This window comes from Methylobacterium currus, assembly GCF_003058325.1.
GTDB lineage: Bacteria > Pseudomonadota > Alphaproteobacteria > Rhizobiales > Beijerinckiaceae > Methylobacterium > Methylobacterium currus.
Map to the genome: position 1 here is coordinate 115,344 of NZ_CP028845.1, position 55,957 is coordinate 171,300.

At 66.1% G+C, this 55,957-nt stretch carries 54 protein-coding genes and 3 pseudogenes (2 of these 57 only partly in view); 22 read left to right on the forward strand and 35 right to left on the reverse strand.

The window, feature by feature from the left end; all coding sequences use genetic code 11:
* A protein-coding gene (locus tag DA075_RS35085) for a Tn3 family transposase (protein ID WP_053622085.1) crosses the window boundary here: on the reverse strand, positions 1–638 show its 5' end (the start). It extends 2,320 nt beyond the left edge of the window; only the first 638 of its 2,958 coding nucleotides appear in the window; its start codon is at positions 636–638; its stop codon lies beyond the left edge, outside the window.
* Positions 639–724: 86 nt separating this feature from the next.
* Positions 725–1,782 (reverse strand): IS630 family transposase gene (locus tag DA075_RS35090; protein ID WP_173807913.1). Its coding sequence is split into 2 segments (ribosomal slippage): positions 725–1,290 and positions 1,290–1,782, totalling 1,059 coding nucleotides; the frame shifts between segments, so codons are not numbered across the junction.
* A 167-nt stretch (positions 1,783–1,949) separates the two neighbouring features.
* Between DA075_RS35090 and DA075_RS35095 the strand changes: the two genes are divergently transcribed.
* A complete protein-coding gene (locus tag DA075_RS35095; RefSeq protein ID WP_043075164.1) occupies positions 1,950–2,519 on the forward strand; it encodes a recombinase family protein in 570 nt (189 codons plus the stop codon).
* Positions 2,520–2,593: 74 nt separating this feature from the next.
* Here the strand turns inward: DA075_RS35095 and DA075_RS35100 are convergent, their stop codons facing one another.
* The 9 genes from DA075_RS35100 to DA075_RS35140 all read right to left on the reverse strand — a co-directional run bounded on the left by DA075_RS35100 (position 2,594) and on the right by DA075_RS35140 (position 9,144).
* Entirely contained in the window at positions 2,594–2,836 is a 243-nt protein-coding gene (locus tag DA075_RS35100) for a hypothetical protein (RefSeq protein ID WP_099957655.1), read from the reverse strand.
* Between the two features lie 840 nt (positions 2,837–3,676).
* Positions 3,677–4,084 (reverse strand): phosphoribosyl-AMP cyclohydrolase, encoded by a 408-nt coding sequence (gene hisI, locus DA075_RS35105; protein WP_099957656.1) that lies wholly within the window; start codon positions 4,082–4,084, stop codon positions 3,677–3,679.
* A 64-nt stretch (positions 4,085–4,148) separates the two neighbouring features.
* The gene (merB, locus tag DA075_RS35110) at positions 4,149–4,913 is read right to left on the reverse strand and encodes an organomercurial lyase (RefSeq protein ID WP_043075381.1); all 765 of its coding nucleotides are present in this window, start codon (positions 4,911–4,913) and stop codon (positions 4,149–4,151) included.
* Positions 4,914–4,951: 38 nt separating this feature from the next.
* Positions 4,952–6,391, reverse strand: a complete 1,440-nt coding sequence (gene merA, locus DA075_RS35115; RefSeq protein ID WP_099957658.1) for a mercury(II) reductase — start codon at positions 6,389–6,391, stop codon at positions 4,952–4,954.
* Positions 6,388–6,651 (reverse strand): mercury resistance system transport protein MerF, encoded by a 264-nt coding sequence (merF, locus tag DA075_RS35120; RefSeq protein WP_099957659.1) that lies wholly within the window; start codon positions 6,649–6,651, stop codon positions 6,388–6,390. The genes merA and merF overlap by 4 nt, the downstream gene beginning before the upstream one ends.
* 19 nt (positions 6,652–6,670) lie before the next feature.
* On the reverse strand, positions 6,671–7,009 hold the full coding sequence (locus DA075_RS35125; RefSeq protein ID WP_043075327.1) for a cation transporter: 339 nt from the start codon (positions 7,007–7,009) through the stop codon (positions 6,671–6,673).
* A 31-nt stretch (positions 7,010–7,040) separates the two neighbouring features.
* The gene (locus DA075_RS35130) at positions 7,041–7,436 is read right to left on the reverse strand and encodes a mercuric transporter MerT family protein (RefSeq protein ID WP_099957660.1); all 396 of its coding nucleotides are present in this window, start codon (positions 7,434–7,436) and stop codon (positions 7,041–7,043) included.
* 101 nt (positions 7,437–7,537) lie between these two features.
* Positions 7,538–7,954, reverse strand: coding sequence for a phosphoribosyl-AMP cyclohydrolase (hisI, locus tag DA075_RS35135; RefSeq protein ID WP_043075325.1), 417 nt, complete (start codon positions 7,952–7,954; stop codon positions 7,538–7,540).
* A 110-nt stretch (positions 7,955–8,064) separates the two neighbouring features.
* Positions 8,065–9,144, reverse strand: a complete 1,080-nt coding sequence (locus DA075_RS35140; protein ID WP_123834607.1) for a Vgb family protein — start codon at positions 9,142–9,144, stop codon at positions 8,065–8,067.
* Positions 9,145–9,208: 64 nt separating this feature from the next.
* Here DA075_RS35140 and DA075_RS35145 point away from each other — a divergent pair, with 64 nt between their 5' ends.
* On the forward strand, positions 9,209–9,637 hold the full coding sequence (locus DA075_RS35145) for a MerR family transcriptional regulator (protein ID WP_043075324.1): 429 nt from the start codon (positions 9,209–9,211) through the stop codon (positions 9,635–9,637).
* Positions 9,638–9,640: 3 nt separating this feature from the next.
* Here the strand turns inward: DA075_RS35145 and DA075_RS35150 are convergent, their stop codons facing one another.
* The 8 genes from DA075_RS35150 to DA075_RS35185 all read right to left on the reverse strand — a co-directional run bounded on the left by DA075_RS35150 (position 9,641) and on the right by DA075_RS35185 (position 17,830).
* Positions 9,641–10,984, reverse strand: a complete 1,344-nt coding sequence (locus DA075_RS35150) for a dihydrolipoyl dehydrogenase family protein (protein ID WP_043075323.1) — start codon at positions 10,982–10,984, stop codon at positions 9,641–9,643.
* A gap of 302 nt (positions 10,985–11,286) precedes the next feature.
* A protein-coding gene (locus tag DA075_RS35155; RefSeq protein ID WP_099957662.1) for an IS5 family transposase occupies positions 11,287–12,092 on the reverse strand; the annotation gives its coding sequence in 2 pieces (ribosomal slippage) (positions 11,287–11,762 and positions 11,762–12,092; 807 coding nt in all).
* Between the two features lie 65 nt (positions 12,093–12,157).
* Complete coding sequence (locus DA075_RS35160; RefSeq protein WP_043075322.1) at positions 12,158–13,369, reverse strand: MFS transporter; 1,212 nt, start codon at positions 13,367–13,369, stop codon at positions 12,158–12,160.
* Complete coding sequence (locus DA075_RS35165; protein ID WP_043075330.1) at positions 13,366–13,608, reverse strand: heavy-metal-associated domain-containing protein; 243 nt, start codon at positions 13,606–13,608, stop codon at positions 13,366–13,368. The genes DA075_RS35160 and DA075_RS35165 overlap by 4 nt, the downstream gene beginning before the upstream one ends.
* A gap of 15 nt (positions 13,609–13,623) precedes the next feature.
* Positions 13,624–14,304, reverse strand: coding sequence for a cytochrome c biogenesis CcdA family protein (locus DA075_RS35170; protein WP_052517025.1), 681 nt, complete (start codon positions 14,302–14,304; stop codon positions 13,624–13,626).
* Positions 14,301–14,648, reverse strand: coding sequence for a heavy-metal-associated domain-containing protein (locus tag DA075_RS35175; protein WP_099957663.1), 348 nt, complete (start codon positions 14,646–14,648; stop codon positions 14,301–14,303). The genes DA075_RS35170 and DA075_RS35175 overlap by 4 nt, the downstream gene beginning before the upstream one ends.
* 14 nt (positions 14,649–14,662) lie before the next feature.
* Positions 14,663–17,113 carry a heavy metal translocating P-type ATPase gene (locus DA075_RS35180; RefSeq protein WP_099957664.1) on the reverse strand — a complete coding sequence of 817 codons (2,451 nt, stop codon included), beginning with the start codon at positions 17,111–17,113 and terminating at the stop codon, positions 14,663–14,665.
* Positions 17,114–17,146: 33 nt separating this feature from the next.
* Complete coding sequence (locus DA075_RS35185) at positions 17,147–17,830, reverse strand: MerR family DNA-binding protein (RefSeq protein WP_236012845.1); 684 nt, start codon at positions 17,828–17,830, stop codon at positions 17,147–17,149.
* Positions 17,831–18,123: 293 nt separating this feature from the next.
* On the opposite strand from DA075_RS35185, the gene DA075_RS35190 reads away from it, so the two are divergent.
* The 3 genes from DA075_RS35190 to DA075_RS35200 all read left to right on the forward strand — a co-directional run bounded on the left by DA075_RS35190 (position 18,124) and on the right by DA075_RS35200 (position 20,128).
* Positions 18,124–18,411: a 2OG-Fe(II) oxygenase family protein gene (locus DA075_RS35190; protein WP_052517036.1), complete on the forward strand. Its 288-nt coding sequence runs from the start codon at positions 18,124–18,126 to the stop codon at positions 18,409–18,411.
* Positions 18,412–19,116: 705 nt separating this feature from the next.
* Positions 19,117–19,698: a recombinase family protein gene (locus DA075_RS35195; protein WP_053611413.1), complete on the forward strand. Its 582-nt coding sequence runs from the start codon at positions 19,117–19,119 to the stop codon at positions 19,696–19,698.
* Positions 19,699–19,702: 4 nt separating this feature from the next.
* Complete coding sequence (locus tag DA075_RS35200) at positions 19,703–20,128, forward strand: hypothetical protein (protein ID WP_053611414.1); 426 nt, start codon at positions 19,703–19,705, stop codon at positions 20,126–20,128.
* Between the two features lie 134 nt (positions 20,129–20,262).
* Here DA075_RS35200 and DA075_RS35205 read toward each other — a convergent pair whose 3' ends face one another.
* From DA075_RS35205 to DA075_RS35215, 3 genes are all read right to left on the reverse strand, one after another.
* Positions 20,263–22,506 carry an AAA family ATPase gene (locus DA075_RS35205; protein ID WP_078947397.1) on the reverse strand — a complete coding sequence of 748 codons (2,244 nt, stop codon included), beginning with the start codon at positions 22,504–22,506 and terminating at the stop codon, positions 20,263–20,265.
* Positions 22,507–22,601: 95 nt separating this feature from the next.
* Positions 22,602–22,919: a helix-turn-helix domain-containing transcriptional regulator gene (locus DA075_RS35210; RefSeq protein WP_053611415.1), complete on the reverse strand. Its 318-nt coding sequence runs from the start codon at positions 22,917–22,919 to the stop codon at positions 22,602–22,604.
* A complete protein-coding gene (locus DA075_RS35215; RefSeq protein ID WP_053611416.1) occupies positions 22,919–23,245 on the reverse strand; it encodes a type II toxin-antitoxin system RelE/ParE family toxin in 327 nt (108 codons plus the stop codon). Before DA075_RS35215 ends, DA075_RS35210 begins: the two co-directional genes overlap by 1 nt.
* 294 nt (positions 23,246–23,539) lie before the next feature.
* Between DA075_RS35215 and DA075_RS35220 the strand changes: the two genes are divergently transcribed.
* The 6 genes from DA075_RS35220 to DA075_RS35245 all read left to right on the forward strand — a co-directional run bounded on the left by DA075_RS35220 (position 23,540) and on the right by DA075_RS35245 (position 29,551).
* Entirely contained in the window at positions 23,540–24,496 is a 957-nt protein-coding gene (locus DA075_RS35220) for a toll/interleukin-1 receptor domain-containing protein (RefSeq protein WP_053611417.1), read from the forward strand.
* Between the two features lie 313 nt (positions 24,497–24,809).
* On the forward strand, positions 24,810–25,463 hold the full coding sequence (locus tag DA075_RS35225) for a ParA family protein (protein ID WP_053611418.1): 654 nt from the start codon (positions 24,810–24,812) through the stop codon (positions 25,461–25,463).
* Positions 25,438–25,722, forward strand: a complete 285-nt coding sequence (locus DA075_RS35230; protein ID WP_053611419.1) for a ribbon-helix-helix domain-containing protein — start codon at positions 25,438–25,440, stop codon at positions 25,720–25,722. The genes DA075_RS35225 and DA075_RS35230 overlap by 26 nt, the downstream gene beginning before the upstream one ends.
* Before the next feature lie 155 nt (positions 25,723–25,877).
* Positions 25,878–26,891, forward strand: a complete 1,014-nt coding sequence (locus tag DA075_RS35235; protein WP_007558570.1) for a hypothetical protein — start codon at positions 25,878–25,880, stop codon at positions 26,889–26,891.
* Positions 26,892–28,238: 1,347 nt separating this feature from the next.
* Complete coding sequence (locus tag DA075_RS35240; protein WP_099957665.1) at positions 28,239–28,991, forward strand: IS6 family transposase; 753 nt, start codon at positions 28,239–28,241, stop codon at positions 28,989–28,991.
* A gap of 284 nt (positions 28,992–29,275) precedes the next feature.
* Complete coding sequence (locus tag DA075_RS35245) at positions 29,276–29,551, forward strand: hypothetical protein (protein ID WP_099957666.1); 276 nt, start codon at positions 29,276–29,278, stop codon at positions 29,549–29,551.
* A gap of 167 nt (positions 29,552–29,718) precedes the next feature.
* Here DA075_RS35245 and DA075_RS35250 read toward each other — a convergent pair whose 3' ends face one another.
* Together DA075_RS35250 and DA075_RS35255 are read right to left on the reverse strand one after the other, a co-directional pair.
* On the reverse strand, positions 29,719–30,114 hold the full coding sequence (locus DA075_RS35250; RefSeq protein ID WP_338068043.1) for an MgtC/SapB family protein: 396 nt from the start codon (positions 30,112–30,114) through the stop codon (positions 29,719–29,721).
* Between the two features lie 251 nt (positions 30,115–30,365).
* Positions 30,366–30,698 (reverse strand): ArsR/SmtB family transcription factor, encoded by a 333-nt coding sequence (locus DA075_RS35255; RefSeq protein WP_099957667.1) that lies wholly within the window; start codon positions 30,696–30,698, stop codon positions 30,366–30,368.
* Between the two features lie 182 nt (positions 30,699–30,880).
* Here DA075_RS35255 and DA075_RS35260 point away from each other — a divergent pair, with 182 nt between their 5' ends.
* Both DA075_RS35260 and DA075_RS35265 read left to right on the forward strand, forming a co-directional pair.
* A complete protein-coding gene (locus tag DA075_RS35260; protein WP_099957668.1) occupies positions 30,881–31,876 on the forward strand; it encodes a lipid kinase in 996 nt (331 codons plus the stop codon).
* Between the two features lie 12 nt (positions 31,877–31,888).
* On the forward strand, positions 31,889–33,157 hold the full coding sequence (locus DA075_RS35265) for a sodium:proton exchanger (RefSeq protein WP_099957669.1): 1,269 nt from the start codon (positions 31,889–31,891) through the stop codon (positions 33,155–33,157).
* 66 nt (positions 33,158–33,223) lie between these two features.
* Here the strand turns inward: DA075_RS35265 and DA075_RS36935 are convergent, their stop codons facing one another.
* The 8 genes from DA075_RS36935 to DA075_RS35305 all read right to left on the reverse strand — a co-directional run bounded on the left by DA075_RS36935 (position 33,224) and on the right by DA075_RS35305 (position 43,704).
* Positions 33,224–33,505: an RT0821/Lpp0805 family surface protein gene (locus DA075_RS36935; protein WP_164712608.1), complete on the reverse strand. Its 282-nt coding sequence runs from the start codon at positions 33,503–33,505 to the stop codon at positions 33,224–33,226.
* Positions 33,506–33,962: 457 nt separating this feature from the next.
* On the reverse strand, positions 33,963–34,346 hold the full coding sequence (locus tag DA075_RS36280; protein WP_123834609.1) for a hypothetical protein: 384 nt from the start codon (positions 34,344–34,346) through the stop codon (positions 33,963–33,965).
* Between the two features lie 154 nt (positions 34,347–34,500).
* A complete protein-coding gene (locus DA075_RS35280) occupies positions 34,501–34,836 on the reverse strand; it encodes a hypothetical protein (RefSeq protein ID WP_236012844.1) in 336 nt (111 codons plus the stop codon).
* A gap of 90 nt (positions 34,837–34,926) precedes the next feature.
* A complete protein-coding gene (locus DA075_RS35285) occupies positions 34,927–35,355 on the reverse strand; it encodes a threonyl-trna synthetase (RefSeq protein ID WP_236012843.1) in 429 nt (142 codons plus the stop codon).
* A 189-nt stretch (positions 35,356–35,544) separates the two neighbouring features.
* Positions 35,545–38,802 (reverse strand): efflux RND transporter permease subunit, encoded by a 3,258-nt coding sequence (locus DA075_RS35290; RefSeq protein WP_099957673.1) that lies wholly within the window; start codon positions 38,800–38,802, stop codon positions 35,545–35,547.
* A 14-nt stretch (positions 38,803–38,816) separates the two neighbouring features.
* The gene (locus tag DA075_RS35295) at positions 38,817–40,166 is read right to left on the reverse strand and encodes an efflux RND transporter periplasmic adaptor subunit (protein WP_099957674.1); all 1,350 of its coding nucleotides are present in this window, start codon (positions 40,164–40,166) and stop codon (positions 38,817–38,819) included.
* A 692-nt stretch (positions 40,167–40,858) separates the two neighbouring features.
* Positions 40,859–41,503, reverse strand: a complete 645-nt coding sequence (gene lspA, locus DA075_RS35300) for a signal peptidase II (protein WP_236012842.1) — start codon at positions 41,501–41,503, stop codon at positions 40,859–40,861.
* Positions 41,503–43,704, reverse strand: a complete 2,202-nt coding sequence (locus tag DA075_RS35305) for a heavy metal translocating P-type ATPase (protein ID WP_099957676.1) — start codon at positions 43,702–43,704, stop codon at positions 41,503–41,505. Before DA075_RS35305 ends, lspA begins: the two co-directional genes overlap by 1 nt.
* Before the next feature lie 99 nt (positions 43,705–43,803).
* Here DA075_RS35305 and DA075_RS35310 point away from each other — a divergent pair, with 99 nt between their 5' ends.
* From DA075_RS35310 to DA075_RS35340, 5 genes and pseudogenes are all read left to right on the forward strand, one after another.
* Positions 43,804–44,229 (forward strand): MerR family transcriptional regulator, encoded by a 426-nt coding sequence (locus DA075_RS35310; RefSeq protein ID WP_099957680.1) that lies wholly within the window; start codon positions 43,804–43,806, stop codon positions 44,227–44,229.
* Positions 44,230–44,330: 101 nt separating this feature from the next.
* Positions 44,331–44,648 (forward strand): annotated as a pseudogene (locus tag DA075_RS35315) (transposase); the annotation flags it as partial.
* A 761-nt stretch (positions 44,649–45,409) separates the two neighbouring features.
* Positions 45,410–46,753 carry an IS1380-like element ISMpo3 family transposase gene (locus tag DA075_RS35320; protein ID WP_099957677.1) on the forward strand — a complete coding sequence of 448 codons (1,344 nt, stop codon included), beginning with the start codon at positions 45,410–45,412 and terminating at the stop codon, positions 46,751–46,753.
* Between the two features lie 933 nt (positions 46,754–47,686).
* Positions 47,687–48,052 (forward strand): FixH family protein, encoded by a 366-nt coding sequence (locus DA075_RS35330; RefSeq protein ID WP_099957681.1) that lies wholly within the window; start codon positions 47,687–47,689, stop codon positions 48,050–48,052.
* Positions 48,053–48,207: 155 nt separating this feature from the next.
* A pseudogene (locus tag DA075_RS35340) lies at positions 48,208–48,640 on the forward strand (transposase); the annotation flags it as partial.
* Between the two features lie 42 nt (positions 48,641–48,682).
* Here the strand turns inward: DA075_RS35340 and DA075_RS35345 are convergent.
* The gene (locus DA075_RS35345; protein WP_099957598.1) at positions 48,683–50,347 is read right to left on the reverse strand and encodes an IS1182 family transposase; all 1,665 of its coding nucleotides are present in this window, start codon (positions 50,345–50,347) and stop codon (positions 48,683–48,685) included.
* A 125-nt stretch (positions 50,348–50,472) separates the two neighbouring features.
* On the opposite strand from DA075_RS35345, the pseudogene DA075_RS35350 reads away from it, so the two are divergent.
* Positions 50,473–50,622: pseudogene (locus tag DA075_RS35350) on the forward strand (IS481 family transposase); the annotation flags it as partial.
* Positions 50,623–50,657: 35 nt separating this feature from the next.
* Here DA075_RS35350 and DA075_RS35355 read toward each other — a convergent pair.
* Positions 50,658–51,424, reverse strand: a protein-coding gene (locus tag DA075_RS35355; protein ID WP_099952440.1) for an IS5 family transposase whose coding sequence is annotated in 2 segments (ribosomal slippage) — positions 50,658–51,109 and positions 51,109–51,424 — 768 coding nt in all. Because the reading frame shifts where the segments join, the coding sequence is not laid out codon by codon here.
* A gap of 158 nt (positions 51,425–51,582) precedes the next feature.
* On the opposite strand from DA075_RS35355, the gene DA075_RS35360 reads away from it, so the two are divergent.
* On the forward strand, positions 51,583–51,954 hold the full coding sequence (locus tag DA075_RS35360) for a MerR family DNA-binding protein (protein WP_099957611.1): 372 nt from the start codon (positions 51,583–51,585) through the stop codon (positions 51,952–51,954).
* A gap of 21 nt (positions 51,955–51,975) precedes the next feature.
* Here DA075_RS35360 and DA075_RS35365 read toward each other — a convergent pair whose 3' ends face one another.
* Positions 51,976–54,945, reverse strand: a complete 2,970-nt coding sequence (locus DA075_RS35365) for a Tn3 family transposase (protein ID WP_096488052.1) — start codon at positions 54,943–54,945, stop codon at positions 51,976–51,978.
* A 129-nt stretch (positions 54,946–55,074) separates the two neighbouring features.
* Here DA075_RS35365 and DA075_RS35370 point away from each other — a divergent pair, with 129 nt between their 5' ends.
* Together DA075_RS35370 and DA075_RS36940 are read left to right on the forward strand one after the other, a co-directional pair.
* Positions 55,075–55,707 (forward strand): recombinase family protein, encoded by a 633-nt coding sequence (locus DA075_RS35370; RefSeq protein ID WP_096488053.1) that lies wholly within the window; start codon positions 55,075–55,077, stop codon positions 55,705–55,707.
* A 136-nt stretch (positions 55,708–55,843) separates the two neighbouring features.
* On the forward strand, positions 55,844–55,957 hold the 5' portion of the coding sequence (locus tag DA075_RS36940; RefSeq protein WP_164712599.1) for a hypothetical protein. The gene runs 36 nt beyond the window's last position; only the first 114 of its 150 coding nucleotides appear in the window; its start codon is at positions 55,844–55,846; its stop codon lies beyond the right edge, outside the window.

Here is a 55,957-nt window from a genome sequence, read left to right on the forward strand (position 1 = left end):
TCCCTCGTCCAGGCAAGCAGCGTGCGGCCGGTCGCAGGATCCACGGCCAGCATTGCATCGAGCCTTGTGATCTGCTCGTGCGAGAGGCCGGCGAGCAAAGCGTCGGCGGCGCGCTTCCTCGCACGAGCGCGTCCGGCCAGCCCGGCGCGTTCGATCGTGTCGGGTGTCGGCAGGACGATGCGGACGTCGCGCAACGCGTGGATGATTCCTTCAGCGATCGGCCCTCCCTTGTCTGTCGGCCACGCCGCAGCCGCGGCGGACTCGATCATCAGCGGCAGATCCACCCGCGTCGCCGGGCGCAGGCCCAGGGCGCGCTCGAGCTCGCGAGCGTGCTCGGTCGCGGTCGCGACTCGGGCTGCGTAAGCGGCAAAGGCGCTCGGCTCGATCCCGAGTTGCTCGGCGAGGAAGACGACGAGCGCCTCGGGAGCGCCGGTAGCGACAGAGAGACCGAAGCCGGGGTCGCGCAGGAGCGCGAGCTGTAGCGCGAAGCCGAGCCGGTTCGCGTCGCCTCGATGCCCCGAGACGAGCGCCAGGTCGGTTAGGTCTAGGGTGTAGCGCCGGACAAGTTCGTCGCGACCCGTCGGCACGCCGAACAGCCGCTCGCGCTCGGCATCCGTCAGCAGGCTCCGACGTGCCATCCCGATCCTCCCACCGTCCAGAGAAGGCAGGGGATCATTGTGGACACGGATGCTTAACGGGACGCATTAATACCAATCCTCATTGATCAGAACCCATGTGTCCATTGGCGTAGTCCGATGGACATGATGCGCCAGGGCTGGTCGATGAGCTTGTTCCAGGCGTCGCAGCAGTGATCGAGGATATCGGCGTAGGATTTGAAGATCCGGTTGCCGAGCCAGTTGTCGCGAAGGAACTGCCACAGGTTCTCGACGGGGTTGAGTTCGGGACTACGCGCCGGCAGCGGCAGAAGGGTGATGTTGTCGGGGACCGGCAGCTTCTTGGTCGTGTGCCAGCCGGCCTGATCGAGGAGGAGCACGGCGTGGGCACCGGGAGCCACGGTCCCTGAGATCTCTTCGAGGTGGTGGGCCATCGCCTCGGTGGTGCAGCGGGGCATGACCAAACCCGCGCCGACGCCCCGGGCCGGGCAGATCGCCCCGAAGATGTAGGCCGACTGTGTGCGCTGATCCTTTGGGGCTGAGGGGCGTGTCCCGCGCTTGGCCCAGCGCCGGGTCAGCGTGTTCTTCTGGCCGACACGGGCCTCGTCGCAGAACCAGACCTCTATCGGCTTGCCGCCGACAGCTTGCGCGATCTCCGCCAGACGGTCGGGGAAGTCTTTTTAAAAATGGCCGCGGCCTCCGGGTCCTGGGCGTGATGGCGCGGACGGGCCGAGAGCTTGCGGTAGCCCATCGCCCGCAAGACCCGGCTCAGGGTCTGCTCGGAAACCGACACGCCGTGATCCTCGGACAGGATCTGGGCCAGATCGCAGAGCCGCCAGCGTACCACGCCGTGAGCGGCGGGAACCGGCCCCTGTTCGACCAGCGCCTTGAGGACGTCCCGCTGATCGGCGTTCAGGCGCGGACGGGCCCCAGGGGCCTTGCCGTCGATCAGCCCGTCCGGGCCATCGGCGTTGAAGGCCAGGACCCAGTCGCGCACCGTCTGCAGCCCGACCCCGCCGATCTCGGCCGCCTCCGAGCGCGAGCCGCCCGCCGAGATCACCGACAGCGCCAGCAAGCGGCGGGTCTGGGCCGGATCGCGTGAACCCTTGGCCAGGGCACGTAAGGATCCGGCATCGAAGTCCGACCGCAGCGGTACGGGAGCGGCCATCGCATCCTCCTCAGGCCCCAAACCCGAGGACAGAATCACGGCCGAGACAGCGGCGCTACCCGTCGTGAGTCGCGCTCAACGAGGTCTGGTATAAGTGGACGGGAACGAAGCCTGCGCCGGATCGGCTCGGCGGGCGTCCCGAGAACGGACGTTTGCGGGACGAGATCATGGGCGACGTGCTGGGTTACGCACGGGTGTCGACCGGAGACCAGGACGTCGCGGGGCAGACGCTGCGGCTCGAGCGGGCGGGCGCCATCTGCGTCTTCACCGACGTGCGGTCGGGCAAGAGCATGGACCGGCCCGGCCTGACCGAACTCCTCGCCTACGCGCGTCGCGGCGACACCCTGGCGGTGGTTCGCCTCGACCGACTCGGGCGCTCTCTCGCCGAGCTGTTGTCGAGCGTAAACCTGCTCAAGGAACGCGGCATTGCGCTCGTGAGCCTGGAGGAGAAGATCGACACCGGCTCGGCCGCCGGCGAACTGGTCTTCCACGTCTTCGGTGCGATCGCCCACTTCGAGCGGCGGCTGATCGCCGAGCGCACCAAGGACGGGATCGCGGCGGCCCGTGCCAAAGGCAAGCGTCCGGGCCGGCAACCGGTCGATCCGGACAAGGTCGTGGCCGCCCTGAAACTCGTCCAAGCCGGGCTATCGCCTACGGAAGCGGGGCGCCAGGTCGGGCTCGGCCGCGCCACCGTCTATCGCGAAATGGCCCTCGCCGGGATCACACGAGCGGTGTAGCCGCCACCCTCGCAGCTCTTCCGAGGCGGCAACCGTTCACGACCCGTTCGTCTCGACCGTAACTCAGCGAACAATCAACGCGACGCCCTCAACTTGAGCTTCTGCTGCCCGAGAGGATGCCCAATGGCTTGCATGGTTTTGCGCGCGGCGACCTCGGGGGGCGGACCAGGCCGAACCGCCTCCTCGGCCTGTTTGACGCTCTCCGGCATGGGTCGGTAGAGCGCCTCCTGGGCGAATTCGGTCACCTTTGTCGCGACAAAGCCCGCAGCGAGGCCGATTGCGACATCGACCAGCAAGTTGTCTTTTTGGCTGCCCATGACCGTTCATCTCGCAAGTTGTTCGACCCGCCAAGAACATCCGGCCACTGGGGGCCTGTGATGAAGTGCCGAGAAGTCTCTGGTGCTTGAACGAAGCTGGACCAGCGACAGGTTCCAGGAATTATGATCGCAAATTTAGAGTAGTGGGGAGGCAGACATCTCGATCTGCTTATCCCAAGCATAGCGCTGGAGCGTGGACCAACGGCGTCGGAGGTAGATTAGCCCGAACCACTGTCCAAGCATGCTCAAGGTTACGGCCACGCCGACGAGCTTGTAGTGTGCCAGCGCTGGACTGTTGCCGAACCAAGCCGAACCAAGCGCCAGGCTGAAGAGAACTGCCTTGAGGCGGTTGCCGCACGAGCGACGGACCCCGTCGTCCGGCTGTGGCGATGCCTCGATATGGCCTGCAGGACGGACGACCGGTTTCGGTGAGCCTGCGCAAGCTGCCCCTGTCATCCGAATTCGCTTCCCCGTCCTGGCGTCGTTGCTGAACACCCGGTTTCGGCTTCCGGCCGAGGCGTACACCGTCGCCCCCGGCCGCTTATGAAGACGTGAAGCAGAACGAAGGCTCCGGCAGCCGCTGAGGCCACGACGAGCAGGACCATCGACTGGCTCAGCCACGCTACTGTCGCGACAACGCCTGACACGAGCGCTGCAGGACCTGCGCAACAGACCACCGTCAGAGGGAATACGAACAAAAACGCTACGAAAGCTGCGACGGGCTTATCGCTCACGAAGTCTCTCCTCGATGTCTGTGATGGGGCGATGACGGCTTCGCGCCCGGGTGTCCCTTGAAGTAGCAATCGGCCGGCAGGGCGGGATCGGCGCTGGCTCGGGACATCATCGCGCATCCGTACCGGCTACTCGGAGGATCAGTCCGTCAGGTCCACTCGACAGCAATCGGTAAAAGCAGCTTGCCCGACCCGTATGGCAGCAGGACCCATCGCCGCCGACGTTCACCTTCAGCAGAATTGTGTCTTGGTCGCAGTCGACCCACGGCTCCTGGACGTGCTGGATCTGCCCGCTTGTCTCGCCCTTGTGCCACAGAGACTTGCGCGATCGGCTCCAGTACCAGGCTTCGCCGGTCAGGATCGTCCTGTTCAACGCGTCCGCGTTCATCCAGGCGAGCATGAGCACGGCTCCGGTCTGACACTCGGTCGCGATTGCCGGGATCAAGCCGGCTTCGTTAAACGCAGGCCTGAGCACCGGGCCTTCTTCAAGCTCGTTCGCGGTTCCGGCTCCTTGCACCTGTTTCTTCTCCTCAGCAGGAAAGAGGTCGGCGCCCTCGGAGACGCGCTGCAGGGCGAGGCTCTCAAGGCAGCGCGGACACGGGCTCCCTGAGGATCGGGGCAAAGATCGCGCGACCGAGTTCCAACCCCTCGTTCATGCTCAGCCGAACTCCGGCCCTTGCCGGCTCCTGCCCTTCCAGCCAGCGACGGAGATGCTCGTCCGAGCAGAAGAACGCGATCGACGGGCAGCAAGAGGAGGCCGCGCTGTCGCCGTAGGCAAAGTCGTACCAGATCACCGCCCCGGCAGGAGCGACGCTGCCCAGCTTGCGGCCTTGGTCCGTCGTGACGACGCTGATCGTCTCCCCGCAGGATCGGCACTGCGCCTGGACCCTGATGTCCGTCCGATACATGTCCCCAACGCCAAGCGCGTCGATCGCGCAAAGGGCGCTGAGAACATGCCGACCGAAACCAACCCGGTGCCCGGTTTCGCTTTCCGTGAACGGGTAGGCGTGCCGGATCTTATCGGACTCGTTTTCGAGGCCGACAAGGTCGCGCAACTGCAGCTTGCGCAGCAATGCGCCGACCCGGTCACTGGGGATGCCCGTATCGCCGGCAAGGTCCGCCGCTTGGGGAGGCCGGCCCATGGTGGCGTATCGCTTTAAAATATTCCGCCACACCAGATCCTCGTCGGGATCCAGGGCGTGCGACCACTTGTCGAGCAGGCCAGCACGTGCCGACATACGCCCGCTCAGCGCATTGCGGGCGGCCGGGGTTGTCACGGCGGACCAGTCCGGCCGCACCACGCCCGGCCTGATCTCGGTCGCGAGCTCTTCCGCTTTTGCGACCATTCCGTCTCCGTCGCCCGCGCAAGCGTCTTGCCCCGGCATCAACCGGCGCAACACGAAAGCCTCTTCACGTCCCGATCGAAGGTCTGAGCCGCGAGTTTCAGGCCCTCGACCGTGGTCAAATACGGAAAGATCGTCTCGGCCAAATCGTCGATCGTGAGCCCACCGCGTATCGCCATTGCGGCGGTCTGGATGCTGTCGGCCCCCTCGGGTGCTACGATGTGGCTTCCCAGAAGCTTGCGGGTCCCCCGGTCGGCGACGAGCTTGATCAGACCGCGCGTGTCACGAGCCGCAAGCGCCCGCGGCACATTGTCGAGCGAGAGCACCGAAGTGCGAACGTCGTGCCCGGCAGCACGGGCCTGGGCTTCAGTGAGCCCAACGCTTCCGACCTGCGGGTCCGTGAACACCACGGCCGGCATCACCCTGTTGTCGTAGCGCAGGCTGTCACCGTTGAGGGCGTTCTTGGCGGCCAGTTTCGCGCCGTAGGCCGCCATGTAGACGAACTGGTCCTTGCCGGTCACGTCACCCGCCGCGTAGACGCCCAGCTTCGAGGTGCGCATGCGGTCATCGACCACGATGGCGCCCGTCGGCGTCTGGGCCACACCCGCTTCCGCGAGGCCGAGGCTCTCGGTGTTGGCCGAACGCCCGGTCGCGACGACGATTTGCTCGGCCGTGACCGTCTCGCTGCGTCCGTTTCGTCGGACCGTGAGGCTCACGCCTTCCTCCGTTCGGCGCACGGCCTCGTAGGCAAGGTCGCCCAGGACCGTGATGCCTTCTTCCGCTAAGTAGCCGGCGAGCGCCGCGCCAATCTCAGGCTCTGCCTCGGGCAGAAGCCGGCTGCGGAATACAAGGGTCACCGCGACCCCGACCCGTGCGAACATCTGCGCAAGCTCCGCACCGATGTAACCGCCGCCCAATACGATCATCGAACGCGGCAGCTGAGTCAGCGCAAGAGCTGCCGTGCTGTCGAGAGCCGACACCTCCGCGATGCCCGATATGGCTGGTAGGGCCGGGCGTGTACCGGTGGCGATGATGATGCGGTCCGCGGAGAAACGTTGGCCACCGGCCTCGACCCCGCCTTCGACCAGGCGCGCCTCGCCCTCGTGGTAGGCCACGTTGTTGTAGGCCGGCAGAAGGTCGGCATACTTCGCATGCCGCAGGCCCTCGACCAAAGCATCTTTCTGGGCAACCTGTGCACGCCAGTCGACCACCCGCGCCTCACCCTGGACGCCTTCGAAGCGGGTGCTGGCGGCGTTGGCGTGATGCACGGCTTCCGCAGCCCGGATCAGGGCTTTCGACGGGACGCAGCCCACGTTCACGCAGCTGCCGCCAATCGTCCCGTATCCGATGAGGGCGACCTGTGCGCCCTGCTCGGCCGCCGTGATCGCGGCCGAGAACCCAGCCGACCCGGCGCCGACGACGACGAGGTCGTAGCGGCCCTTGCCGTCGCTCTCGCGCTGAGTGTTGCAGCAATCGCTCATGGTTTCAGCTTTCGTGTGTCATCGTCCGCGTCGCAGCAATCGGATGCCGCCGGGCTCTTTGATGTGTTTCGTCGATAGAGTCCGATCCCGACCAAGCCGACCGAGGCGACGAGCACTGGGATCAGGACGTAATCGGCCTTGGCAGCCCAGGCCGCGAGCCCGACCGCACCGAGACCAACCGCCAAGAAGGGCGTCACGCAGCAAAGCGCGGCCACAACGGCGCCGGCGATGCCGGTTCGTACAAGGATGCGGTCTTCCATGACGAAGCTACCCCACCGCTCAGCGCGCCTGGGCGGTGCTGCCCGTGGTGTCCGCACTCGCGTTCCTCACCTCCTTCACCGAAGATGGGTATCCGGCACCGGTGGTTGCCTGGGAGAGCGCCTCGGCTGTGATCTTGTCGTCGTCGAAGGTGACGGTCGCCGTCGCCGCGCCGCCGTGCTCGACCACTGCCACCTGGGTGACGCCGGTCAGACGTGACAACGTCTTCTTGACGATGGGCGCGCAGGTCACGCAACTCACGTTCTGCACGTCGAGAATGGCCGTGCGAGGAGCGGCGGAGGCAGCGCTGGCCGATATCAGGATCGATGCGGCGAAGGTGGCACGGAGCAAGGTTTTCATGGGTGGTCTCCTTCGATCGTGGCGGTGAAGGTCAGAGAAACAGAGGCGCGGTGTAGGGGAAGGTCACAGCCGCGAGGATGAGCGCGGCGGCCACCCAGAGCCCGATCCGGGCGACCCGGCTGGAGCCTGGCCGCGCGCAAGAACCTTCATCTGAACACGTCGCGGGTCGGCGGTAGGCCCGCCAGAAGCCAAAACCAAGAAACGCGACCGCCGTGGCGATGAAGAAGGGTTGGTAGGGGGCGAGCGCGGTCAGGTTGCCGATCCAGGCCCCGCTCACGCCGAGGCTGAAGAGCACGAGCGGCAGGATGCAGCACGAGGAGGCGCCGAGCGCAGCGAGGATACCGCCGACGACCGCGAGCTTCTGTCCCTTCTGTCCCCTTCGCTCCTCGGTACGACCGCGTTTCCGCGAGGAGCCGTGCCAGCCAATTTGTCCATCAGAGTTTCCCTCACCGTGAGAGTGTACGACCTGTAGTAACTACAGGTGCAAGAGCTAATTTCGGAAGCTCACTCGCCCTCGTCCGAAGAGCTTCAGGACTGTTCCGCAGGGCGTCCGAGGGCGACCGGGTCGAGGGCGAGCATCGGCCCGCTCACGACGCGACGGTAGAAGCAGCTCGAACGGCCGGTGTGGCAGCAGCCCGCCTGTTCGGACATCCGAACCCTCAGCCAGATGGTGTCCTGGTCGCAGTCGACCCGGATCTCCTGGATGCGTTGGACCTGCCCGCTCGTTGCGCCCTTGTGCCAGAGACATTGCCGGGACCGGCTCCAGAACCAAGCCTCGCCCGTCTCGATGGTCCTGCCGAGCGCCTCGGCGTTCATCCAGGCGAGCATCAGCACGGTTCCGGACACCGCGTCGGTGACGACGGCCGGAAGAAGCCCGGCGCCGTCGGACCGCGGAGTGAGCGCCAAGCCTTCCTCGCGAGCCTGGATCTCAGAATGGCCGGACATGCAACATCTGTTCTCTGATGCGAGTTCTCGGCCATCTGGGCTGACGCGAGTTTTCATGCCCGGGGCGGGGGGGGCCCGAAACGAGTCAGTGAGGAACCTGGAAACAACGCTCATTTCCCGTCGTTCTTGGGCCGGTGGCGGCCGATGCCGTTCGAGCGCGCGAGAGCAAACCAGACAGTGTCGTCCTGATCGACCACAATCCCGTTCGGGGCTCGCAGCCCGTCCAGCCCGACCTCGCTGAAGTGTCCGTCTGGCGTGAGGCGGCTGAGCCTTCCGCCGCAATGCTGCGTCACCCACAGGGCGTCCTTGCTCGACGCGATGCCGTAGGGAGACTTCGTGCTGGTGCAACGCGAGGGACGGCCATCCTCCGAAGGAGAACCAGGCAGGCACGATGGCAGCGCGAGCTCGGTCACCTTGCCGTCCGTCGTGATCCGACCGACGCCGTCCACGGCGGCTTCGGTAAACCAGAGGCTCCCGTCGGGGCCGGCAACGATATTCTGCGGCGCGCTGTCGAGGGTCGGGAGCGGGAACTCCGAGACTTGGCCGGTCGGCGTGATCCGGCCGATGGTGTTGCTGTTGAAGCCCGTGAACCAGAGATTGCCGTCGGGGCCGGCCGTGATGCCGTAAGGGGTCAGCGTCTTGCCGAGCCCAAACTCGGTAACCTGACCATCGACCGTGATCCGGCCGATCCGGTTCGTACCGGACAAGGTGAACCATAGGGCACCATCGAAACCCATCACGATGCCGAAGGGATAGCTCGCAGGTTCCGATAGCGGGAACTCCGCGATTTCGCCCGCGGGCGAGATGCGCCCGATCTTGTTGCCGCGGTTCTCCGTGAACCACAGGTTCCCGTCAGGACCCAAAACGATGTCCTGAGGCCGGCTGTCCTGCGTGGGGATAAAAAACTCGTTCAACTGTCCGTCGGGCGCGAGACGTCCGATCTTGTTGCCTTGCTTCTCCGTGAACCAGATGGCGCCGCCGGGTCCGACGGCGACACTCTCTGGATAGCTATTCGGGGTCGGAACCTCGAAAAGCTTCACGCCTTCCGCACTCGCCGGGGCTGTCAGGACCAAAGCGGCATAGAGGCTTCCTAGGCGAAGCATCCGAGCGCCGAAACACGCGATGTCAGGGGCGGCCGTCGGGGCCAATCGGCGCGCTGCTTGGATGACATGATTAATTGCTTCGAACATGGCTTTCCCTCGAACCGCAGAGGGCGTAACATCTGTACCAACTACAGCTTCAAGGTAAATTTCGATGGGTGCGCTACCAGCGACACGAGGGCCTGCTTCCTTGACTATCGGCGCGCTCTCGGAGCGCACCGGCGTCAACATCGAGACGATCCGGTACTTCGAGAAGGTGGGCCTGCTCCCCCGTCCCCCACGCACCGAAGGGGGGCATCGGTCCTACGATACCGAGCATGTGCGCACCCTGGCCTTCATCCGGCGTGCGCGCGAACTCGGCCTCAACCCCAAAGAGGTTCGGGCGCTCCTTGAATTGCGTCAGCCCGGCAAGGCGTCCTGCTGCGAGGTGCAGGAAATCGCGGTGCATCACCTCGACCGGGTGCGTGCGAAGATCGCCGACCTGACCCGGCTCGAACGGCTCCTGACCAGGACCATCGACCAGTGCTCGGGTGAAGCGGCTCCCGAATGCCCTGTGCTCGACATGATCGATCACTCGGGGTGAGCGTCACAGCATGTATCCGATATCTGAGGATCCGGTTGGATAGGCGAACATCGTGGATTTCAGATCGTCGGCCGTCAGCCCATGCCGGATCGCCAGGGCGAAGACGTTGATGGTCTCGTCCACGTGCGGGCCAACGAGATGGGCTCCCAGGATGCGCCCGGTCCCTTCCTCGACCACCGTCTTGTAGCCGTAGACCCGTTCGGCTTCGCGCCGCGCCGTGAACCAGCCCGAGGTGAACTCGGACTTGATGCGGACGCGCAGGCCGCTCTCCCGAGCTGCGGCTTCCGACATGCCGACCGCTGCGATGGGAGGCGAGGTGAAGGCGACACTCGGCACGCCCGTGTAGTCCGGCTTCGCGTGATTGCCTTCGAGCAGGTTGGCGGCGGCGACCTTCGCATCGTGACTCGACACGGGCGTAAGCGGCGGCCCGACCAGCGCGGCATCCCCGGCCGCGTAGATCGCGGGGTTCGTGACGCTCTGAAGGTACTCGTTCAGCTTGAGCCGTCCGTGCTCGACCGTGACATCGGCGGTGGCCAGATTGAGCTTGTCGAGCGCGGGCCTGCGCCCGGCTGCGTGGACGACGAGATCGGCTTCGAAGGTCTCCTGGCCCGCGTCGGAGGATGCCTCGACCCGGAAGATGTCACCAGCCCGCTGGATCGCCGTGACGGTCGTCCGGGTGCGCACATCGACGCCCATCCCGTCGAACGCTTTCATGAGCCAACCGACGAGATCGGGGTCGAACTGCAGGAGCATCCGCTCTCCCCGCTGAAGCACCGTGACTTGTGCCCCGGCTCGTGCCGCGATGCGCGCGAACTCGGCCGCGATGTAGCCGCCACCGACAAGGACGATGCGAGACGGTAGGTGCTCCAGAGCAAGGAACTCCTCGCTCGTCGCCAGATGCTCCTCGCCAGGAATGCCGAGTGGCACCGGCACTGCCCCAGCCGCGATCAGGATGTGCCGTGCCTGGATCGCCGTTCCGGCGACATCGAGCGTGGTGCGGCCCGTGAACCGGGCCTCGCCGTGGAAAGTGTCGATGTCCTTGTCGGCATACCGGTGCTCGTTCTTCACCGGCACCGGATCTGTGAAGGTGCGCTTGAAGGCGATCAGGTCAGGCCAGTCGATCCGCACATCTCCGACGATGCCATGACCGCGCATTCGCCCTGCGGCGTCGATCACCTCGGCTCCCGCGATGAGCATCTTCTTCGGGTCGCAGCCCCGAAGTGCGCAGGTGCCGCCGAATGGCTTGTGGTCAATCACGGCGACATTCCAGCCTGCACCACGAACACGCATGGCCGCGACCATGGCCGCCGTGCCGGTGCCGATGATCGCGAGATCATAGATTTTCATGTCGGGTCCTCCAGCATTCTGAAGGACAACAAATCTGGAGTTGGTATAGGTTCCGGGCGATTACATTCTGCCTTTTGCGCTGGACACCGTCATCGACGTTCTCAAGGCCTCGGTCACGGCCTTTCTCTTGTCGGTCGGCGGGTGCGCCCGGCTCTGGTTGAGGTCCGCAGACGTCGGCCCGCATCGTCATCGTCGCCCCGCCCCGTGTCTGCGAACGCTCGCGAGATCGAAGCAGGGCCGACAACGTTCTGCACCTGCCTATCATTTCGTGCCACGACCCCGTGTTCAGGATTTAAGAGCGCCTAACAAAACCATCGTTCGATGAAGCGCCAGACGATGAGGGCTGCGGCCAGCGTGGAGAAGGCGAGATGGATGTCGTGCCGCCGCTCGTAGCGGATGGCGAGGCGACGGAACTGGGCGAACCACGCCAGCGTGCGCTCGACGACCCACCTGCGACGTCCCAGCCGCTGGCTTCTCTCGATCCCGCGCCGGGCGATGCGGGGCTGGATGCGGCGGCGGGTCAGCGCCTGACGACAGCGGCGGTGGTCGTAGGCCTTGTCGGCGTGCAGCTTCAAGGGACGCTTGCGCGGCGGTCCCCAGCATGAGCGGATCGGCGGGACGGCATCCACGACCGCCTCCAGCATTCGGCTGTCATGGACGTTCGCCCCCGTCAGCTTCAGAGCGAGGGGGATGCCCTTCGCATCGGTGAGGATGTGGCGCTTCGTGCCCGGCTTGCCCCGATCGGTCGGGTTCGGGCCCGTCGCCGGGCCCCCCTTTTGGCGGCAATCGAGGCGCTGTCGAGGGAAGCTCGACTAAAGTCGATGCCGTTCTGGCGACCGAGCCGGTCGAGAAGCGCGTGCTGCAGACGGTCCCACACTCCGGCCTTCTGCCAATCCCGCAAGCGCCGCCAGCAGGTCATCCCCGAGCCACAGCCCATCTCCCGGGGCAGCAACTCCCACGGCGCGCCCGAGCGCAGCACGAAGAGGATCCCCGTCAGTGCCGCGCGGTCGGAGGTTCGAGGCCGACCGCCCTTCGGCTTGGCCCGTTCAGGCGGCAGAAGCGGTGCGATCTCGGCCCACAGGCCATCGGGAAGGAGCGGTCTCGCCATCTCCACCCAACGCGCCAAACCCGGTTTTGTTAGAGGCTCTAAAGGGCGTAAGGCAGGGAGACACGTTATCCTCGGGCTTCCGTGGCTGGCCGGGTCTCTGCTCGGAAGAGCCGGATTGCGGTGATGGCAAGCGCCAGTTCCGCGGCCGCGAACAGCGCCAGGGCAATCCCGAAGTCGTAGCGAAGCGCCCAGCCGAAGAGCAGGCTGCCCACTCCAAACCCGACGAAGAGGAGACAGACGTTCAGGCCCATGGCCTGCCCCGGGCGCTTGCCGCCGAACGCCGTGACGATGCCGGCGAGGAGGGGCTGGGTCATGTCGTAGCCGAGGGATAGGACCGTCACCGCCAGCGCCGCCGGGAGCAGGGGCGCGTCGAGGATCAGCGCCGCCGCCGCGAGCGAACCCAGGAGGAGCCCAAGCGGCAGGAGGCGGCCGCGGCCCTGCCGATCCGCCATCCGGCCGATGAACGGGCCGAGCAGGAGCCCAGGAATGCCGTAACCCAAGAGGGCGAGGCCGACCCCCATTGGACCTAGGCCGTAGCGTCGCTCGAAATACAGCCCGAGCCAGGTGAACACGCCGGAGTGGAACATCGAGTTCAGCAGGACGGTGGCGTAGGTGCGCCGCCCGCGTGAGGAAGCCAGAAGATCCCGATACCCGCGTACCAACATACCGAGGCTTGCCGCGTTCGACGTTGCGCCTGGGATGATTCCGCGGGCCGGTATGAGAACGAACAGGATCGCCGCCCCTGCCGCCCCGACGGCCAGGAAGAGGCCGCGCCATCCGAGATAGGGTTCGAGCAGCGCGCCGAAGGTCGATCCGAAGGCCATGCCGCCGGCCATGGCGCCGAAGAGCCAGCCGAGGGGGCGCCCGCGTCGCTCGTAGGGGAAAAGCCGGGCGACGAGGACGAGCGCCAGCGGAACGACGCCGCTCGCCCCGAGCCCGGTCAGTACCCGCCAAAACGCGAGTTGCTCGACGGACCCAGCCGTGGTGGTCAGGACGCTCAGTACGGCGAAGGCCGTCAGGGAGGCCGCCATGATGCGCCAGATGCCGAGGCGGTCCGCCAGGAGGCCGTAGACCAGCGTCGCCACCCCGTACGGGACCAGATAGGCCGGCACGATCAGGCCGACCCTCTCCGGCGAGGTCCCGAACGCCGCCCCGAGCTGCGGCAGGATCGGGGCGACCATGAACGCCTGGAAGAAGATGACGAAGGTGGCGGCCGCAAGCAGCCGAAGCAGGCGCTCCAGCTGGATATCCGGCAAGTCGGGTGTCGCTGACATCATGCCCGGGCCTCCTCGCTCTCGAACCCTTTGTCCGCGAGGGCCGACCGGATCTCTGCAGGCCCGACCCGGGACGGCTCGAAGCGGACGGAGGCACGCTTGCGCCGGGCGCTGGACTTCGCCTGCCGGACGCCGGGTACGGCCAGGAGCGCGTCCCGCACCTTCTCGGCGCAGCCGTCGCACATCATGCCCGGCACGGACAGCGTGACCTCCGTGAGAGGGGCGTTCGTGTCGTTGCTCATCATGACTTCCAAGGTTCAGACAAGGTCCGCGTAGACCTGGGCGTAGTAGGCGCCGACCATGAGAAGGGCCCCGCCGCTGAAGATTTGCAGGGTCCGGCCCCATAGGCCGAGGCGCGCCAGCCGCGTGACGGCCCCTCCGGCCACCCCAGCGGCCAGGAACGGCAGACCCCGGCCGAGGCCGAACACGAAGGCGAGCAGGATGCCCCGTCCCAGGTCCCCGTCAGACGCGGCGACCGTAAGCAGGAGAAGCAGGGGCGCCACCGAGGTGCCGACGCTGAACACCAGCCCGTAGGCGAAGGCGCCGAAGAGGCCGGGCCGGCGCCAGGCGGTGAGACCGTCGATGCGCATCCGGGGCCACAGGAACGCCAGCAGCGCCGACGCGAACGAGAGGAGGGCCATGAAGAGGGCCCAACCCCTGCCGAACGCCTCGGTGGCCAGGGCGCCGAGATGGCCCGCCACCGCTCCGAGAACGGCGAGGCTCAGGACGATTCCGGCGAAGAAGGCTCCGGCGACCTGAAGCCCTGAGCGTCGCGATCCGGCCTCGGAGGCGCTCGCCACGCTGGCGAGGCCGAGCCCCACCGGTAGCGTGCAGGGGCAGACCGCGCTGGCCAGGAGCCCCGCCAGGAAGGTGACCCACAGCGCCGCGGGTCCGCCAACGCCGGACGCGAGCGGCTGGATCAGTCCTTCGAGCGTCACGGTTCGAGAACCGGAGTGCCGGGCTTATAGCCGAGGCCGACGATGGCGGTGCTCACCCGGCCGAGGAGAAAGACCTTTCCGGACGCGTAGGTTACGCGGAGCGAACGGTGGACGAAGTCGATCTCGGCGTCGGTGACCCCGTCGACCTTCCTGACGGCCTTCTTGATGGAGGCGGCACAGGAAAGGCAGACCATTCCTTCGACCGGGATGGTCGCGACCTTTAGGCCGGTGGCCCGCACCGACATGGGCGGCGGATCCTCGACGGCTTGCGCCAGGTTTGCCGTCACGAGCGACATCAAGGCGGCGGAGAGCGCAGCGGCCACGCCCGAACGCTGGTTTTTCATCGAGTGAGCTCCTCTCAGGTCAGGTTGCTGCGTGACGCCTCGGGCACGTGACCGACGTTCATGATCGCGCCGAGGAAGAGGCCCGGTTGTCCCCAAAGCGAGTTGAGGAAGATCGCGGTGACGCTGACAGCCATGGCGACCATCGCCCAGATCGGGTTGACCAGGCCGGTGGCGGCCACCGGGATGCCGATCCCGTTGAAGGCGAAGGCCAGCCAGACGTTCTGGAGCATCTTGGCGTAGCTGCGGCGGCTGATCCGGCGAGCGACCGGTAGGGCTGCAAGGCGGTTCGACAGGATGATGATGTCGGCGGCCTCGATGGCGATCTCCGTGCCGCCGCCCATGGCGATGCCGACGTTGGCCTGCATCAGCGCAGGGGCGTCGTTGATGCCGTCGCCGACCATCGCGACCTTGCCCAAGACCTGGAACCCACGAACGATCTCGGCCTTGCCGTCGGGCAGCACCCCGGCATGGACCTCGTCGATGCCCGCTTCTGCGGCGATCCGACGTGCGGCCCGCTCGTTGTCTCCGGTGAGGAGAACCGTCCGCAGGCTCTCCTTGCGCAGGGCCGCGATGGCCTGCACGGCATCGGCGCGTAGCCTGTCGTCGAGGGCAAGCAGGCCGAGTAGGCGCCCGCCGCGTCCCACCACGATGACGGTGCGCCCAGCCTCTTCCAGGGCACCGATGCGGAGCCGGGCGAACGAGAGGTCGATACCTTCGCCGGAAAGGAAGGCGGGGCTGCCGACCAGCACGTCGCCATCCCCGATCCGGGCTACGACCCCCTTGCCCGGAATAGCCTCGAACGCGTCGACCTCCGGAGGCACGGCACCGTGCCCAAAGGCGGCCTTGACCACGGCTTGGGCTAACGGGTGCTCGGAGGAGGCTTCGGCCGCGGCGGCGAGGGCCACGAGCTCGGCCTCGGTGCCTGCAAACGCCTCAACCTCGCGAACCACGGGCCGGCCCTGGGTTAGGGTCCCGGTCTTGTCGAGCACGATGGTGTCGACGAGGCGGTAGCCCTGGAAGGCCTCGCCCGTCCGCATCAGGATGCCGTGCCCAGCGGCCTCTCCGGCACCCCGCACGATGGAGAGCGGGGCCGAGATGCCGACCGCGCACGGGTATCCCATCACCAGGACGCTGAGGCCCGCGAACACGGCCCGCGCGATGTCTGCCTCACCACCGAGGAGCCAGGTGCCGGTAAGCCAACCCGTGAAGGCGAGTGCGGCCACCATGAGCACGGCCGGGGTGTAGACCTGCAGCACCCGGTCGACGAGATGGAGCAGGCCGGGCTTGAGGGCGCGGGCGTCCTCGACCTCGCGGATGACCTTCTGCAGGAAGCTCCCGGCCCCGACCGCCGTCACGCGAACCAGCAGGGTGCCGGTGCCGTTGATCGAGCCGCCGATGACAGCGTCGCCTTCGGTGCGTTCGACCGGGATGGGCTCGCCGGTCACGAGGGCCTGGTCGACGGCGGAGCGCCCAGAGGCAACTGTGCCGTCGACGGGTACACGCTCCCCGGGGCGGATGCGGACGAGGTCGCCAACCGTCACCGCTTCCAGCGGAAGGTTCTGCTCCAGGCCGTCTCGGACCACGCGGGCAGTCTCGGGTTGTAGGTCCAGGAGGCGCTTGACGGCTTGCGAGCTGCGCGTCTTGACGATGAGCGACAGCCACTCCGAAAAGATGTGGTAGGTCACGACCATCACCGTGACAGCGAAGAACGGGGCCGTCGGGTAGCCCGGCTGGTCGAGTACGAGCCCGATCACGCCGCCGGCCATGCCCGCGAAGGCGCCGATCTCCAGCAGGGCATGCTGATTGAGGATGCCCCGGCGCAGGGCCTGGAAGGCCATGTGCAGGATGTGGCGCCCGACCCCGAAGACGAGGATCACGGCTAGCGCCGCGACGAGCCAGGGTGCAGACCTAGTGAGGTAGCCCTGCAGGTTCAGGTAGAGCAGGCCCAGCGCCAGCGCGGTCAATCCGGCGGTGCTGGCGACGGCAGCCACGAGGCTCGTCTTCTTCAGGACGAGGAACACCATCGCGCCGAGGCTGATGCAAACCAGAGCGGGCAGGTAGCCGATCCAGCCGAGTGTCGGATCCGCGATGATGGGGATGGAGGCGACGCTCAGGGAGACCGCGACTACGAAGCGGCGGCTCTCACGGACGAGGTCCTGCTCCTCCTCCTCGTAGGGCCGGACCTTACGCGGGTCCGAGATCGTGTAGCCGATGTCGCGCAGGATCCCGAGCAACGCCGCAGGGCGGGCGACGGCCGGATCGTACTCGACGAGCGCCTGCTCGTGCGTCAGGCTGACGGCGACGTGGTCGACGCCGCGCTGGCTGCCGAGCGCCTTCTCGATGGTGCCTGTGCAGAGCGAGCAGTGCAGGCCGCCGATCCTGGCGCGGATGCGGGCTCGGTCGGGCCGGCTGGCCGGTTCCTCGCTCCAAAGCGGCGGTTCCAGATCGAGCATCGCTGAGGCCATCGGGTTGTCTCCAGACCACGTCGGATGAGCAGATCAGGCCGGGTCGCGCGCCACGACGCGAAAGCCGCGCTTCTCGATCAGCGCGACGAGGCGGTCCTCGCTGGTGGTCGCGGGGTCGTAGAGAACGCGGGCGCGTCCCTCCTCGAACGAGACGTCGACGCTGCGGACGCCGGCATGGGCGTCCAGCAGCGAGCCGACCGAGGCGGCGCAGGACGCGCATCGCAGGCCCACGACCTTCAGGGTGACGGTCTTCATGGTGGTGTCCTCTCTCGGTTCGTCGCATCCGCACGGCACTGGTCCGTGCTTCGGATCTTCCAGGGCTTCCAGGATGGTGCATCCCTCCAGGCCGCCGTGCCCGGGGCAGGAGGCGACGACCGCCTCCAATGCTGCGCGGACCCGCAGCAGCTCGGCGATCCTCTCGTCCACCACGGCGATCTTATGCTCGGCCTGGGCGCGCACCTCCGCGCAGTCGGCGTTCGGGTTGGCGCGCAGGGCCAGGAGCTCCCGCGTCTCCTTCAGGGAGAACCCGATCCCCTGGGCCTGCCGTATGAAGCGGATGCGGGCGACCACCTCAGGTGCGTAAGTCCGGTATCCGGCCCCCTTGGCTGGCTGCTCGATCAAGCCCTTACGCTCGTAGAAGCGGATGGTCTCTACGCCTACGCCGGCGTCCCGGGCCGCTTTCCCAATGGTTAGATCCCTCATCGCCGTTCCCGTCATCGTAACCACTCCATCACCCTACGGTCCGTACCATGGTACAGAGTCAAGGGGCTTTCAGAGGGCGATGGCGTCTGTTGGTGCGGGATTACTTGCTCAAGGACCGGAACGACACCGCGTCAGTTTCGGGTATAGTTTCAGAGGTGCCCAAATGCATTTCAAGGAAGTCAGCACACATGCTACGACGAGGGGAAGCAGTACGGCACCCACGTCGACGACGCCTTGATGCAGGGTATGCGCACCGACGTGTCCTTCACGCTCTTCCTGGCCGAGCCCGAGAGCTACGTAGGGGCGAGTTGGTCATCGAGACGAGCGCTGGCGAGCAGCCCTTCAAGCTATCGGCCGTCTCGATGGTGATCTACCCTTCGACCACCCTGCACCGCGTCGCGCCGGTCGAGAGTGGGATGCGGGTTGCGGCGGTGGGCTGGGCGCGTAGCTACGTGCGCAGTGCGGAGAACCGCGAGATCTTGTTCGACCTGGAAACGTTGCGCCGCGATCTGTTCACCCGAGAGGGCAAGACGGGTGCCTTCGACTTTCTCTCGAAGTGCAGCGCCAACCTGCTGCGTCTTTGGGCGGAAGACTGAGACGTTTTGAGCGGGTGTAGGTGGAGTTCGCGAGGAATGACCATGACAACATCCGAGCCCCTACACCTTGGAGTAAAGGGCAAGCAGGTGTGAAAGTCAGGACTTGATCTGTCGGACAGTGTCAGGTTGAGGCGCGATCGAGGGGAGAGTAGTGCCCCTACTGCAAGCCATTTTCGGCCCGAAAACCTCTGGCTTGGTTCGGTCAGGCGGTCGGGCCGCGAAGCCGCGAAGCCGCGAAGCGGTGCGCCGCAGGCGCAGGGCTTGAGGGCGTGACCGCACGCCAAGCCATTCTCGGTCGGGCTGAAGGGAAGTGAAGCTGACACTGTCTGTCTAATCAAGTCCAGGTTTTTACAAACCTCGTCGGGGGTCTCGCGATGCTTATATCCAGCGTAGTTGCCGGTGCAGTCTGGGACTCGTACGAGCCCACCATGACCTTCCTTGCCGGAGCCGGATTTACGATCCTGTCCCTCATCGGGCTGATGCGTGTTCAGCGTCGGCTCGTTAGGCCCATCTAAACGGCGATCCCATTATGCTTGACCGCATAGAACGTTCCAAATCCCACTGCCGCGCATGTAGATAAATCGATCGTTTTCCTTACAGTGCTGCCGGACCCACCTCTGGCCTCCTCAAACAGCCCCGTTTGTGTAAGGAAAGTATGTAAGGAAAACTATTGTCAGAAAAACGTCCCTATGGGACTATCCTGACATGCTTGTCGGCTACGCGCGTGTGTCCACCCTCGACCAGAACCTGAACCTGCAGCGCGATGCCCTGCTGAAGGCCGGCTGCGAAAAAATCTTCGAGGAGAAAAAGAGCGGCAAGGCCGGCACCAAGCGGCCGGAGTTTGAGGCTGCCCTCGCCTACCTGCGCCCGACCGACGTGTTGGTGGTCTGGAAGCTCGACCGCCTTGGCCGCTCCCTCGTCGAGATGATGCGCACGATCGACGGCCTGCGGCTGAAGGAGATCCACTTCCGCTCACTCACCGAGCAGTTCGACAGCGCGACGGCCCACGGGCGCTTCGCCCTGCAGATGCACGGTGCCATGGCCGAATATTTCCTCGACCTTAACCGTGAGCGCACAATGGAAGGCCTCAAGGCCGCTGTCGCCCGCGGTCGCAAGGGCGGCCGGCGCAAGGCGCTGTCCGAGGGGGATCTGGAGGTGGGGCGTGCCCTGCTCGCGGCTGGCAACATCTCGATCGCTGAGATCGCCAAGCGCCTCGGGGTCAGCCGGATGACTTTCTACACCTACTTCCCACAGGCGCGGACGCGCAGCCAGGCGGCGAAAGGCTAAGCCGATGCCGATCCGCCCGGAAAACCGCTTCTTCTATCCGATCGACTGGGCGCAGCTCTCGCAGGTGATCCGCTTCGAGCGGGCCAAGAGCTGCTGCGAAGGCTGCGGCCGTCCGCACGGTCAGCTGGTTTGCCACTTGGGCGACGGCCGCTGGTGGGATGAAGCCGCGCAGACCTGGCGCAGTGGCAAGGGCCGTAAGCTGAAGCTGGCGCCGCCCGAAGCTCTACCGGAGGGCACCGAACGCTATACTACCCGGGTGTATCTGGCCTGTGCTCATCTCGATCACGACCCGAGCAACAACGTGCCGGCAAACCTCAAGGCGCTCTGCCAGCGGTGCCACATCCTTCACGATCGCGAAGAACATCTGAGACAACGCTGGCTGACCTATCGGCTGCGCAAAGCTCGTGGCGATCTGTTCCTAGTGCTCTGACGCCGACAAAACGTACACGAAGCAACGCGATTTTCGAAGCGCTGTTAGCACGTTAGCAGGCAAGCACGTGGTGCTTTCGTCGGCGTCTGTGCACTAGGTCCATACACCGCTCGGACACGGCTCGATAGATGATGTCAGTACGCCCCTATTATTGAGGCGACCTTTTTGCATTGCGAACGCAACGCAGCGGGATTGGGCAGAGAGCCTCCGCCATGCATATTATCCCTGCTGTACTCATTGATAGCACGAAGATCAGAAACCCTCCCATACATGGGATCTGTACTCCCGGCGTCCTCGACTTGCCTCGCCATATCATCCAGCATCACGAGTGGGGCAAAGCGGCCGGGAAATCTCGCGCGCATGTAGTCTTCTAGAAATGGCCGCAGATCTTTGATAAGAGACTCGGCCGTGACACCCTGTAGAAAGTGACCGCAGCGCGCATATTCACGAATGCGTTCCGCCTGTCTAACATAGAGATCCTTCAGTTCGTCAGTTGAGCTCCAGCTCGAAATGGATCCTCTGCCCTCATCCGTGCAGTTTAATTGGAAGGAGCTGCATTGGCCGCGCGAGTTCTTCTCGATTAAAGCTAAAAAGCGCGGATCGTGGGAAAGTACGATGACTTGGCAGGCGTCCCTAGCCAGCGCACGGATTTGGCTTGTCGTCTCCCACTGACGATCCAAGTCCTGACTACTGAAGGGGTCATCAAGAATAATTGTCGCGGCTGAAAATGAGGCGCTCTCCCTCACCTGTAGCAAAAAGAAGCTGAACGCCAACGTTGATTTGTCGCCTGCGCTCAGAACCGTTGTAAAGCAGGGTTTATCCTCTTGTCGCTCCCCAACATCAACGTGGTGGTCACCAATCGATATGCAGAAGTGAACATTGGCCTCGCGCCCTATGAAATTTGTCTTCGTTTGGCTGATTTGAAATCTAGTCCCGAAGCTTTCAAGAAGGTCATTGATCAGGCTTTGCTTCTGAGTGATGGTTGCGGCCGTATAGGTTCGTAATGCCTCCTGAGCCGCTTTCTTCTCTGTCTCAATCTCAGCCCGCCTGCTGGTATAAGCTGTCCAATCTGCGACTTCTGCGACGAGAGGGGGCAACGTTTTGAGGCGTAGAGCGTCGTTTTTGTCGTACGCCTCTTGTGCACGCTTGACGTCAAGATCTGCGGTATTGCTTCGAGCCGCAGAAATTATGTCGATGCAGGTTAATAATAGAGATTGATAACTAGCGAGTTTCGCAAATCCATCCACGATCTCCGCGAGATTATTGATCGTGAGCACACTGAGAGGACTGGCCTTCTTTGCGGCGAGTTGAGCTTCCAATGCCTGAACGGAATGTTGGACCGCATGCAGATCCTGTGCGGACAATTCTGGGATTTCACCTAGGTCGCAAACATTACTCCAGAACGCAAGATCTGAGTTCGTCTTAGCAATAAAATCAGCGATTTTTTCTCCTTTCAATCCGTACGTTTCAGCAAACAAATCGTAGGCTAAATCGATCCTTTTCAGAAATGCCGAATATTCTTCGCTGAAGTATTCTTTAAAAAGCGATACCATATCAACTTTAGATGTATCCTGTGTGCAGAATGGGCATTTATCTTCCTGCATGTGCTCAATGCCAAACTTGAGCCAGCGTGTGCCCTGCAGCTCCATAGCATGCGCATTTATATGATCTTGCAGGACTGATTCTGCTCTTGCGCTGAGCGTTTCAATTGTTTCGGCCGATAGAGCGCAAATGCCATCGATGTCAGGCGTTGGCAGCGGCGAAGGCGCTTGCTTTAGTTTTACGGATACGGAGTTCTTGGCCAGTTCCAGTGATTTGCGTGCGCGATCAATTATGCAGCCGATATCGTCCGGCACACTTCTCTGGACGAACGCCTTTATGTCTGTGACGACGGGACAAGCTCGTTTAATAGCTCTCTCAACAGTACTAATCTTGGCCGCGAGATCGCGCTGTTCGCTGTCGAGTTGTGATATTTTGTCCGCCAGCTTTACACCTTCTTCGCCGAGGACAATAGGTATAAGGCTTCGCTTGTTATCCCGCGTTACGCTTTCGCCGACATGCAGATTGCGACGGACAAACTCAGCATCAAAAACGTGTACTGGGCCGGGACAGGAGTTCCACTTGCCTACTGAATAGGTCACTGCGCCGTGCGTATGCCACTGAAGGTGCGCAGATGGCTCCTTTGTTGCGCCCAAACGTTTGCGGGCAGCAATCAGGCGAGCGTCTTGCTCGGCAGCAGAGCGAATAATCGAACAAAGCGTGCTTTTTCCAAGCCCGTTACGTGCAAAAACAGCTGTCAGACTGCCGAAATGAGGTGCTTGATGCTTGAGCGTTTTAAACCGCCCAATTTCCTCAACTGTTTCAACTTTCAAAAGCATTTGCACAGCCTAGCTTAGGTGCGAGCGCTTGGTAAGGTGCTTGCAATGGGCTTGGGCTGAATGCCGTAGGTTGAATTTATTAATCCTAAATTGACTCAGCGGCCTGTCGCGACAGCCAAGTGCACACCGGCTGCCTTCTGGACGGTGCTCAGGACACTGAACAGGTTGCTGGCTGTGGGGTTGCCGGTCGGGCTCAGCATGCGCATCAGGCTCTTGGACGAGCTTCCGGTCTCTGCGGCCAAGCGCTCAAAGCCGATCGTCGCGTTGATGTAGTCGCGGAGCACCGCCTTGCCGGTGTCGAGGTCGCCGGCCAGAAACTGGTCCACCGCCTCAGTCAGCAGGGCATCGCGGAACGCCGGGTCGCTCTCGGCGCGCGCCTTCACGGTGTCCTTGAAGCTGCGGGTCAGGGCCATCACCCCTCCTCCTTTTTCCGTCGTTTGTACTCCGCCCAGTGCGCCTGCGCCTCAGCGATGTCGTCCTGCTGCCGGCGCTTGGTGCCGCCACACAGCAGGATGATCAGCGTGTCCCCGTCCCGCCCGAAATACAGCCGGTAACCAGGACCCCAGTCGATCCGGAACTCCTGAACCCCTCCCCCGACCGCCTTGGCGTTCGCGAGGTTGCCGCGCTCCATCCGCGTCAGCGCCACCGTGACCTTGGCCGCCGCCTGGGCGTCCAGATCATCGAACCAGCTGGCGAACGGACTCCCTCCGCGGGCGTCCAGAAACACCCTGATCTCCATTCACTATAGTACCGTATATGTTACCAATCAAGCCTGCTCTGACAGGCTGCTGGATCCTCGGTACACCGGAGCGGCTTAGCGAGTCTCTGCAGATGCCCGCCGGAACGGCAGGTTTCTGCGGATACGGTCACGTTACCGCATGCCGTTCACGGTTTACGGTAAGCCGTTCGCCGTAAACGATGACATTGAACAAAGATGGAACGAATGCCCAGCCTGGCCATTGGCCTGCTGAGCTGCCAAGGTCGCCAAAGGGAGAGCAGCGCAAGCCGATCACGCCCGGAGGCACTGTGCCCGATGCCGAACAACGCCTTCATCTCCTACGCCCACGCCGACGAGAAGCGCCTGGAGCGCCTGCACAAGCACCTCGTCATGCTGCGGCGCGACGGCAGCCTGCAGGCCTGGTCGGATCATGCGATCATCCCTGGCGACAACGTCGGCCAGACGATCAGTGCGGCGCTGGCTCAGAGCAGCCTGTTCATCGCGCTGGTCAGCCCGGACTACCTGGCCTCGAACTACTGCTACGAAAAGGAATTCCAGCGGGCGCTGCAGCTGCAGGCGGAGGGTCGCCTGCGCATCTTGGCCGTGATCCTCGAACCGTGCGATTGGCTCAACTCGCCATTTAGCCAGATCCTCGTCCTGCCCAAGGACGGCAAGCCGGTGTCCGAGTGGACAAACGAGAACACCGCCTACCTCAATGCCGTGGAGGGTATCCGCCGGGCGCTGGCGGCCACCCCCTCCCCCGGACCGGACGTGGGGGCCGAGGGCACTGGCGTAACGGCGCTCGGCACGGCGCGGCGCGTGCGGGTCAAGCAGCAGTTCGATGCGATCCAGAAGGCCGAATATGCCGAGGCCGCTTTCCGGACGATCCAGACCTACTTCCAGAACGCCTGCGCCGAGCTGCACGAGGCCAGTGACCAGATCCGCGCTCGGTTCGAGCTTATGGGCCCGAACGCGTTCACCTGTACGGTGGTCAACCGCGCCCTGATGCGCAACGGCGAGGCGCACATCACAGTCCGGCAGGCGCGCGGCGGCCGCATGCAGGTCGGTGACCTGTCCTTTGTCTACCAGCCGCATGCCGAGGCTGGTACGTCGAACGGCTGGATGAGCGTCGAGGCAGACGACTACAACCTGTTCCTGAACGCCATGATCGACGGGCTAGGACGCTCTCGCGACGAGAAGGTTACGCCTGAGCAGGCTGCCGAACGACTCTGGAACAACTTCGTCACCCAGGCAGGCATCGAGTACGAGTAGCACTACCGCTTACGGCATGCGGTATGCCGCAAGCGCTGCGGCCGAGGCTGCCGGCGTTGGTTACCGCCGCCTGAGCCAACAACATATTGTTCCAGCAGCGTTACCTTATGCCGTTTGCGGCAAATGGCGAGATCAGCGCAATGCGGGCGTCCTTCTCCTATCGGCGCTGAGATGAGCTGGCGTCATCGCAAGTTTTGCCGTAAACGGCATGCCGCGTGCCGTGTGCGGCATAAGGCACACCGCTTGCCGCATACCGCGTGCAGCTTGCTGTTAACCGCTTGCCGTTTAGGCTCGCCCCCGAAAGGATGCCGCCATGAACGTCATCGCATTTGTCACCCAGAAGGGCGGCACCGGAAAAAGCAGCCTGGCCGTCTCTCTGGCCGTCGCGGCCGAGGAGCGGGGGATCAAGACCTCGATCATCGACCTCGACCCGCAGGGCACCGCCAAGAACTGGTATGAGCGCCGGGAAGGGACCGGCGGCCCGGAGGTCAACGCCCTCCAGGCCGGTCAGCTTGAGGCCGCGATGGGGCTCCTGAAGAAACAGGGAGTCCAGCTCGTGATCATCGACACGCCCGGCGTCGATACACCGGCAGCCACCGCGGCGATCCAGGTGGCCAACCTGTGCCTGATCCCAGCGCGGCCGAGCATCGCCGACATCGAGGCTGCCGCGCCGACCGTGCGCAGCATCACCCGCCTCGGCAAACCGTTCTCCTACGTCCTCAACCAGTGCCCGCCTGGCCGCTCGATCCGGACCAGCGATGCGTTCCGCGTCCTGCAGCTGTCCGGCGCGGTGGCGAACACACCGCTCGCGATGCGCGCCGACCACATGGACGCGCTGGCGACAGGGCAGGGGGTCACCGAACGCGACACCACCAGCAAGGCCGCCGCCGAAGTGCGCGAGCTGCTGCAGTGGGCGCTCAACCGCATGGAAGGAAAACAGCATGGCCAAGAAACCCGCGTCGCTTGAAATCGCCCTTGGCGGTCACAGCCAGCCCGCTGCCCAGGACACCGCCGAGGTCGTACAGCACCCGTCCGCGGCGGCCGCCCGCCCGGGTAAGTCGCAGGAGGCCAAGCTCACGGTCTACGTGCCGCCGGCTGCCAGCAAGCGCCTGCGCCTGATGTGCATCGAGCACGACCGCGACCTGAACAGCTACCTGCGCGAAGGCCTCGACATGGTCCTGGCCAAGTACGGCCAGCCCTCGCTGGCGGAGTTTTCCGAGAAGTGAAGGGCGGTATGCGGCTTGCGGTAAACCGTAAGCCGTAAACCGTCAGAATTGGCGACCGTCTGCATACGGGCTGCAACAGTGAGCAGAAATTTGGGGCTGCTGTTCCCGAATTTTGGTGCCACTGTTCCTGTCATGCCCTAGCTTGAGTCGCAGCCATGACCACCGGACGCCCGCTCACGCCTGAAGAACAGCAGCGCCTCGCGCGCCGCGAGCGGACGCTCAAGAACCGGCGCGGCCGGCGCAACCCGGCAGTGATGCCGGACCGCCTGGCGCGGACCTCGGCCTTCGTGCCGCGCAAGGTCAACCTGATCACCGACAGCAATTTCACCCGCGTCTACGAGGTGCCGGGCTACTCGGTCGTCGAGGTGAGGGGGCGCGAGCTGGGCAGCCAGCACCGCGATGCGATCTACGCCCTGTTTCGCCTGAAGCGCGAAAAGGTCTCCATGCCCAACCCGGACTACCGGCCGGGCACGTTCATTCCGCCCATGCGGACCTACTACGAGACGCGCACGAGCTGGCGCGAGCTGATCCGCGTGATGGGCCGCACCGAGCACGTCAACAACCTCCTGAGCCTCGTGCACGTGTTCCAGGAGATCCAGCAGGTCAGCGTGCTGATCCACGAGGGCCGCTCCCTCGACGAGCTCGACAAGATCAAGAAGACCCGTTCGATCGGCGCCCTGCCTGACAGCCGTGGCAGCGCCGCGCCGCTGATCACCGAGGTCAGCTGGGAGGGCGCGCAGCTCGATAGCAGCGTCACGGTCCGCTACGGCCCGAGCGTGCTGCAGATGATCGAGAAGGCGCACCTGGTCAGCATCAACGCCGACGTGCAGTTCCGCCTCAAGGGCGACCACGCCAAAACGTTCTGGCCGTTCATCGACAGTCAGCCAGCCTTCGCCTGGATCGACGAGGAGCGCCTGGCGCAGCTCGCCGGCCGGGATCTGTGGTCGGACAAAGAGACCAGCGCGACCCGCGCCCAGTTCCGCAAGGACTGCCGGCAGGCCTTCAACGACATGGTCGCTGCCGGCGGCCTGAAGGAGTGGCGCGAGGAGATCACCGGCTCGGGCTGGAAGAAGTCGCGCCGCTACCACTACACCCACGCTGCGCCGACCCAGCTGGAGATGGATCTGGCCAAGGCCGCAGGGCAGGCGGCGGCACAGCTGACCGCCTAAGCGTCTGAATTCCCTTGCTGCGGTCCGGAAGTGCAGCCCCAAATTCCGGACAGACCGCGCACTGGACGCTGGCAACCTACGTGCTGATGCGTGCCGCTAAACCCCTGCAATTATTGACAGCAGGCCGGAAAGGCGGCCCCAGAATTGGTCCGGCCGGTCGTGCGGCCGGTCATACCGGGGCAGGGGATCTGTCTGCTAAGTGTCTGTCTCTGCTCGCCTCACACCGGAAAGCCAGCCCCAAATTCAGGTCCAGAACGGCCTTCCTGTGCCCTGTTTTATGGTGTTTGGGTGCCGGAAGACGACCAAATGTGCGTGCGGGAACAGCGGCCCCAAATTTCCGCAGAAATCCGCCGTTGCCGCCCACTCCTAAGGGCAGCCTTAGGGCTGTGGATAACACGGGGTGCCACCGGAAGTGCAGCCCCAAAATTACGGAAGTCCGGCCCCAAATTCGGGAAGTCCGGCCCCAATTTACCGGAATACTAGCCCCAAATTTATGGCCTAACCCACTGCAGACAAACAGGAATTTTTATAAAGACTTCTTATATAGATATCTTAAAGAGACCTAAAGAGACGCAGGCCTGTGGAGCGAACCCACAGAATCTGACCCTTGAACAAGCCCGTGGACAGGCTGTGCATCTCCGGTTCCGTCTGTGCAAGCACAGACCCCGCCCCTTTTCGCTACGCGAAAACCCGCTCCCCCGCCCAATACGGAAGCCGCCTCCGGCGGCTCGATTCCAGATGGTGGTCGCCTCACGGCGACCAAAGATGGGCTCTCCGAGTGTGCGGGTGGCAAAATCCACCTGAGCGACCTCAGGAAGCGTTTGGGGCGGCAGAACCGACAGCGTGACGGCAGAGGCTCCGAAAGCCGCTCACAAGCCTCCTGAGAGGCTTTGTCACCGCGCTGAGCGCAGTGGGGTGATGATGCAGCCGCTCCGCGACTGTGAATCCCGCAAGCGACGGGGTGCCGATCTGGCGGATGAGCTTGGCCCGCGACGCGGCCACGGTAAATCTGGGGCTAGCTTTCCCGTGGCCGTTCAGGCCCTCAATCAGACACTTGATCGGCGCGCGGCCGAGGTCAAACCGTGCTCTAGGCGACCGTTCGGCCCGGAGATCCCGGAAATTTGGGGCCGGTGTTCCCACAAAAACCCAAGCTGGAAGCCAATTTGGGGCCAGCTTTCCCGTTCAATCAGGCCTTGCCGCGCAGTTTACCGTTTACGGCAAGCCGTTTGCTGTATGCGGTGCAAGCTCATGTAAGCGCGAGGGGCCTGTCGCAAACGCGAACGGACCCCCGTTTACGGGTCGGTAACCATCCCTGCCCAGCTTGCCGCTCTGCCTCGGAGCCGGCCCATGTTCCTCAACGCCCTCGCCCTCAAGCTGAAGAGAGAGGCCCGCGGCGACTTCCGGGGCCGGCACTTCGAAGCCACCCTGATCGTCCAGGCCGTCACCTGGTACCTGCGCTACTCGCTCAGCTATCGCGACATCGAGGAGATGCTCCTCGAACGGGGCCTCACGGTCGACCACTCCACCATCAACCGCTGGGTGCTCGCCTACGCCCCGGCCATCGAACGCCGCCTGCGCCGGTTCCGCAAGCCGCATTGCGGGTCCGTGCGCGTCGACGAGACCTACATCAAGGTGCGGGGCCAGTGGCGCTACCTGTACCGGGCCATCGACAAGCACGGCGAGGCGGTCGACTTCCTGCTCACCGCCAACCGCGATCTGGATGCCGCTAAGCGCTTCTTCCGCAAGATGCTGCAGGATCAACCGCTTCTCGCGCCTGACCGGATCGGCACCGATGGCGCCGGTCCGTACCCGTCAGCCATCGCAGAGAGCTGCAAGGAGGGGCTGCTGCCGCGCACGCCCACCCACTACGTCACCAAGCACCTGCAGCAGGGGATCGAGAGCGACCACTTCCGAGTGAAGCGGGCGATGCCGCGGGTGGGCGGGTTCCGGTCGTTCAACACGGCGCGGCGCACGATCTGCGGCTTCGAGGCGATGCTCTGGCTGCGCAAGGGCTTCGGGTTCGCTGGCGCGTGGACCGTTCGGGAGCAGAACCAGCTGCTCGCCACCTGCTTTGGTCTTCCGCTCGCGAACAAAGCGTGAAATCGAGGGCGGGCGGCTCCTTCTGCGGCCCGAACCCGAGTTTGCGACAAGCCCGGAATTTGTCGGGCGCAGCCCCGTCGGCGGCGCTGCCGGCGCTGCAGCGGGCGCCGAGACCCTGAATGCCGGTCGCCTCGACCTGGCCGAGCGCTAGGCCTGGTTGGTGCTCGCGACCCGCTCCTAAGAACCCGGGGCCCTCGACGTGCTTGGCTGCGTCGCCTTGAACCGGGGCCGGCCCAAGCGGCCTGCTGTTCCTCGGCCTCTACAGCGAGATTGCGCGCGCCAGCGTGGTCGCGGGGCACAGCCTGGTTGCGGAGCATGCGCTCGCGCCGATCCCGACCGGCGTGCGGGCGGGGCGGCGTACCGTCATGACCGATGCCGCGGCGCATCCGGACCTCGGCATGCTGCTCAGGGCCGCCTGGGACTTCTGGACCCTGTCGGAATGCTGCGACCTGACCTTCCACGTTGAGGAGCACCGTTTCACGCTGCCCAGGATCGGCGCGATACCGGATGCTTGCGGGCTGGAATTGCTCGGCCTTGAGCTCGAACACTCCTTGGATTGAGAGGGCGTATCCCGGCCGAGCTCTCGGATCCGGCCGCGGCGCGGTCGCCGACGGCGTGGCACGGCTTCGAGGCCCGCCATCCCGAAACCTTCGGCGACACCTACCGCATCTGGGCTCGGCAGGCGCGCCCGGGCCGGTCCGCGCTGAGCCTCGATGCCGGGGTGCCGTCAGTCGGCTCGCCCGGCCTCGCCCGCGGCGGCCTGGGCTCGCGTCGGCTCGCCGAGCGCGCCTTGGTCCCCGGGCGCGGCGGCCCCAGGACTGTGCTTCAGGGGCGTCAAGAGCGCGAGGACCAGGAAGTTGCAGAGGGCGAGGATGAGCCCGAGATCGTAGTAGCCAAAGCCGACGGCCGCCCCGATCACGCCCACGTTCCACAGGCTCGCCGCGGTCGCGGTGCCGTGCACGTTGTCGCCGCCTTTCAGGATAGCGCCGCCGCCGATGAAGCCGATGCCGGTGATGAGTCCCTGGAGGATGCGCGCCTGCTCCGGCGTGCGCGCGCCGAGGAGCTCGCTGGCGAGCAGGATGAGCCCGCAACTGGCGATGGCGACGATGGGAAAGGTGCGCAGTCCGGCGCTGCGTGCCTCGCGCTCGCGGTTCTATCCGAGCGGAAACGCGAAGGCGAAGGCGAGGGCGAGTCGCACGACGTGATTGGGTACGTCCCCCCAGATGCCCCAGTACGAACCCATGATCCCTCGCCGGTTTGAGAATGTCCCGAGGACCGCCCGCACGTCGTGCCGCCGCTCCGAGCGCGGGGCTGTGCCGGATCCGAGACGATACCCTGTTCTCCATGGGCGTCGCCGGGCGCGGATCAGGCTGCTCAAGGAGCATCCTCGCCCTCCACCACGCCCAGACAGCTTTGTCCGCTGACATGCGCGACCATGTCCGTGATCACGCAACGCACATGCGCATCGGTGGTCCCGTAGAACACCTGCTTGCCCCGCTTCTGCGAGCGCACGAACCGCGCCGCGCGCAAGAGGCGCAGGTGATGGCTGACGAGCGACGTTGACAGGTCCACGCGACGGGCGATGTCGCCTACGCACAGAGGGCCATCGAGGCAGACCACGGCAATCCGCAGGCGGTTCGCGTCGCCGAGCAGGCGGAAAATCTCGGCGAGTTCGGTCGCCTGCTCCTCGTCCAGGACCAACGTCATCGCGCGTCCATGAAACATTTGAACATGTGTTTGAGTTATCAGCTCAGCGCGGCACGTCAAGGAGAACGAACGATGCGTGGCTCAGCCCGGCCGCATCATCAGCCCACCTGCATCGAGCTTTCGGACATTCGGACCGTTGGCGCGTCAGCATCGGTCCCATCCGTGCGCGCGGCGCGGACCTGATGTCGGATCCCAGCGGCGACCGCGCCGAGGGGCACGGGACGGGGGAAGCGAGAGCATCGCCGCGACCGCCTCGGAGTGCCCTTCTGCTCCTGAACCCGCGAAGCCGGAGCGGGAGCGCGGACGCGGCCGAGGCAGCGGTCCGGCGCCTCGAGGCCGGAGGTATGGCGCTGGTGCGCCGGCCCATGGGCGGACAGGAAGATGTGACCCGCGTGATCCAAGACCTCGCCGGTGCCGTGGAGGGCATCGTGGTCGGCGGCGGGGACGGGAGCGTCAACGCGGTCCTGGAGGGCGCGTTGGCCGCTAAGCTGCCGCTCGGCATCCTGCCCCTGGGCACGGCCAACGATCTGGCCCGCACGCTCGGCATCCCGACCGATCCGCCGGCGGCGGCCGGGGTGATCCAGGCGGGCCACTGCCGACGGATCGACCTTGGCCGGGTCAACGGACACCTGTTCGCGAATGTGGCCAGCCTGGGCTTGAGCGTCGAGCTCACGCGCCGACTCACCGCGCCGCTGAAGCGGCGCTGGGGGCGCTTCGGCTATCCCATCGCCGCTGCCCAAGCCCTGATCCATGCCAAGCCTTTCGTAGCCGAGGTGCGCTGCGGGCCGCTCTCCGAGCGGATGTCGGTCCGGCAGATCGCGGTGGGCAACGGCGTCTTCTACGGCGGGGGGATGTCGGTGTACGAGGCGGCGCAGATCGACGACGGCTGCCTCGATTTCTACAGCCTGGAGGCGCACCGACGCTGGTGGCTGCTTCCCGTGCTGCTCTTCCTACGGGGCGGACGCCAGCGCGGGCTGCCGGGCGTGCGGGCCTTCTGCAGCCTCGACCCCATCCATATCCGCACCGAGCCGCCGCTGCCGGTCAACACGGACGGCGAGATCACGACGACGACGCCGGCACTGTTCGAGGTCCTGCCGCGGGCCCTCACCGTGTTCACCCCCGCGCCCTCAGCTCCGGCAACTCCCGCCAGCCCTGAGCCGGCCCGCCCACCATCCTGACGGAGGCCCTGGATGCGACGTTTCCTAATGCTGGTGGTGGTCGCGGTGCTGGCGGCGATACCGGCGCTCGCGTTTCGTCTGACCGGCGCGACGATCGGGGCCCTCGGCGAGACTGCGGCCTACGGTCTCGCGATCCTGTCGGCCGGCTTTCTGCTCTCGTGGGGGGCCGAGGCGGCCGAGCGGCACATTTCGCAGGGCCTGATCATCGCCGTCGTCGCCCTGGTGACCGTGCTGCCCGAGTACGCGGTCGATCTCTACTACGCCTATCAAGCCGGCAAGGCGGGGCCCGGGTCGCAGTACGTCCATTATGCCGCCGCCAACATGACCGGGGCGAACCGGCTCCTCGTCGGTGTGGGTTGGCCGCTGTTGGTGGTGATCCACTGGGCGCGCGGCGGCGGGCGGGCGCTGGACTTGTCACGCGGCAACGCGGTCGAGGTCGCCTTCCTGCTCGCGGCGAGCCTCTACGCCTTCGTCATCGTCCTCAAGGACAACATCACGCTCCTCGATTTTGCCATCCTGGCCGCGCTCTTCGGGGCCTATGTCTGGCGCGTGCGCGGCGCGCCTGGGGCGGAGGGGGACGAGGACGAAGAGCCCGGCCCCGCCGCGGCCCTGAACACGCTGCCGCTGCGGACGCAGTGGGCCGTCATGGCTGCACTGACGCTCGTCGCCTGCGTGATCATCCTCGCCTCAGCCGAGCCGTTCGCCGAGGCCATGGTGCGTTCGGGCCGGCTGCTGGGCCTCAACGAGTTCCTCCTGATCCAGTGGTTGGCGCCGCTGGCGAGCGAGGCTCCGGCCGTCACTGTCGCGATCCTGTTCGTGGTCGCGGGGCGCGCCGCGAACGGGCTCGGCGCCCTCGTCAGCGACAAGATCAACCAGTGGACGCTGCTCGTCGGCATGCTGCCGCTGGCCCTGAGCGTCGGCGCGGGTTCGATGTCTTCCCTGCCGCTCGACGCGCGCCAGGGCGAGGAGTTCTTCCTGACCGCGGCACAGTCGCTGTTCGCCTTGGCGCTGCTCCTGCGTCTGCGGCTCGGCCTCTGGTCGGCCCTGGCCTTGGCGGCCCTGTTCGGCGTGCAGGTCGCGCTGGCCTTCGCCTACCGGAACGACGAGGCGCGCACGGTCGCGACGCTGACCACGCTCGCCTGGATCTATCTGGGACTGGCCGCCATCCTGTTCCTGGTGAATGGCCGGCGCCTCCTCGACCTCGGGCGCACCGCCCTCTTGGAGCGGCGGACGGCGGCTGGCGCGCCGGGGCGGCCCGAGGTGGCGCGCGGCCAGCGGTGAGGGGTCCGACCCGGCGGTCTCCCCAGCGGTCTGCCCGGCCATCGAGATGGCCGTCCGATGCTCGCCTCAGCGCGCGAGCTCCGTCACCTCCCAGTCGTCGCCGGCTTGCTGGCAGGCCATGCCGCGAACCTGGGCGGTGCGCCGCGCCTCCTCGACGGTCGCCAGGAAGGCGCGGCAGATCCGACCCTCGCGCACGATCGGCAGGGCGGCCGGCGCGATGCTGCCCTTGCGGCCGGTGGCCGGGTTGTCCCATCGCACGCGCAGGCCGTTGCCACTCGGCTCCAGGGCGAGGCCGAGAACGCCATGGGCCCTGCGCCAGTCCTCCTGGTCCAATCCCGGAAGTGACAAGGGCGCGCTCTGCTTTGGATCGTGCCCTGCAGCGCCGGGCGGGCCCTCGGCTGGCTGGGAGACCGGCAAGGAGATCGCGCAGGCCGGCAAGGCTAAGATCAGGAGCGTCCCGCCGACCCGGGGTAGGAGGAACGAGGCCGGTGAGGATCGGAGCGACGACATGGGAGTGGGCTCGCCGAGGTTGGAGGTGAGGGGAAGAAGGGGTGGACCGGCGACCAGGGGTCTGCTCCAGCGCCCCGAACTACCCGGTGTGCTTCGCCCCGCAGGATGCGCGGGACATCGGTGCCGGCACGAAGCCGCTAGGCTGATCTTCAGAGCCGTCGGGCGTGCGCACGCCAAATCAGAGATCGTTGACATGATCGTAGGGCGAGACGTGAGTCAGCAGGTTTCGGGTGCTCACTCGACGGTTGCGCGCAAGTGCAACACCGCATCAGCCAAGTAGGTCGAGTTCCCGCTGTCATTCATGGCGGATGGCGTCCCCGTACTGAAATATGGCGTCGCTGCCGTCGTCCATTCGGAATGTCCCGGCCCCGGCGAACGAACTCGTCCCAGCGGCTGGTCCGACGCCGCGCTGACCGTTCGAGCAATGCAGGGTCGCTGACGCCTGCGTCTCCGCCCCAGACGGGTGAAAGGTGCCGCTGCAGTTCATCCGCCCGTCGGTGACAAAGAAGTAGCGCCTCAGCAGCCGGCTCGTCACGTTACCCCTCAAGTGCTCTCCAGAGGAAAGCTGAAGGATGAACGGCACTGTCGCGAAGCCGGGAACATCGGGAATACGGCTGCAATTGGCAAGTGTTGCAGCCAATCCAGTTACACACACAAGCCTCGTCAAGCCGATCACCATGAGATTTCCTTGGTTAAGCCGATCCGACAAGGGGCGGCTTGCCTCCTTGACGGACCAGTCAAAGCCTGAGGGGCAGACGCGGGCTCGGCAGCCTTCCAGCCATGCCCATGATCCTCAGCCCTCGCGAGCCGACGTTGCCTGGAGAGGTTCGCATCTAAATGCCGGGCCCGCGCAAGCGCCGGTAGAGAGCCCTGACGGCATCCATGTAGTCTTGATCTGGGTTCTGGGCGCAAAACGTGCGCAGAAAATCTACTTGCGCCTGAAGCGGAAAAGAGCGTGGTGTCAGATCCAAGCCTTCGTCCAAACCTGCGGGCGCACGAATGAGAACGCCGCTCATGAATCCTTGTGCCCAAGCAAAGAAGTACAGCTCGGCTGCTTGGGTCGAACCGATCTCCTCGTTAAATTCAGCGCAGGTCTGGGCACCGATGCCGACGATCTTGGCCGTCGACTGCGCCTGCGCGGATGTCGCGACCGCGATGCCGAGGGCCATTATCAGTGTTCTTCGCATCGAAACTCCCCTTCGCTCCAGGGTTGCAGGACAGTTCCGGCCGGACACGGATGAGCTCCGGCCAGCGCGCGGTCATGGCGCTGTGCCCCGTTCCCGGGCCTCGAGTAGGTCGGCGGTGTGGACGGTGGCGGGATGGCCGGTCGCGGCCTCGTGCTCCAGCGAGCACTTCTCGTAGAGTTCGCCCGAGGCAATCATGATGATGCGTTTCCCGCCGCCCGCGACGAGGCGGATCGCCAGAAGCGTCCGCCCCGTCGGCCAAACGACCGCTTGCGTCGGCCTGTCGTCCCGCGGCGCGCCGTAACGTCGAACCCCCTCCCGATAGATGGCTGCATAGGCCGACGGGATCTCGGCCTCCGCGAAAGGCCGGCTGAGCCAGATGACCTGCTGCAGACCCTCCTCCTGACAGACCTCGAGGACGATTTGCTGGGTGTCGGACCCGGACGCCGGGGGCTGGCCGTGGACGTAGAACAGGGCCGTGACGTTCCCCTCGCGATCCGCCATGGATGGGCGGGGCACGGATGTGAGCGGCCCCCATGCGAGACCGAAGGGTGCATCTCCCGCCGGTGCCCCTGAGACGGCGCCAGCCCAGAGGAGTGCCGTCGGGAGCAGGAGTCGAGGCGCTATCGCCATGGTCCACCTCGGTGTTGCCGGTCCTGCCAATCTTCGCTGCCCGACGATGCGCCGGCCGGGCTATTCGGCTGCCTGCCGGAGCGGCCGGCGGACGGCTCCCGCGTCCTCTTCCCGTCGAGGAGCCGTCGGGGTCTGCACGCCGCCGAACCGGGCGTAGAGGGCCGGCAGGACGAGGAGCGTGAGCAGGGTTGCGCTGATCAGGCCGCCGATGACCACGGTCGCCAGGGGCCGCTGGATCTCCGCCCCGGTCTCGGTGGCCAGCGCCATCGGCACGAAGCCGAGGGATGCCACCAGCGCCGTCATCGCCACCGGCCGCAGCCGGGTCATCGCGCCCTCGTAGATCGCCTCCGCCTTCGGCCGCCCTTCCGCGATGAGCTGCTTGATGAAGGTCAGCATCACGAGGCCGTTCAGGACTGCGACCCCCGACAGGGCTATGAACCCGACCGCGGCGGGGACCGAGAATGGCATCCCCCTCAGCCAGAGCGCCGCGATGCCGCCGGTCAGCGCCAGTGGCACCGCGCTGAACACCAGCAGCGCGTCCCGCGGCGAGCCCAGCGCCGAGTACAACAGCAGGAAGATCAGGAAGAAGCACACCGGCACCACGATCATCAGGCGCTGCCGAGCCGAGGCGAGGTTCTCGAACTGGCCGCCCCAGCTCACGCTGTAGCCCGAGGGCAATTGCACCTCGCTCCCGACCTTTGCCTGCGCCTCCGCCACGAGCGAACCGATGTCCCGGCCGCGTACGTTGGCGGTGACCACGACACGGCGCTTGCCGTTTTCCCGGCTGATCTGGTTTGGTCCCTCGGAGACGGTGAAACTTGCGACCTGCTTCAGAAGCACCGACGCGGCGCGCCCATTCGGTCCAGGGGGGAGAGATACGGGCAGGTTTTCCAGAGCCTCGCGGTCCTCGCGCACCTTGTCCGTCAAGCGCACGACGATGGGGAAGCGCCGATCGCCCTCGAACACCATGCCGGCCTCCTTGCCGCCGATGGCTGCACCGATGACCTCCTGGATGGCCGACGTGCTCAGGCCAAGACGCGCTGCTCCGATCTTGTCGATCTTGATCTCCAGGAACGGCAGGCCCGCGGTCTGCTCGACCTTGACGTCTTCGGCGCCTGGCGTGCCACGCAGGATCGCGGCGATCTGGTTCGCCACCCTCGTCATCGGCTCGAACTCCTCGCCGAACACCTTGACGGCGAGATCGCCGCGGGTGCCGGCCAGGAGCTCGTTGAAGCGCAGCTGGATCGGCTGCGAAAACTCCAGAACGTTGCCAGCCAAGCCTCCAACCGCTTTCTCGATCTGCTCCTGGAGCTCGGCCTTGGACAGCTCCGGGTCCGGCCACTCCTCCTGCGGTTTGAGGATCACGAAGGTGTCGGAGGAGTTCTGCGGCATCGGGTCGGAAGCGACCTCGGCCGTGCCCGTCTTCGAGAAGACGTAGGCCACCTGCGGGAACTTACTCACGGCCTGCTCGATCTTGAGTTGCATCGCCTGCGACTGCGACAGCGAGGTCGAGGGGATCCGCAGCGCGTTCATCGCGATGCTCTTCTCGTCGAGCGTCGGGATGAACTCCGCACCGAGCCGGGTGAACAGCACCCCGGCGCCGGCGAGCAGCAGAAGCGCGGCGGAGATGAACACCAGCGGGGCCCGCACCGCTGCACCCAAGGCAGGACGGTAGGCGGCCTTGAAGGCCCGAATGATGAGGTTGTCCTTCTCGGTCACCTTGCCGGTGATCACGATGGCGATCATCGCCGGGACGAAGGTGAGGGACAGGACGAAGGCGGAGACCAGCGCGATAATGACGGTCAGCGCCATCGGCTCGAACATCTTGCCCTCGACGCCCGTGAAGGTCAGGAGGGGCACGTAGACGAGGATGATGATCGCCTGCCCGAACAGGGACGGCTTGATCATCTCCTCGGCCGATGCGCGCACGGTGGCGAGCCGCTCCTCCAAGTCGAGCTTGCGCCCGAGTTCGGCTTGCTTCTCGGCGAGGTGGCGCAACGCATTCTCGGTGATGATGACGGCGCCGTCGACGATGAGGCCGAAGTCGAGGGCGCCGAGGCTCATCAGGTTCGCCGAGATCCTCGCCTCGACCATGCCGGTCATGGTCATCAGCATGGCGACCGGGATGACCAGCGCCGTGATGATGGCGGCGCGGATGTTGCCGAGCAGCAGGAACAGGATGACGATGACCAGGGCCGCCCCCTCGGCCAAGTTCTTGGCCACCGTTTTGATCGTGGCCTCGACGAGGAGCGTCCGGTTGAGCACGGTCTGCACGGCGACGCCGGGCGGGAGCGAACGCCGGATCTCGTTCATCTTGGCATCGACGGCCGCCGCCACCGTGCGGCTGTTCTCGCCGATCAGCATCAAGGCGGTGCCGATGACGACCTCCCGCCCGTCCTCGCTGCCCGAGCCGGTCCGCAGATCCCGCCCGATCCGGACCTGAGCTATGTCCTTGATCCGGACGGGCACGCCGCCGCGGGTGGTGACGACGACGGTGCCGATTTCCTCCATGCTCTCCAGGCGCCCCGCCGCGCGCACGACGTAGCCCTCGCCATTCTCCTCCAGGTAGCGGGCGCCCTGGTTGGCGTTGTTCGCTTCCAGCGCGCGGGCGACGTCGGCGAAGGACAGGTCGAGGGAGGCGAGCTTCATCGGGTCGGGCTGGACGTGATACTGCTTCTCGTAGCCGCCGATGCCATCGACGCCGGCCACGCCAGGCACGGTCTTGATCTGCAGGCGGATGATCCAGTCCTGGATTGTGCGGAGATATGCGGACCGCTCCAACTCGGTCGTGAGGCGCTGCCCCTCGGGCGTGAGGTAGCTGCCGTCGGATTGCCAGCCCGGCTTGCCGTCGACGATCGGCGCGCCCTCGCCCGGCTTCGCATAGTGCACCGACCACATGTAGATCTCGCCCAGACCTGTCGAGATCGGACCCATCTGCGGCTCGGCCCCGGGTGGCAGCGAGGCCTTCGCTTGGCTCAGACGCTCGCCGACCTGCTGGCGGGCGAAGTAGATGTCGAGCTTTTCCGCGAAGACGGCGGTGACCTGTGAGAAGCCGTTGCGCGAGAGCGAGCGGGTGTATTCGAGCCCCTTGATGCCGGCGAGCGCGGTCTCGACCGGGTAGGTGACCTGCTTCTCGATATCGACCGGCGAGTAGGAGGGTGCGACCGTGTTGATCTGCACCTGGTTGTTGGTGATGTCCGGCACCGCGTCGATGGGCAACTTGGTCAGCGAAAACACGCCGAACCCGGCAGCCAGGAGCGACAGCAGCACCACGAGCCAGCGCTGGTGAACGGAGAAGTCGAGAATACGGCTGATCATGGGGTGCTCCGCGGTCAGTCGTTATCGCCGGCTTCGGACTTGCCGAGCTCAGCCTTGAGAAGGAACGTGTTGCCCACCGCGATCTCGTCGCCTGGTGCGAGGCCGGAGACGATCTCGACCGCTTCATCGTCGGTCCTGCCGACCTCGACGTTCCGTTTTTTGAAGCCCGCTGGCGTGCGCACGAAAACCACGCGCTTGCCCTCGACCGTCTGTAGCGCCGCCTTCGGCAACTTCACCTTGACCCGGTCCTGCGCGATCTCGACCTCGGCGGTCACGAAGGTGCCCGGCCGCCAAGTCATGTCCTTGTTCGGTAAGGCGACGATGACCCGGGCGGAGCGCGTGTCCGGATTGAGGATCGGGCTGACGAAGATGATCTTGCCCTCGGCGCGCCTGTCCTCGTCGCCCAGGTTCGGGACGATGCCGACGCGCGCTCCTTCCTTGATCTTCACGAGCTCCACGGTGGGTACTGCGAGTTCGATCCAGACGTTGGACAGGTCAGCGACGGAGTAGAGGTCGGGCGGGTCGCCTTGGCCACCGACCGTGGTGCCCACATCGACCTTGCGCTCGACCACCCGCCCCGTTAGGGGCGAGCGCAGCTCGTACTGGCGCAGGCTCGACAGGTTCGGGGTCGTCTCGTCCTTTTTCGCCAAGCTTGAGACCTCGGTGGCGTTGAGCCCGAGGGCCGAAAGCTTCTGCCGGGCGAGATCGACGCGCAGTTGCGCTTCCGAGTAGACGGCTCTGGCGTTGAGGAAGGCGGATTCCGCGGATATCCGCTTGTCCCAGAGGGACTGCTGCCGGTCGAAGTTCGTCTTCTCCAGCTCCGCCTTGACGGTGGTCGTCAGGTACTCGCTCTTGGCGTCGGCGACCTCGCGACTGTCGAGCACGGCCACGACCTCACCCTTTCGCACGGGATCGCCCAGGCGCTTGCGCATCTCGGCCACGGTCCCGACGACCCGGGCCGGCACGCGCGCGATCCGGTCGGCGTCCGGCGTAATTGTGCCCGGAACGATCAGGTGCTGCGCGATCGTGCCCCCTTCGGCCTGTGCAAGCGTGATATCCTGCCCCGCGACCTGCTCGGGCTGCATCTTGATCAGGCCCTCCTCGGCGTGCTTCTCCCCTCCCTTGTGCTCAAGCGCGTCCGCAGGCCTTTCGGCTCCGGGCTTCTCGTCATGCTGGGAACCGCGCTCGCCTGCGTGCTCCGGGGCCTCTGTTTTGGAAGCCCCGCGGCCGGCGGCCGGAGGCGGCTGGACCTTCGAAATCCCGACCGCGGCGAGGGCGCCCTGGATGAGTTCGGACACGCGTGGCACCGCACCACCGACGGCGATGCCGGTGGCCAGGATGGCAACGGACAGGAGAATGCGCATTGGGCCTAACTCAACCGGGACGTCAATTAGCCGCCTGTCGGGCGGTGACGGTCGCTCCCGCGTGTTCATCTGAGCTGGATCGATGGCCCGGCGGGAAGCGGAAGGTCCGCGCCACTCCGGTGGCGCGGTTACCTCATGTGCGGGGAGGCCTCGACAAGCGTTCCGGCCAGACCGATGCGAACGCGCAGATGGACTTGAACTGGTTCAGCTGTGTCCCGTCCGGAGATGGCGTCGCAGGAATGCTGTCCCCCGTAATCGCTTGTTGGCAGCTGCAGTGTACGTGACAGGCGAGACCGGAGTTGGACTTGGCCGCCGAAGGGTCATCGGCGGGCGACATCACCGGTAGTTCCGTCCCAGCCTGGGTCTGCACGCCCCGATAGACAAGGTCGGTCGCCAGACTCAGGTCGGGAGCAGCGACGATCAGGACGAGCACGAGCGAAAGCAGGTGCACGGCGGTTGCCCACCAGCCATGCCCTGCGAAGCTCCGAGACAGTCTTGGCGAAGACCGAGGCCCTTGTCGCGCTTGCATGCTGGCTATCCTGGCGGGGCGAGAACGCAAGCAGGAAAGCCAGCCCGAGCGCCCTTTTTCCAGCATGTCATCCTCACCGGAGGTGAGGGCACCTGAACCCAGAGCCACCAAGACGGGATGGTTTGGTTCGGCACGACCGTATAGCCCCGACAGGCAGAGCGCTTCATTGCGCCAGCCCTCCCGGCATGCCGGCGCGGTGGGGCCAAATCGGAAGCGCGTCCAGGATCAGCAGGACGACGCCAACCGAGATCCAGACGTCGGCAAGGTTGAAGGTAAACCAGCGGATGCCCGCCGTGTGCAGGTCAAGGAAGTCGGTGACCGCCCCATCCATGAACCGGTCGAGGACGTTGCTGATGGCCCCGCCCGCAATCGCGGAAAACCCGAGGCGCTGAAGCGCTTCGGCTGCATTCAGGGCCAACCAGATCACGAAGCATGTGAGGGCGACCTGCATCCCGAGGAGAAGCGCAAGGGAGGTCGGGTCGGGCGCCTGGAACAGGCTGAAGCTGATGCCCCGGTTGAAGACCAGGCTCAGGTCGAGCACAGGCATCAGGCTCTGAGGGACGCCCCCGGCGAGCAGCTCCACGGCCAACGCTTTCGTCCCGAGATCGACAGCCATGGCGGCCGCCACCATGGCAGCAACGGTCGCGGCTCGACGAACCCGGCCGAGCGGAACCTCAGTGGCTTCGCGCCGCCGGTCCTCGCCATCACCGGTGGCACCGGTGTTCCGGGCAGCATCATGCAGCGGATGGGCCCTACTCCGGCCTTGAGGCGCATAGGCCGGTGACTGGGATGATGACGGCGACACCATCAGGCCCTCAGAAGGCGCAACGCGTTGGCGGTCACCAGCACCGTCGCGCCGGTATCGGCCAGGATGGCCGGCCACAGACCGGTGATGCCAAGGAGCGTCGTGACCAGAAACACGACCTTCAGGCCGAGCGCGATGGTGACATTTTGATGGATGTTGCCGAGCGTCGCCCGCGACAGGGCGACCAGGGCCGCGACGTCGGCCACCCGCTCGTTGAGCACGGCCGCGTCCGCCGTCTCCAGGGCGGCGTCGGTCCCGCCTCCCATCGCGATGCCGACGCTGGCCGCGGCGAGGGCGGGCGCGTCGTTGATGCCGTCCCCCACCATCGCGACGGGGCCGACGATCTTGAGGGCGGCGATCTCGGCGAGCTTGTCCTCGGGCATCAGCTCGGACCTGACGTCGAGGTCGAGTTGCGCGGCGACCGCCTGCCCAGTGCGCCGGTTGTCTCCCGTCAGGATCACGCAATCCACGCCCATGGCGCGAAGGGCGGCGATGCCGTCGGCGGCGTTGAGACGAGGCTCGTCCCGCACGGCGATGATGCCCAGCGCCTCCCCGTCGCGCAGGACGACGACGGTCGTCTTGCCGGCCGCCTCAAGGCTCGCGACCGCGCTTTCGGCCTCGGAATCGAGACGGACTCTTTCCGAGGCGTGGCGCGGGGAGGAAACGAGCACCGTCTGCCCCATGACCGTAGCCTGCACCGCCCTGCCGGGGATGGTCCGCGCGTCACGGGTCGGCCGGAGCGGAACTCCGTCTCTGTCCGCCCGGTCGAGGATAGCTCGGGCGATGGGATGGCTGGACCCGTTCTCGACCGCGGCGGCAAGGCTGATAATGGAACGTTCCGAAGCATCCGGCCCGAAGGGTAAGATGTCCGTGACACGGGGACGTCCCGCCGTGAGCGTGCCCGTCTTGTCGAAGGCGACCGTGCGCACCCGACCAATGGTCTCCAGAGCCGCGCCGCCTTTCACGAGCAGCCCGCGCCGCGCACCCGCGGCTAGCCCGGAGGCGATGGCGGCCGGCGTCGAGAGTACGAGGGCACAGGGGCAGGCGATCAGCAGGAGGGCCAGCCCGCGGTAGATCCAAGTGCCCCAGTCCCCGCCGAGTAGTAGCGGCGGCACCACGGCTACCAGGACGGAGAACGCGAACGCGAGGGGGGTGTAGATCGCGCTGAACCGATCAATGAAGCGCGCCGTCGGCGACTTCGAGGCCTGTGCCTCCTCGACCAGGTGCAGGATGCGCGCGACCATGTTGTCAGCGGCCTCCCGCGTCACACGAACCTGAAGAGCACCGTCGGCGTTGACGCTGCCAGCATAGACGGCGTCACCGGGTTCCTTGGCCTTAGGCACCGACTCGCCCGTGATGGGGGACTCATCGAGGCTCGATGCCCCGTCCGTCACCACTCCGTCGGCCGGCACTCTGTCGCCCGGACGCACTACGACGGTCTGACCGATGCGAAGGGAGACAGCGGGCACCTCCCGCGCCGATCCGTCAACGTCGTCGACGAGGCGGGCCATCTTCGGCACCAGCGCGACGAGGCTGCGAATGCCGGCCCTCGCCCGCCCAGCTGCGACGACCTCCAGCATCTCGCCGACGGTGAAGAGCAGGACGACGACGGCCGCTTCCTCGGCCGCGTGGATTGCGAGTGCACCGGCCGTTGCCACCGACATCAGCATTTCGATGGAAAAAGGCGAGCCATTCCGCGCAGCCGCGAATGCGCGCCGGCCATAGAAGGAAAGTCCGACAAGGGCTCCAGGCCAGTACGCGAACTCGCCTGCTACTTCGGGCATTGCGCGGTCGAACAGCAAGCCGAGCGCAAAAAGGGAACCAACCGCGATGGCGAGAGTGGCCTTGGGGGTTCGCCAGAACGGCAGGTCGATGTCTTCTGCTTCCACCTTGGCCAGTGAGGCGTCGAGGCTGGCCGCCTGCGATCGGGCCAGATCCGCCGCCGTCGGAAGGGACGTGATGGGATACCCGAGCGCCCCGACACGCTGCTCAAGAGCGTCGCGCGGCGTTCCGGTCTCATCAAGCGTGAGGTCGAGGGTTTGACTGGTGTAGTTCACCCGAACCGTTGCGATGCCGGGCAGGCGCCTGACCGCCGTCTCAATCTTGCCCGCGCAGCTCGGGCAATCCATGCCCTTCACCCGATATCGCAGCGAGACCAAGTTCGCAGGGACCGGCGGGGCCGCGGCGACAGCGGCGTTGGACATGTTCTGCTCCACGGCTCGCACGATTGCTTCGAGCCTTAGCGCCCCCTATATGAACCCTGTAGCAACTATAGGGTCAAGGGCATGTCGCGGATCGATGCGATGACCATCGGCAACCTCGCGGCGGCGACGGCCACCAAGGTCGAGACGATCCGATGGTACGAGCGGGTGGGCTTGCTTCCGGCTCCGCCGCGGACGGACGGCAACTATCGGTCCTATGGCGACGAGCACCTGCGCCGGTTGAGCTTCATCCGCCGCAGCCGCGACCTGGGCTTCACGGTGAAGAAGGTCCGGGAACTCCTCGCCCTGGCGGACCAGCGCGACAGGTCTTGCGCAGAGGTGGACATTATCGCACGTGCGCATCTGTCGGAGATCGAGCAGAAAATTTCCGACCTCATGAGGTTGTCGAATGAACTGAGAGACGTCATCGATCGTTGTGGTTGCGGCTCCATTGCTGAGTGCAACATCATCGGTGCACTTTCGCCGGACGGCGGAACAACACGGCCAAAGCTGCCAATTGCGGGTTGAAGTGTCGATGGTGTCGTCCGCAAGGATCGGCTGTCTACGGCCTGTTTGGCCTTGAACGTGTTCCGTGTGCGGGCGTTTGCTCCTCCTGACTGGGAGGAGAGATGCTGGACGACGCAGAATGGAGAAAGCTGGAGCCGCTGATCGAGGCACGCCGGCCGAGGGCCAAGACCCCGCCGCAGGATCAGCGCCGGACGATTTCGGCCATCCTCTGGCGGCATCAGAGCAGGGCCAAGTGGCGCGCCATCCCAGCTGAGTTTGGTCCCTGGGCTCGCGCCGCGCAGACCTTCGTCCGTTGGACCCGCCTTGGTGTCTGGGAGCGCCTGCTCCGCCTCGCTCAGCATGCCGGGGTGCAGCTCGGGATACCTCATCTTCGAGAGCCGGTTCGCTCAGGATCTGTTCTGCGCAGTCCCGACAAGTCGCGTGATCCCCGCGTTCCTCTTCGGCGCCGCTTGGTTGTTCCGAGGCACCCTCGGAAAAAGAGGCTTCAGAATACGCGGTTTTGATAAGGCTACGGCCCGGACCGCAGCACAGCGTGACGGCTTCTATCTCTTCACTTCAGCGGGGCGCAGGGATCAGGGCTGACGCACCGACACCGACAAAACGCACCGCGCGCGACGTGATTTTCGAAGCATCTTCATACGTCTAGCGAAAGAGCGTGCATCGCCCGTGAGAGCCAGCGCAACGGCGCAGAGCGCCCCCTGGCTGAAGCAGTGAGAGAGCGTGTCCGACTTAACCAACTATTCGCCCAGCCTTGTAACGTGAGCGGCCATTCCGAAATTGCAAGAAGAAGCATCAAGCTTCAAGAGCATAAAAGGGATCCCGCCATGAAAAGAACTTTCGTCGTTCTGGGCGTCGGAGCTTTCCTAGTCTCGGGCCTGCCAAATCAGGCCTCGGCTGCGTATTGGGAGTCGCTGCCCCCATCGTGGAGGAATCACCGGACGGCGGCTGCACCGTCGACGCTCGCTCCGCCCCCGAGAGACCTGACGACCGGTTCGATCAACAACGCCCCGCGTCGACCTGCGCACCGTCAGCCGAGGCCCGCCGGCGCGAAGTTCTAACCCGTCTTATTCACGAGGACGGTGGATCTGGGGTGGCGAGCGTAGCATAAAGCATTGTTGTAGCTTAGGGATTGGGTGCTGACGCCAAGCCTTCAGATCGCACCGAGCCTGCCACGCCCGCCATGTCCGATCCTACGTGTCTCCCGTTCGCGTTTCCATCCGTTCGGGGCAAGAAGCTCACAGCCGCCTTCGATGGCGGACGCCTGACCTCGGATGGCGGCGTCCTGCTGCTCGCCCAGGCCGCCCGGCGGTTGGACATTGCCGACAAGCTCGCTGCTGTGATCCCGGACCGGCGTGACCCCAGCCGGGTTCTGCATCCGTTGCCCGAGATCCTGCTGGCGCGCATCCTGGCGATTGCCTGCGGGTATGAGGATGCGGACGACCTCGACCACCTGCGCGCCGACCCCGCCTTCAAGCTCGCCTGCGGCCGCCTGCCCGAGAGCGGGCACGACCTGATGAGCCAGCCCACCGTCTCGCGGCTGGAGAACACGCCGGGTCTGCGCGACCTCATCCGGCTCGGGCGGGTGCTGGTCGACCTCTACTGCGCCAGCTACCCCGTCCCGCCCGACGCCGTCACCCTGGACATCGACGACACGTGCGACGTGGTGCACGGCCAGCAGCAACTGTCGCTGTTCAACGCCCATCACGATGAGCGCTGCTTTCTGCCGATCCACGTCTACGACACCGCCACCAGCCGCCCGGTCGCGATGATCCTGCGGCCGGGCAAGACGCCCTCGGGCCGCGAAGTGCGTGGACATCTGCGCCGCCTGGTCCGGGCGATCCGCCGTCATTGGCCGAACACCGCGATCACCATCCGGGGCGACGGCCACTACGGCCGGCCCGAGGCAATGGACTGGTGCGAGAACAACCGCGTCGCTTACGTCTTCGGTTTGACCGGCACCAAAGCGCTGGCGGCCAAGGTGGAACAGACGGCCGATCACATCAGAGTTGTGCGAGCCATCGACAACGAGGACGCGGTGCGGGGCTTTGCCGAGACCCGGCACGCGGCCAAATCCTGGCGGCAGGAGCGGCGCGTCGTCGCCCGTATCGAGGCGACCCGGCTCGGCCTCGACGTCCGCTATGTCGTCACAAACATCACGACCGGCACGCCGGAATGGCTCTATGCCGACCTGTACTGTGCCCGCGGACAGGCCGAGAACCTGATCAAGCTGCACAAGAGCCAGCTCGCCTCCGACCGTACCTCGTGCCGGCATCCCGCCGCCAACCAGATGCGGCTCGTCCTGCACACGGCGGCCTACTGGCTGATGCTGAGCGTGCGTGAGGCCATCCCGAAAGCGCACCGCCTCGCCACGGCCGAGTTCGCCACGCTCCGGCTGCGCCTCCTGAAGCTCGGCGCCCGCATCCGCGAGACCGCCAGCCGGGTTCGCCTCGCCTTCGCCACCGCCTGTCCTGAGGCCGACCTACTGAGCCATCTTGCGACCACGCTCGCCCCAGCACCTGGCTAAACCAAGGGGCCGTGATGCCCCCACAAACCCGCTCCCGTCCCTCCAGTGCTGACAGAACGATCCAGGTCCACACGCGTCAGAACAGACGCCCGAGCCCGCGCGCCATCAGCCCAAAACACGCCGCAAGCCACTGCCCGGTGAATAAGACGGGCTAAAACATCACGGCACAGGGCGCCGGTAGCGGCGTCCGTTGCCGCGGCCGGGCTTTCGTGTCCTCGGCCTACTCAAGTAAGCGCAGGCGACAAGCCCTCACAGACTCGTTGCCCAGCCGGCCATTCCGATGCCGCCGCGGTCGGCGTTGATCGTCCGGCTTTACGACGGCTTGGCGAGGCGTGAGGGGACGCGTCTCTTGGTCGAGTTCGGAGCACAGTCCGAGAAGGCCACGCATCGGCGTGCCGATGTTCGATCCCGGCGATGTCGGGAAGGCGCCGGGCATCCCGCACATCCGGATGTAACGAAAAGATTTTGAGCTCCGAACTCATGAGCAATGGCACTGAAGCAAGGGCGCTCCCTCAAAGGACGGTGGACAAGATCATGAAACCTTTCGGTGGCATTGCTCTCGTAACATTGGCCTTCGTGGGCACGGCATCGGCCGCGCCCAGTTGGCAGACGCGGACCGGTCCGCGCCTCCAAGCATCATATCTCAAGCCCCGCCCTGCGTGATCCGGAGATGACGGGGAGCCTCGCGGGCAGCCCGAACCGCACGCGCGTCTTGCGCGACGTCCAGGGACGAGACTTCCGCAGCAGCACGCGCGGCAACGCGCAGTTCCCGGAGCGCCCGCCAGCTCAGCAAAACCTCGGCGGCACTGCCGGCGGCCCTGAGTTTTGAGCACCCCACCTCGCACGCCACCGCTGGCCGCAGCACCTGCTGCGGCCGCCCCCACGTGGCGGCGCCTCCCATTATGGCGCACTCTCGCGCTGGTGCTGCTTCTCATGGGCGCTGGCGTCGCCGTCGCGTCGTCCTTGAGCCGCGCCGCTTCGGACCATTATGCCTTCGAGCTCGTCGAGCGTGAGGTGAAGCAGGGTTACGGCACGACCATCCTGGTCCGGCTCGTCGACGAGCGCACCGGCAAGGTGGTTCCGGACGCGGTCCTGTTCATCAGCCGGATCGACATGTCGCCTGACGGGATGGGCCAGATGGCGGCCCCGCTGGAGCTTCAGGCCGATACACTGCCCGGCTACTACCGTTTCGAGACCGATCTTTCGATGCAGGGCGCCTGGGCGCTCACCCTCGCCGCAAAGATCCCCGGCCTTGCGGACCCGGTCCAACGCAGGCTCGTCCTGCAGGCAGTGCAATGATGCATCAGAACACGCCCTTTCACGACTTCGAGGAGTTCGAGACCGCCCCTGGTGGCGGTGGTCGGGCGAGATGGATCACGGGCATCACCTGATCCTCCCCTGTTTTAGTTTTTTAGTGGCTGTCGCGGACCGGCGCGACGCGCGCCGAGGGTACCAGAGCAGAACCAAATCGCGTCTCCGAAGCAGCTGGCCTAGATCCTGGGGCAACCCGTCGCGACACTGCCGCCCCGCGCCACGGACGATCTCGCTCGTATCCGGCAGGATGCCGAGGCAGCACGCGTGGCCGATCTGGCGCAGCGGTTCACGATGCTGGTGCGCGCCTGCGGCCTGGGCGGCGACCGACCGGCGGATGCGGTCGGCGAACTCGACAGATGGCTCTTGGAGACGCGGAGCTGTGGCGTCGCGGCGCTGGCGACCTTCGCAGCCGGCTTGGTGCAGGATAGGGCGGCCGTTCGGGCGGCGCTGACGACGTCCTGGAGCAACGCGCAGGCGGAAGGGCAGATCAGTCGGCTGAAGATGCTCAAACGCACCATGTACGGCCGCGCCAGCTTCGCACTCCTCCGTCGCCACGTCCTCCTCGCTGCCTGATCCACGCAAAGTGATATTGGTGGCGAATTCGGCACAGCTCAGTCAGGCCGCGAGTTGATGCAGCCGCGCAAAGGCTGAGTGCCGTGTTCGCGCCTTTGGTTCGTCTGCCAGCCACCGCAGCAAGCGTGCCAAGTTCATCGCGGCTGCCGTCATCAGGTGGGCAAGGTGCGTCTTCGCGTGCCCAAAGTACGGCGTTCGTCGGAGCCGAGATGACCGCACACCCTGGGCAATCGTGCCTTCGACGCCGGCCCGCCGCGCGTATTCGGCTGCGAAATCCGCGGTCTGCTCCCGCGCCCGCCCGACGCGCAAAGCCTCGTGTTGCGCCTCTGGGCGGATCGTGATCGCCCGGCGTGCAGTGCTCGCGCGCGTGCACTGCGGCCGGAGCGGGCACGCTCGGCAGTCGCTGGGGGCGAACTTGATCTTGATCACCGGCGTCGTGCCGCGGGCGAGCGCCGGCGTCCAGCTCTGGCTTCGCTTGCCGGCTGGACACGTTGCCCGCTGCTGAACGAAGTCGATGGCGAAGTCCCGTGCGGCGAACCCAGCGCCGGCCCGCGCCTGCCACTGTCGGTCGCCGCGCGTCGGGCCAATCAGGTCGACCCCGTAGCGTTCCTGGGCGTCGACGAACAGCGCCGCATTCACAAAGCCGGTGTCGGCAATGTGGGTCTTGGGCAGCAGGCCCCGTGCAGCGAGCGCCGCGTGGATGGTCGAAGTCGTGGCGTCGTCCGAGACCGCGGCGGTCGTCGTCTCAACGTTGGTGATCAGGTTCGGGGTGCCCTCGTCGCACGTCTCGGTCAGGTGCACCTTGTAGCCGCTCCACACCGTCGCGCCCTTGCTCGCGTAGCGCGCCTCCACGTCGTAGGGCGAGCCGATGTAGCGACCCGACGGCGGCACCTGATCATTCGTCCGCCACTCGACGCGGGCGCCTTCCGGCCCGTGCTCGACCAGGAAGTTCTGCACCCAGACGCGCCGCAGGGTCTCAAGGGCCGCGGCGTCCCGCACAACCGGCGGCGCGCCGTCCGCTGTGGCGAGAGCCAGCAACGTGAAGCCATCGACGCCGGTCTGCACCGCCCACGCCCGGCGCCCAGTCTGGCTCTTGGGCAGCCGAAACTCGCTCGCTCGGAGCTCGTAGCGTTCGGCCCATGTCGGGGTCGTGCACGCGCGCAGCCAGTCGGGCGCCACCGTCGCCAGCGCGTTCAGTGCGTAGCGCAATGTCTCGCCGACGACTTCGAGCCGGCTCATGGTGCGCATCGCCCCGAGGACGTGCGTGGAGTCGCTGCGCTGGCGTCCGCCGCCCTTCAGCAGTCCGCGCTCTCGCGCCAGTTTGAGAGTTGCGTCGAGGAGGCGGCTTTCCGCCCCGTGCGCGAGAAGGCGCGTGCGAAACTCGCTCAGGACAGTGTGGTCGAAGCCAACGTCAGTCAGTTCCAGACACAGCAGGTATTTCCAGTCGATCCGCGTGCGAACCGCGTCGGCGGCCTGCCGATCGGTCAGCCCCTCCATGAACTGCAGGAGCGTCGCGAGCGCGAGTCGGGCCGGTGCCTCTGCGGGCCGTCCCCGGGCCGGGAACAGGTCGGCGAAGTCGCGATCCGCCACGACCCTATACAGGTCGTCGTAGAGGCGCATGACCGGATTGCCATTCGGAAAGATCGCCCGCGCGACCTGCGCGGTCTGGTCAGGCACGACGTACGTGCGCTTCACGTCGAGCGACATCGCCCACCCCTGGCTGGCTTGGGGCTGCATCGTCGCTCAAGCGCATTGCGCGGTCGTCCTCTCATCGCAGGAGGCACGCCGAATTCGCCACCAATATCAAAGTGAGGGAGAACCGTGAAACCGAGGGAGGATCACCGGTCAAGTCAGACCGGGTCGCCGAACGCTTGGACCAGACGCCGCTCAGGGAAACAGTCGAGGCCCTCTTCAATCCGGCCACAGCGCGCATCCGCCACCCGGATTACTGCATCGAGCAGGCCTTGGCCGCAGTGGAATGATCTCCCTAGACCCTATAGCTCACTAGGGCCTGTCGTCACTTGATCCAGAGGAGCGTAGCGGCGAGGCAGAGGACGCCCATGAAGCTGACGGCAGTCTTCTCGTAGCGTGTGGCAACGGCCCGCCATTCCTTGAGGCGCGCCCACAGTCGCTCGACGATGTTGCGATTGGTGTAGATCCAGTCAGGACAGGCGAGCGGGGCCTCGTTGCTCTTGGTCGGGATCGCGGGCCGGGCCCCGGCGGTCCAGATCGCCTCGCGAAAGCCGTGGCTGGAGAAGCCACGGTCGGCCACCACCCACTTCGGCACCCCGGGCAGTTGATCGAGCAGCGGAAGGGCGTGGGGCAGTTCATGCGCCTGACCGGGCGCGAGGCGGAAACCGACGGGGCGGCCCCGTCCATCGGCGATCACGCAGGCCTTGGTGCCATAGCCGCCACGCGAGCGGCCAAGAGCTTCACGATGGTCTCGCTCGGCTCCAGATCCCCCCTTTTGGCCGCGCCCGCCGCCTTCTGGTGGGCTCGAATGTTCGTGCCGTCGAGAAACACCATGCCCAGCGCGACGCCGCGGCTCTGCACGAGGTCGAGCAGCCGCTCCCAGACGCCGGCGCGCGCCCAGCGGATGAAGATCTGGGCGGCCTGCCACCAGGGACCCAACTCGGCTGGAATGGCCCTCCAAGAGGCGCCGTTGTGATGCCGCCAGAGGATGGCTGAGATCGTGCGGCGCAGCTCTTGGGGCGGCGTCTTGCCTTTGGGCCGGCAGGCTTCCACCAGCGGTTCCAGTTCGGCCCACTGAGCGTCCGTCAGCATCGTGTCTCCTCGCTCAAAGCGGGGAAACGCTCATCCTCGCAGAGAGTTCAAGCGACAACAGGCCCTAGCCCGTCGCCAACGCTGCCAAGGGACCGCTTGACTCCGTACTATGGTACGTACTTTAGGCTCTTGCGGACTTGGTGATGCCAGGACAGCACATGCGGGATCTGACCATTGGAAAGGCGGCGCAGGACGCCGGCGTGGGCGTCGAGACCATCCGCTTCTACGAGCGCCAAGGTCTGATCGAGCAGCCCGTCAAAGGAGCCGGGTATCGGACCTACTCGCCCGAGGTGGTCGGCCGCATCCGCTTCATCCGGCAGGCCCAGAGGATCGGGTTTTCCCTGAAGGAGACGCAGGAACTCCTCGCCCTGCGCGCCAACCCGGCCGCCGATTGCGCCGAGGTGCGAGCCCAGGCCCAGCACAAGATCGCGGAGGTCGACGAAAAGATCTCCGAGCTCCTCCGCGTGCGCGCAGCCCTGGAGGCCGTGGTCGCTTCCTGCCCCGGACGCGGCGGACTTGGGGACCGGTGAGAGGATGGTCGAAAACGTACGCTAAGCGTCGCGGCCTTGCTGGTGGAGGCGGAGCGGCCTGAGCCGTTCGCGGGGCTTGTCGATTTCGGCCCAGAGGTAGTCGCCGGTGAGGCCGACATGCTCCCAGCCCAGCGGGGCGACGTGGGCGAGCCGTTCGTCGGGCACCGCGACGCCGCTGCCGCGCAGATGGCGGACGGCGCGATCGAGATAGACGGTGTTCCACAGCGTGACGGCCGCGGTCACGAGGGTCAGGCCGGAGGCACGATGGCGCTGGTTCTCGAAGGTGCGGTCGCGCAGCTCGCCGAGGCGGTTGAAGAAGATGGCGCGGGCGAGCGCGTTGCGGGCCTCGCCCTTGTTGAGGATGCTGCCGGTCCGGCGCCGCTGGCCGGGATCGTCGAACCAGTCGAGCATGAACAGGGTGCGCTCGACCCGCCCGACCTCGCGCAGCGCACGCGCCACGGGGTTCTGGCGCGGATAGCCCGCGAGCTTGCGCAGCATGACCGAGGCGCTGACGGTGCCGGCCCGGATCGAGGCGGCGAGCCGGAGCGTCTCGTCCCAGTCCGCCTCGATGGCGCGGACGTTGACCGGCCCGGCGACGAGCGGGCGCAGCGTCGGCCACGGGTCGAGCGGCGACAGGCCGTACAGCCGGCGTTCGTTGATATCGCGGATGCGCGGCGCGAAGCGGAAGCCGAGCAGGTGGCACAGGCCGAAGACATGATCGACCGCGCCCGCGGTGTCGGTCGCATGCTCGCGGATGACCAGGTCGCTCTCATGATCGAGCAGGCCGTCGAGGACATGGGCGGCCTCGCCGGCATTGGCGGCGATGACCTTGGTGTGGAACGGCGTGAAGCGGTCGGTGACGTGCGTGTAGAACAGCACACCGGGTTCGGTGCCGTAGCGGGCGTTGCGATCGGCGCGCGCCTCGCCCTGACCGCCGGCGCGGAAGAACTGCCCGTCCGACGACGACGTGTCGCCCGGGCCCCAGACCGCGGCGAGCGGATGCACGGTGTGGCAATCGACGATCGCCGCCAGCGCCGACAGGTAGGTCTCGTCGCGCACATGCCATTCCGCTGTCCAGCGCAGGCGCGGCAGCGTCAGCCCGCGCGAGCTTTCCGCCATGCGCCCGAGGCCCAGGTTGGTCGCGTCGGCGAGGATCGCGCCCATCAGCGCGGCCGGGTCGGAAGCGGGTACGCCGCTGCGGGCATGGACGAAGCGGTCGGCGAACCCCGACCAGGCGGCGACCTCCACCAGCAGGTCGGTGATGCGGACACGCGGCAGCATCGCGTAGAGCTGGCTCTTCAACGCCTCGGCCTCGTCGGCCGGGGAGCGCCGGATGGGTGAGATCAGTAGCTGCCCGCGCTCGATCGTCACGTCGACCAGCCCACCGGCCGCGGCGGCGCGCTCCACCTCGGTCATACGCCGGGCCAGGAGCGTGCGGCGCTCCTCATGCCATTGGGCAAACCCAGGCGACACGGCGAGGCGCAGGTTGCCATCGGCGCGCATCGTCTCGAACGCGGGCACGGGCAGCAGATAATCGTCGAGCGTGCGATAGGCGCGGCTGCCGTCCACCCAGATGCTGCCCGAGGCCAGCCGCTCGCGCAGGTGGACGATCACCGCGATCTCGTAGGCGCGCCGGTCGATCGTCCCTTCGACCGGCTGCACGACCTTGCGCCAGCGCGGCCTGATGAAGCTGGTCGGCACCCGCTTCGGCAGGACCGATCGACCGTCGCGGTACATCGTCCGCAGCGCCTCGATCGCACCGAGAAGCGGATCGCCCGACCGCGCCGTGCGGAAGGTGAAGGCGGCGAGGAAGGTCGGGGCGAACCGCCGCACGGCGGGATAGCGTTCGACCACATCCTCCAGGCCGTCATCGACCGAGCGCGTCAGATCCTCGGCAAAGCGGATGCTGCGTTCCAGCTGATCCCACCCCACTCGGTCGTCGATCGCGCGGAAGGGGTCGCGCCCGCTCGCGCGGGCCTCGACCAGCAGGCGGCCGAGCCGGGCATGGAGGCGGGCCGTGTCCTTCAGCATCCGCGCTTGCCCGAGCAGCCGGTCGGAGCGGGTGCGGTCGGCACGGCGGAACAGCGCGCCCACCATCTTCTCGACCATGACCAGGGCGGCGTCGGTCAGCGCCGCCTCCATCTCGATCATGGAGGCGACGAGCATGGCGAGCCGACGAGGACGTTCGAGGCGGCGCAGGTGCTGGGCGGTGACGAGGCCGGCGGTGCGCGCGATGACGGCGTAGCGGGCGGCATGGATGCGGCGTGCCCCGTCCGCCGCGATCCCGATGGCGCGCACCGCGTCGAGCCGTTCGACGATCCCCTTCAGGTTGGCAGCCGACGGCGCCTCCGGCCACTCCCGTATCCAGCCGAGCCGGGTGCGGCCGTCGTCGTCCGAGGCGATCAGGCGATCGAGCGCCGCTTGCTGCTCGGCCGGGCAGTCTCGGATCAGCCCGGCATGGGCGGCCTTGCGCGCCCGGGTCCGTACGATGAGCGCCAGCCGTTCCAGCGTCGATGCGGCCGGCAGCACGATCCGGCCCAGCCGCAGCCGATCGACCATGCCGGCGACGATCGTCTCGCCCCGGTCGGTCGAGGCGGCGATCTCCGACCCCACCGCCAGCATCGATCGCACGTCCGCCCGCTCGAAGGCGCGCAGGCCGAGCCAGGCTTCGATCTCGGCGCGATGCTCGCGCAGCGTCGTCGGGCGGGCGGCATAGCTGGCGAAGTCGGTGGCATCGCATCCGATCTGACCGGCGAGCAACTCCAGCATCGCGTCGGGCACCGCCTCACCCGCCACCAGTGCGCGTCCGGGATGACGGAGGTAGCAGAGCTGCACCGCATGGCCGATCCGGTTCGGACCTCGCCGACGCCGTGCCACCTGCACGAGGTCGGCGGGACCGAGGGTGTAGAGTCGTTCGATCGTCGCGTGATCGGCAGGCGGGTCGAAGATCGCGGCGCGCTGCGCCGGTGACAAGATAGTCTTGGCCGGCATCCGCTTCCCATCCGTCACGAAACAGGAATGCGGGCCTGTTCACGGAGCGTAGACCACAAGACGGGTTGTGTGACATCATGCTGACCGATCGGCGGGCAATGCCGCTCCGTCACGCAGACGGACGTATGAATGACGACCGTGATCGGCTACGCCCGGGTGTCCAAGGCCGACGGCAGCCAAGTGCACGACCTGCAGCGCGACGCGCTCGTCGCGGCCGGCGTCGATCCCGGGCACATCTACGAGGATGCCGCCTCCGGTCGGCGCGACGATCGTCCCGGGCTCGAGGCCTGCCTCAAGGCGCTACGGATCGGCGACACGCTGGCGGTGTGGAAGCTCGACCGGCTCGGCCGCGACCTGCGCCACCTCGTCAACCTGGTCGGGGATCTCACGAAGCGCAACGTCGGGCTGAAGGTGCTGTCGGGCGAAGGCGCCTCGATCGATACCACCACGGCCAACGGCCGGCTGGTGTTCGCCATCTTCGCCGGCTTGGCCGAGTTCGAGCGCGAGTTGATCTCCGAGCGCACGAAGGCCGGGCTGGCCGCGGCTCGCGCCCGGGGCCGCAGGGGCGGTCGCCCCTTCAAGATGACGCCCGCCAAGCTGCGCCTGGCTCAGGCCGCGATGGGAAACCCCGAAACCTGCGTCGCCGACCTCTGCGTGGAACTCGGCATCACCCGGCAGACCCTCTACCGGCACGTCACGCCCAAGGGGGCGATCAGGCCAGACGGAGAAAAGCTCCTCGCCCGCACCGGTCGGCGGGCTTAGCGTACGTTTTCGACCATCCTCTCACCGGGCCCCGGGAAGTGGACGGCCTGCCGGCACCAGCCGGTTAAAGAAGCTCCTGACGCCCAAAGCGCTCGACAATGCAATCTCGGCTTACCTCGCTGATCCGTGGAGGCCGGTGTCGCTGGAGATCGGCGGCAAGCGCCTCGTCGTCGCTGCTGTTCAGGCGCACACCTACGCCGTCGAGGTGCTGGCCCGCCCGAATGTCACGCTTTGGCAGATGCGCCCCGCG

Excerpts from the sequence above, each read along its gene's own strand:
- DA075_RS35160 (WP_043075322.1), bottom strand. The coding sequence starts at position 13,369 with ATGATGTCAGCGACACCCGACTTGCCGGATATCCAGCTGGAGCGCCTG.
- DA075_RS35255 (WP_099957667.1), bottom strand. The coding sequence starts at position 30,698 with ATGACGTTGGTCCTGGACGAGGAGCAGGCGACCGAACTCGCCGAGATT.
- DA075_RS35295 (WP_099957674.1), bottom strand. The coding sequence starts at position 40,166 with ATGCGCATTCTCCTGTCCGTTGCCATCCTGGCCACCGGCATCGCCGTC.
- DA075_RS35290 (WP_099957673.1), bottom strand. The coding sequence starts at position 38,802 with ATGATCAGCCGTATTCTCGACTTCTCCGTTCACCAGCGCTGGCTCGTG.
- merF (WP_099957659.1), bottom strand. The coding sequence starts at position 6,651 with ATGGAAGACCGCATCCTTGTACGAACCGGCATCGCCGGCGCCGTTGTG.
- DA075_RS36280 (WP_123834609.1), bottom strand. The coding sequence starts at position 34,346 with ATGGTGATCGGCTTGACGAGGCTTGTGTGTGTAACTGGATTGGCTGCA.
- DA075_RS35345 (WP_099957598.1), bottom strand. The coding sequence starts at position 50,347 with ATGTCGCTCGACGTGAAGCGCACGTACGTCGTGCCTGACCAGACCGCG.
- DA075_RS35175 (WP_099957663.1), bottom strand. The coding sequence starts at position 14,648 with ATGAAAAACCAGCGTTCGGGCGTGGCCGCTGCGCTCTCCGCCGCCTTG.
- DA075_RS35330 (WP_099957681.1), top strand. The coding sequence starts at position 47,687 with ATGGGCGCTGGCGTCGCCGTCGCGTCGTCCTTGAGCCGCGCCGCTTCG.
- DA075_RS35370 (WP_096488053.1), top strand. The coding sequence starts at position 55,075 with ATGACGACCGTGATCGGCTACGCCCGGGTGTCCAAGGCCGACGGCAGC.
- DA075_RS35240 (WP_099957665.1), top strand. The coding sequence starts at position 28,239 with ATGTTCCTCAACGCCCTCGCCCTCAAGCTGAAGAGAGAGGCCCGCGGC.
- hisI (WP_043075325.1), bottom strand. The coding sequence starts at position 7,954 with ATGTCCGGCCATTCTGAGATCCAGGCTCGCGAGGAAGGCTTGGCGCTC.
- DA075_RS35140 (WP_123834607.1), bottom strand. The coding sequence starts at position 9,144 with ATGTTCGAAGCAATTAATCATGTCATCCAAGCAGCGCGCCGATTGGCC.
- DA075_RS35200 (WP_053611414.1), top strand. The coding sequence starts at position 19,703 with ATGCCGATCCGCCCGGAAAACCGCTTCTTCTATCCGATCGACTGGGCG.
- DA075_RS35185 (WP_236012845.1), bottom strand. The coding sequence starts at position 17,830 with ATGACGGGAACGGCGATGAGGGATCTAACCATTGGGAAAGCGGCCCGG.
- DA075_RS35145 (WP_043075324.1), top strand. The coding sequence starts at position 9,209 with ATGGGTGCGCTACCAGCGACACGAGGGCCTGCTTCCTTGACTATCGGC.
- merB (WP_043075381.1), bottom strand. The coding sequence starts at position 4,913 with ATGGTCGCAAAAGCGGAAGAGCTCGCGACCGAGATCAGGCCGGGCGTG.
- DA075_RS35280 (WP_236012844.1), bottom strand. The coding sequence starts at position 34,836 with ATGGCCCTCGGCATCGCGGTCGCGACATCCGCGCAGGCGCAGTCGACG.
- DA075_RS35365 (WP_096488052.1), bottom strand. The coding sequence starts at position 54,945 with ATGCCGGCCAAGACTATCTTGTCACCGGCGCAGCGCGCCGCGATCTTC.
- DA075_RS35360 (WP_099957611.1), top strand. The coding sequence starts at position 51,583 with ATGCGGGATCTGACCATTGGAAAGGCGGCGCAGGACGCCGGCGTGGGC.
- DA075_RS35210 (WP_053611415.1), bottom strand. The coding sequence starts at position 22,919 with ATGGCCCTGACCCGCAGCTTCAAGGACACCGTGAAGGCGCGCGCCGAG.
- DA075_RS35125 (WP_043075327.1), bottom strand. The coding sequence starts at position 7,009 with ATGAAAACCTTGCTCCGTGCCACCTTCGCCGCATCGATCCTGATATCG.
- DA075_RS35305 (WP_099957676.1), bottom strand. The coding sequence starts at position 43,704 with ATGTCCAACGCCGCTGTCGCCGCGGCCCCGCCGGTCCCTGCGAACTTG.
- DA075_RS35165 (WP_043075330.1), bottom strand. The coding sequence starts at position 13,608 with ATGAGCAACGACACGAACGCCCCTCTCACGGAGGTCACGCTGTCCGTG.
- DA075_RS35215 (WP_053611416.1), bottom strand. The coding sequence starts at position 23,245 with ATGGAGATCAGGGTGTTTCTGGACGCCCGCGGAGGGAGTCCGTTCGCC.
- DA075_RS35320 (WP_099957677.1), top strand. The coding sequence starts at position 45,410 with ATGTCCGATCCTACGTGTCTCCCGTTCGCGTTTCCATCCGTTCGGGGC.
- DA075_RS35100 (WP_099957655.1), bottom strand. The coding sequence starts at position 2,836 with ATGGGCAGCCAAAAAGACAACTTGCTGGTCGATGTCGCAATCGGCCTC.
- merA (WP_099957658.1), bottom strand. The coding sequence starts at position 6,391 with ATGAGCGATTGCTGCAACACTCAGCGCGAGAGCGACGGCAAGGGCCGC.
- DA075_RS35180 (WP_099957664.1), bottom strand. The coding sequence starts at position 17,113 with ATGGCCTCAGCGATGCTCGATCTGGAACCGCCGCTTTGGAGCGAGGAA.
- DA075_RS35285 (WP_236012843.1), bottom strand. The coding sequence starts at position 35,355 with ATGGCGGATCGCGAGGGGAACGTCACGGCCCTGTTCTACGTCCACGGC.
- DA075_RS35220 (WP_053611417.1), top strand. The coding sequence starts at position 23,540 with ATGCCGAACAACGCCTTCATCTCCTACGCCCACGCCGACGAGAAGCGC.
- DA075_RS35095 (WP_043075164.1), top strand. The coding sequence starts at position 1,950 with ATGGGCGACGTGCTGGGTTACGCACGGGTGTCGACCGGAGACCAGGAC.
- DA075_RS35260 (WP_099957668.1), top strand. The coding sequence starts at position 30,881 with ATGTCGGATCCCAGCGGCGACCGCGCCGAGGGGCACGGGACGGGGGAA.
- DA075_RS35225 (WP_053611418.1), top strand. The coding sequence starts at position 24,810 with ATGAACGTCATCGCATTTGTCACCCAGAAGGGCGGCACCGGAAAAAGC.
- DA075_RS35230 (WP_053611419.1), top strand. The coding sequence starts at position 25,438 with ATGGCCAAGAAACCCGCGTCGCTTGAAATCGCCCTTGGCGGTCACAGC.
- DA075_RS35150 (WP_043075323.1), bottom strand. The coding sequence starts at position 10,984 with ATGAAAATCTATGATCTCGCGATCATCGGCACCGGCACGGCGGCCATG.
- DA075_RS35205 (WP_078947397.1), bottom strand. The coding sequence starts at position 22,506 with ATGCTTTTGAAAGTTGAAACAGTTGAGGAAATTGGGCGGTTTAAAACG.
- DA075_RS35310 (WP_099957680.1), top strand. The coding sequence starts at position 43,804 with ATGACCATCGGCAACCTCGCGGCGGCGACGGCCACCAAGGTCGAGACG.
- DA075_RS35265 (WP_099957669.1), top strand. The coding sequence starts at position 31,889 with ATGCGACGTTTCCTAATGCTGGTGGTGGTCGCGGTGCTGGCGGCGATA.
- lspA (WP_236012842.1), bottom strand. The coding sequence starts at position 41,503 with ATGGTGTCGCCGTCATCATCCCAGTCACCGGCCTATGCGCCTCAAGGC.
- DA075_RS35235 (WP_007558570.1), top strand. The coding sequence starts at position 25,878 with ATGACCACCGGACGCCCGCTCACGCCTGAAGAACAGCAGCGCCTCGCG.
- DA075_RS35195 (WP_053611413.1), top strand. The coding sequence starts at position 19,117 with ATGCTTGTCGGCTACGCGCGTGTGTCCACCCTCGACCAGAACCTGAAC.